This window comes from uncultured Luteimonas sp., from assembly GCF_947492465.1.
GTDB lineage: Bacteria > Pseudomonadota > Gammaproteobacteria > Xanthomonadales > Xanthomonadaceae > Luteimonas.
This window is the reverse complement of record NZ_CANLNF010000005.1, coordinates 57,040-112,109: the sequence shown is the minus strand read 5'-3', so window position 1 is coordinate 112,109 and position 55,070 is coordinate 57,040. Positions and strand designations below refer to the sequence as shown.

Annotated in this window: 54 protein-coding genes and 1 pseudogene (2 of these 55 only partly in view); 21 read left to right on the top strand and 34 right to left on the bottom strand. The window is 70.7% G+C overall.

From position 1 onward, the window contains the following. Positions 1-545 carry the 3' portion of a sensor domain-containing diguanylate cyclase gene (locus Q0863_RS12720; protein WP_298578451.1) on the top strand. It extends 505 nt beyond the left edge of the window, so the window shows 545 of its 1,050 coding nt (coding positions 506-1,050); its start codon lies off the left edge, out of view; the stop codon is at positions 543-545. Positions 546-558: 13 nt separating this feature from the next. Here the strand turns inward: Q0863_RS12720 and Q0863_RS12715 are convergent, their stop codons facing one another. From Q0863_RS12715 to Q0863_RS12670, 10 genes are all read right to left on the bottom strand, one after another. Next, positions 559-1,419: an endonuclease/exonuclease/phosphatase family protein gene (locus Q0863_RS12715; protein ID WP_298578449.1), complete on the bottom strand. Its 861-nt coding sequence runs from the start codon at positions 1,417-1,419 to the stop codon at positions 559-561. After that, the gene (locus tag Q0863_RS12710) at positions 1,409-2,719 is read right to left on the bottom strand and encodes an acyltransferase family protein (protein WP_298578447.1); all 1,311 of its coding nucleotides are present in this window, start codon (positions 2,717-2,719) and stop codon (positions 1,409-1,411) included. Before Q0863_RS12710 ends, Q0863_RS12715 begins: the two co-directional genes overlap by 11 nt. A gap of 69 nt (positions 2,720-2,788) precedes the next feature. Then, positions 2,789-3,349, bottom strand: a complete 561-nt coding sequence (locus Q0863_RS12705; RefSeq protein ID WP_298578445.1) for a hypothetical protein — start codon at positions 3,347-3,349, stop codon at positions 2,789-2,791. Positions 3,350-3,437: 88 nt separating this feature from the next. Further along, positions 3,438-5,306, bottom strand: coding sequence for a right-handed parallel beta-helix repeat-containing protein (locus tag Q0863_RS12700; RefSeq protein ID WP_298578443.1), 1,869 nt, complete (start codon positions 5,304-5,306; stop codon positions 3,438-3,440). A gap of 115 nt (positions 5,307-5,421) precedes the next feature. Further along, positions 5,422-6,276 (bottom strand): OBAP family protein, encoded by an 855-nt coding sequence (locus tag Q0863_RS12695; RefSeq protein ID WP_298578441.1) that lies wholly within the window; start codon positions 6,274-6,276, stop codon positions 5,422-5,424. Positions 6,277-6,297: 21 nt separating this feature from the next. Then, positions 6,298-8,928, bottom strand: coding sequence for a DNA ligase D (ligD, locus tag Q0863_RS12690; RefSeq protein ID WP_298578439.1), 2,631 nt, complete (start codon positions 8,926-8,928; stop codon positions 6,298-6,300). A 243-nt stretch (positions 8,929-9,171) separates the two neighbouring features. Further along, complete coding sequence (gene xth, locus Q0863_RS12685; RefSeq protein ID WP_298578437.1) at positions 9,172-9,999, bottom strand: exodeoxyribonuclease III; 828 nt, start codon at positions 9,997-9,999, stop codon at positions 9,172-9,174. A gap of 85 nt (positions 10,000-10,084) precedes the next feature. Continuing rightward, positions 10,085-10,594 carry a ferritin-like domain-containing protein gene (locus tag Q0863_RS12680; protein WP_298578435.1) on the bottom strand — a complete coding sequence of 170 codons (510 nt, stop codon included), beginning with the start codon at positions 10,592-10,594 and terminating at the stop codon, positions 10,085-10,087. Between the two features lie 94 nt (positions 10,595-10,688). Next, a complete protein-coding gene (locus tag Q0863_RS12675) occupies positions 10,689-13,217 on the bottom strand; it encodes a diguanylate cyclase (RefSeq protein WP_298578433.1) in 2,529 nt (842 codons plus the stop codon). Positions 13,218-13,237: 20 nt separating this feature from the next. Then, on the bottom strand, positions 13,238-13,456 hold the full coding sequence (locus Q0863_RS12670; RefSeq protein WP_298578430.1) for a hypothetical protein: 219 nt from the start codon (positions 13,454-13,456) through the stop codon (positions 13,238-13,240). Between the two features lie 473 nt (positions 13,457-13,929). Here Q0863_RS12670 and Q0863_RS12665 point away from each other — a divergent pair, with 473 nt between their 5' ends. Together Q0863_RS12665 and Q0863_RS12660 are read left to right on the top strand one after the other, a co-directional pair. After that, positions 13,930-14,358, top strand: a complete 429-nt coding sequence (locus tag Q0863_RS12665; protein WP_298578428.1) for a DUF2231 domain-containing protein — start codon at positions 13,930-13,932, stop codon at positions 14,356-14,358. An 11-nt stretch (positions 14,359-14,369) separates the two neighbouring features. Continuing rightward, positions 14,370-15,767: a sorbosone dehydrogenase family protein gene (locus Q0863_RS12660; RefSeq protein ID WP_298579012.1), complete on the top strand. Its 1,398-nt coding sequence runs from the start codon at positions 14,370-14,372 to the stop codon at positions 15,765-15,767. 106 nt (positions 15,768-15,873) lie between these two features. Here the strand turns inward: Q0863_RS12660 and Q0863_RS12655 are convergent, their stop codons facing one another. The 6 genes from Q0863_RS12655 to gntA form a co-directional block, all read right to left on the bottom strand. Then, complete coding sequence (locus Q0863_RS12655) at positions 15,874-16,242, bottom strand: STAS/SEC14 domain-containing protein (protein ID WP_298578427.1); 369 nt, start codon at positions 16,240-16,242, stop codon at positions 15,874-15,876. A 99-nt stretch (positions 16,243-16,341) separates the two neighbouring features. After that, positions 16,342-17,382, bottom strand: coding sequence for an LD-carboxypeptidase (locus Q0863_RS12650; protein WP_298578425.1), 1,041 nt, complete (start codon positions 17,380-17,382; stop codon positions 16,342-16,344). A gap of 155 nt (positions 17,383-17,537) precedes the next feature. Continuing rightward, positions 17,538-19,034 carry a catalase gene (locus Q0863_RS12645; protein ID WP_298578423.1) on the bottom strand — a complete coding sequence of 499 codons (1,497 nt, stop codon included), beginning with the start codon at positions 19,032-19,034 and terminating at the stop codon, positions 17,538-17,540. A gap of 53 nt (positions 19,035-19,087) precedes the next feature. Next, positions 19,088-20,050, bottom strand: a complete 963-nt coding sequence (locus Q0863_RS12640) for a glutathione S-transferase family protein (RefSeq protein ID WP_298578421.1) — start codon at positions 20,048-20,050, stop codon at positions 19,088-19,090. Positions 20,051-20,167: 117 nt separating this feature from the next. Further along, positions 20,168-20,800, bottom strand: a complete 633-nt coding sequence (locus Q0863_RS12635; RefSeq protein WP_298578419.1) for an urea carboxylase-associated family protein — start codon at positions 20,798-20,800, stop codon at positions 20,168-20,170. Beyond that, entirely contained in the window at positions 20,797-21,525 is a 729-nt protein-coding gene (gene gntA, locus Q0863_RS12630; protein WP_298578417.1) for a guanitoxin biosynthesis heme-dependent pre-guanitoxin N-hydroxylase GntA, read from the bottom strand. The genes Q0863_RS12635 and gntA overlap by 4 nt, the downstream gene beginning before the upstream one ends. Positions 21,526-21,589: 64 nt before the next feature. Between gntA and Q0863_RS12625 the strand changes: the two genes are divergently transcribed. Beyond that, the gene (locus tag Q0863_RS12625; RefSeq protein WP_298578415.1) at positions 21,590-21,811 is read left to right on the top strand and encodes a hypothetical protein; all 222 of its coding nucleotides are present in this window, start codon (positions 21,590-21,592) and stop codon (positions 21,809-21,811) included. A gap of 228 nt (positions 21,812-22,039) precedes the next feature. Beyond that, positions 22,040-22,511 (top strand): annotated as a pseudogene (locus tag Q0863_RS12620) (VOC family protein). 51 nt (positions 22,512-22,562) lie between these two features. Here the strand turns inward: Q0863_RS12620 and Q0863_RS12615 are convergent. Together Q0863_RS12615 and Q0863_RS12610 are read right to left on the bottom strand one after the other, a co-directional pair. After that, complete coding sequence (locus Q0863_RS12615) at positions 22,563-23,801, bottom strand: MFS transporter (RefSeq protein ID WP_298578413.1); 1,239 nt, start codon at positions 23,799-23,801, stop codon at positions 22,563-22,565. Positions 23,802-23,957: 156 nt separating this feature from the next. Next, on the bottom strand, positions 23,958-24,320 hold the full coding sequence (locus Q0863_RS12610; RefSeq protein WP_298578411.1) for a hypothetical protein: 363 nt from the start codon (positions 24,318-24,320) through the stop codon (positions 23,958-23,960). A 180-nt stretch (positions 24,321-24,500) separates the two neighbouring features. Here Q0863_RS12610 and Q0863_RS12605 point away from each other — a divergent pair, with 180 nt between their 5' ends. Continuing rightward, complete coding sequence (locus Q0863_RS12605) at positions 24,501-25,853, top strand: M14 family zinc carboxypeptidase (RefSeq protein WP_298578409.1); 1,353 nt, start codon at positions 24,501-24,503, stop codon at positions 25,851-25,853. 9 nt (positions 25,854-25,862) lie between these two features. Here the strand turns inward: Q0863_RS12605 and Q0863_RS12600 are convergent, their stop codons facing one another. Continuing rightward, a complete protein-coding gene (locus tag Q0863_RS12600) occupies positions 25,863-26,516 on the bottom strand; it encodes a hemerythrin domain-containing protein (protein WP_298578407.1) in 654 nt (217 codons plus the stop codon). A 166-nt stretch (positions 26,517-26,682) separates the two neighbouring features. On the opposite strand from Q0863_RS12600, the gene Q0863_RS12595 reads away from it, so the two are divergent. The 7 genes from Q0863_RS12595 to Q0863_RS12565 all read left to right on the top strand — a co-directional run bounded on the left by Q0863_RS12595 (position 26,683) and on the right by Q0863_RS12565 (position 33,658). Continuing rightward, positions 26,683-26,940 (top strand): helix-turn-helix domain-containing protein, encoded by a 258-nt coding sequence (locus Q0863_RS12595; RefSeq protein WP_298578405.1) that lies wholly within the window; start codon positions 26,683-26,685, stop codon positions 26,938-26,940. Between the two features lie 3 nt (positions 26,941-26,943). Continuing rightward, entirely contained in the window at positions 26,944-28,647 is a 1,704-nt protein-coding gene (locus Q0863_RS12590) for a SulP family inorganic anion transporter (RefSeq protein WP_298578399.1), read from the top strand. A gap of 167 nt (positions 28,648-28,814) precedes the next feature. Next, positions 28,815-29,669 (top strand): N-formylglutamate amidohydrolase, encoded by an 855-nt coding sequence (locus tag Q0863_RS12585; protein ID WP_298578393.1) that lies wholly within the window; start codon positions 28,815-28,817, stop codon positions 29,667-29,669. After that, positions 29,670-30,887: a tyrosine/phenylalanine carboxypeptidase domain-containing protein gene (locus Q0863_RS12580; RefSeq protein WP_298578392.1), complete on the top strand. Its 1,218-nt coding sequence runs from the start codon at positions 29,670-29,672 to the stop codon at positions 30,885-30,887. Then, positions 30,884-31,945: a hypothetical protein gene (locus Q0863_RS12575; protein WP_298578389.1), complete on the top strand. Its 1,062-nt coding sequence runs from the start codon at positions 30,884-30,886 to the stop codon at positions 31,943-31,945. Before Q0863_RS12580 ends, Q0863_RS12575 begins: the two co-directional genes overlap by 4 nt. Before the next feature lie 3 nt (positions 31,946-31,948). Continuing rightward, positions 31,949-32,425, top strand: a complete 477-nt coding sequence (locus Q0863_RS12570) for a YaiI/YqxD family protein (RefSeq protein ID WP_298578387.1) — start codon at positions 31,949-31,951, stop codon at positions 32,423-32,425. Positions 32,426-32,689: 264 nt separating this feature from the next. Next, positions 32,690-33,658, top strand: a complete 969-nt coding sequence (locus tag Q0863_RS12565; protein ID WP_298578384.1) for an alpha/beta hydrolase — start codon at positions 32,690-32,692, stop codon at positions 33,656-33,658. A 318-nt stretch (positions 33,659-33,976) separates the two neighbouring features. Here the strand turns inward: Q0863_RS12565 and Q0863_RS12560 are convergent, their stop codons facing one another. Further along, a complete protein-coding gene (locus Q0863_RS12560; protein WP_298578382.1) occupies positions 33,977-34,834 on the bottom strand; it encodes a PA4780 family RIO1-like protein kinase in 858 nt (285 codons plus the stop codon). Positions 34,835-34,953: 119 nt separating this feature from the next. On the opposite strand from Q0863_RS12560, the gene Q0863_RS12555 reads away from it, so the two are divergent. Then, positions 34,954-35,676: an RNA pseudouridine synthase gene (locus tag Q0863_RS12555; RefSeq protein WP_298578380.1), complete on the top strand. Its 723-nt coding sequence runs from the start codon at positions 34,954-34,956 to the stop codon at positions 35,674-35,676. A 91-nt stretch (positions 35,677-35,767) separates the two neighbouring features. On the opposite strand, the gene Q0863_RS12550 is transcribed toward Q0863_RS12555, so the two are convergent. Next, positions 35,768-38,446: a glycoside hydrolase family 3 C-terminal domain-containing protein gene (locus tag Q0863_RS12550; RefSeq protein ID WP_298578378.1), complete on the bottom strand. Its 2,679-nt coding sequence runs from the start codon at positions 38,444-38,446 to the stop codon at positions 35,768-35,770. 147 nt (positions 38,447-38,593) lie between these two features. On the opposite strand from Q0863_RS12550, the gene Q0863_RS12545 reads away from it, so the two are divergent. The 3 genes from Q0863_RS12545 (at position 38,594) to Q0863_RS12535 (ending at position 40,481) form a co-directional block, all read left to right on the top strand. After that, the gene (locus tag Q0863_RS12545; protein WP_298578377.1) at positions 38,594-39,355 is read left to right on the top strand and encodes a hypothetical protein; all 762 of its coding nucleotides are present in this window, start codon (positions 38,594-38,596) and stop codon (positions 39,353-39,355) included. 89 nt (positions 39,356-39,444) lie between these two features. Then, positions 39,445-39,990: a YaeQ family protein gene (locus tag Q0863_RS12540; protein ID WP_298578375.1), complete on the top strand. Its 546-nt coding sequence runs from the start codon at positions 39,445-39,447 to the stop codon at positions 39,988-39,990. 26 nt (positions 39,991-40,016) lie between these two features. After that, positions 40,017-40,481, top strand: a complete 465-nt coding sequence (locus tag Q0863_RS12535; protein ID WP_298578373.1) for a hypothetical protein — start codon at positions 40,017-40,019, stop codon at positions 40,479-40,481. A gap of 15 nt (positions 40,482-40,496) precedes the next feature. Here the strand turns inward: Q0863_RS12535 and Q0863_RS12530 are convergent, their stop codons facing one another. Beyond that, positions 40,497-41,207, bottom strand: a complete 711-nt coding sequence (locus Q0863_RS12530; protein WP_298578371.1) for a class I SAM-dependent methyltransferase — start codon at positions 41,205-41,207, stop codon at positions 40,497-40,499. 207 nt (positions 41,208-41,414) lie between these two features. On the opposite strand from Q0863_RS12530, the gene Q0863_RS12525 reads away from it, so the two are divergent. Beyond that, a complete protein-coding gene (locus tag Q0863_RS12525) occupies positions 41,415-42,398 on the top strand; it encodes a GGDEF domain-containing protein (RefSeq protein ID WP_298578369.1) in 984 nt (327 codons plus the stop codon). 69 nt (positions 42,399-42,467) lie between these two features. Here Q0863_RS12525 and Q0863_RS12520 read toward each other — a convergent pair whose 3' ends face one another. The 5 genes from Q0863_RS12520 to Q0863_RS12500 all read right to left on the bottom strand — a co-directional run bounded on the left by Q0863_RS12520 (position 42,468) and on the right by Q0863_RS12500 (position 47,350). After that, a complete protein-coding gene (locus Q0863_RS12520) occupies positions 42,468-44,153 on the bottom strand; it encodes a GspE/PulE family protein (protein ID WP_298578367.1) in 1,686 nt (561 codons plus the stop codon). A 107-nt stretch (positions 44,154-44,260) separates the two neighbouring features. Further along, positions 44,261-44,512 (bottom strand): hypothetical protein, encoded by a 252-nt coding sequence (locus tag Q0863_RS12515; RefSeq protein WP_298578366.1) that lies wholly within the window; start codon positions 44,510-44,512, stop codon positions 44,261-44,263. A gap of 8 nt (positions 44,513-44,520) precedes the next feature. Continuing rightward, positions 44,521-45,282 carry an ABC transporter permease gene (locus tag Q0863_RS12510; RefSeq protein WP_298578364.1) on the bottom strand — a complete coding sequence of 254 codons (762 nt, stop codon included), beginning with the start codon at positions 45,280-45,282 and terminating at the stop codon, positions 44,521-44,523. Further along, entirely contained in the window at positions 45,279-46,217 is a 939-nt protein-coding gene (locus Q0863_RS12505) for an ABC transporter ATP-binding protein (RefSeq protein ID WP_298578362.1), read from the bottom strand. The genes Q0863_RS12510 and Q0863_RS12505 overlap by 4 nt, the downstream gene beginning before the upstream one ends. Positions 46,218-46,471: 254 nt before the next feature. Further along, positions 46,472-47,350 (bottom strand): pseudouridine synthase, encoded by an 879-nt coding sequence (locus Q0863_RS12500; RefSeq protein WP_298578360.1) that lies wholly within the window; start codon positions 47,348-47,350, stop codon positions 46,472-46,474. Positions 47,351-47,950: 600 nt separating this feature from the next. On the opposite strand from Q0863_RS12500, the gene Q0863_RS12495 reads away from it, so the two are divergent. Together Q0863_RS12495 and Q0863_RS12490 are read left to right on the top strand one after the other, a co-directional pair. After that, positions 47,951-48,745, top strand: a complete 795-nt coding sequence (locus Q0863_RS12495; RefSeq protein ID WP_298578357.1) for an alpha/beta fold hydrolase — start codon at positions 47,951-47,953, stop codon at positions 48,743-48,745. A 212-nt stretch (positions 48,746-48,957) separates the two neighbouring features. Then, positions 48,958-49,353 carry a DUF1801 domain-containing protein gene (locus Q0863_RS12490; protein ID WP_298578355.1) on the top strand — a complete coding sequence of 132 codons (396 nt, stop codon included), beginning with the start codon at positions 48,958-48,960 and terminating at the stop codon, positions 49,351-49,353. A gap of 58 nt (positions 49,354-49,411) precedes the next feature. Here Q0863_RS12490 and Q0863_RS12485 read toward each other — a convergent pair whose 3' ends face one another. Both Q0863_RS12485 and Q0863_RS12480 read right to left on the bottom strand, forming a co-directional pair. Next, a complete protein-coding gene (locus Q0863_RS12485) occupies positions 49,412-50,518 on the bottom strand; it encodes an alkene reductase (RefSeq protein WP_298578353.1) in 1,107 nt (368 codons plus the stop codon). A gap of 65 nt (positions 50,519-50,583) precedes the next feature. After that, on the bottom strand, positions 50,584-51,345 hold the full coding sequence (locus Q0863_RS12480) for a hypothetical protein (protein WP_298578351.1): 762 nt from the start codon (positions 51,343-51,345) through the stop codon (positions 50,584-50,586). A gap of 228 nt (positions 51,346-51,573) precedes the next feature. Between Q0863_RS12480 and Q0863_RS12475 the strand changes: the two genes are divergently transcribed. Next, a complete protein-coding gene (locus Q0863_RS12475; RefSeq protein WP_345780525.1) occupies positions 51,574-51,951 on the top strand; it encodes a YciI family protein in 378 nt (125 codons plus the stop codon). A 25-nt stretch (positions 51,952-51,976) separates the two neighbouring features. Here the strand turns inward: Q0863_RS12475 and Q0863_RS12470 are convergent, their stop codons facing one another. From Q0863_RS12470 to Q0863_RS12450, 5 genes are all read right to left on the bottom strand, one after another. Further along, positions 51,977-52,339: a hypothetical protein gene (locus Q0863_RS12470; protein WP_298578349.1), complete on the bottom strand. Its 363-nt coding sequence runs from the start codon at positions 52,337-52,339 to the stop codon at positions 51,977-51,979. A gap of 105 nt (positions 52,340-52,444) precedes the next feature. Then, positions 52,445-53,380 (bottom strand): acyltransferase, encoded by a 936-nt coding sequence (locus tag Q0863_RS12465; protein ID WP_298578347.1) that lies wholly within the window; start codon positions 53,378-53,380, stop codon positions 52,445-52,447. Between the two features lie 97 nt (positions 53,381-53,477). Further along, a complete protein-coding gene (locus Q0863_RS12460; protein ID WP_298579010.1) occupies positions 53,478-53,969 on the bottom strand; it encodes a hypothetical protein in 492 nt (163 codons plus the stop codon). 24 nt (positions 53,970-53,993) lie between these two features. Further along, positions 53,994-54,821, bottom strand: coding sequence for a hypothetical protein (locus Q0863_RS12455; RefSeq protein ID WP_298578345.1), 828 nt, complete (start codon positions 54,819-54,821; stop codon positions 53,994-53,996). Between the two features lie 21 nt (positions 54,822-54,842). Then, positions 54,843-55,070, bottom strand: partial view of a beta-N-acetylhexosaminidase gene (locus Q0863_RS12450; protein WP_298578343.1) — the 3' portion only. 1,266 nt of this gene lie beyond the right edge of the window; only the last 228 of its 1,494 coding nucleotides appear in the window; its start codon lies beyond the right edge, outside the window — the gene reads right to left on this strand; the stop codon is at positions 54,843-54,845.

Genomic DNA, 55,070 nt, shown 5'->3' with positions numbered 1-55,070 from the left:
TGGTCACCTACCGGCTTGGCCGCAGGATTGCCGACCAGAAGCGCGAGCTGCAGCGCCTCAACCGCACCGACCGCACCGTGCAGGTGCCCAACCGGCCCTACTTCGAGGAGATGGCGGCGGCGGAATTGGCGCATTTCCGGCACAGCGGCCGCCCCGCCTCGCTGCTGCTGCTCGACATCGACCGCTTCAAGACCATCAACGATCGTTACGGCCACGGCGTGGGCGACATCGTGCTCAAGCGCATCGCCGCGGTGCTGCGCAGGAACGTGCGCGGCGCCGACCTGCCCGCCCGCTACGGCGGTGACGAGTTCGCGGTGCTGCTGGTGGAGGCCGACCGGGCGCGGGCCGTCGAGGTGGCCGAGCGCATCCGCGCGGAAGCCGAGCGCCAGGCCTTCGACGTCGACCCGGCGCTGCGCTGCACGCTCAGCATCGGCGTCGCCCAGGCGGACGACCGCTACGACAGTCTCGATGCCTGGGTGCGTGCCGCGGACGCGGCGCTCTATCGCGCCAAGGACGCCGGCCGCAACCAGGTGGCGGCGGCCTGAATCGCGGCGCGGTTCAGTCCGCGACCGGGGCGTCGAACTCCACCACGACCGGAAAATGGTCCGACACCTGCCGGCCATCCACCGGCCTGGCCAACGTGCGCGCGTTGCGCGGCTGCAGGCCGCGGTACAGGATCCAGTCGATGCGCGCACCCGCGACGCCGCTGAAGCCGTGGAAGGTGCCGGCGGGCCCCTCGCGTCGCGGGGCCTGCTCCCAGGCGTCGTGCAGCACGCCGGTCAGCCGCCGGTGCACGGCGCTGCGAGGCACGTCGTTGAAGTCGCCCAGCACGATCGCCGGGCCGTCGTCGAACGTCGCCAGCCGCTGCAGGATCAACGCGGCGCCACGCAGGCGCGCGTCGCCATCCTCCGGCCGATACGGCAGGTGGGTGTTGAGCAGGTGCAGGCGCAGGCCGTCGGCGCGCCGCTCGAACAGGCCCCAGCTGACCATGCGCGGATACGGATGGCCCCAGCTGATGCTGCCGGGCTGCTCCGGCGTCGACGACAGCCAGAAGTGGCCCGATTCGACCAGGCGCATCGTGTCGCGGCGATAGAACACGCCCATGTGCTCGTCCTGGTCGCCGCCACGGCGTCCGACGCCGAACCAGCCGTAGTCCGGCAGTCGTGCGGCCAGCTCGTCCGCCTGGGTGCGCATCAGTTCCTGGGTGCCGAGCAGGTCCGGTGCGGCGGCGTCGATCAGCCGCGCCATCGCGTCGCGGCGCAGCGCCCAGCGGTCGGGGCCATCGGCGTCCAGCGGCAGGCGCACGTTGAGCGTCATCACCCGCAGCGGCGCGGGCGCGGGTGTCAGCGAGCGGCACGCGACCATCGCCAGTAGCAGGCAGGCAACGAGCGCGCAGGCGAGCGCGTGGCTAGGCCGCATCGACGTTGCCCTCGCCTGTCGGATCCACACCGCGCCGACGCAACTGCCAAGAGGCCAGCAGCACCGCCGGCAGGCCGATCACCGCCCCTGGCCACACGCCCCAGGCCAGTGCCGCGGTCAGGCCGGCATACAGCGCGATGCCGCCGACGACGATGCGCCCCGTCGCGTCCACGGCCGGTACCTCGCGGGCGCGGCCAAGCTCGAAACGCAGCACCGCCGCGATCACCGGCGCGACCATCAGCAGGCACAGCGCGATCCAGCAGGCGCGTCCCAGCCAGAAGCCGGGGTCGCCCGGCAGCCCCGCGTCGATCGGCGCGCCGAGCCGTTCGCCCAGCCACGCCGCCGGCAGCTCGGCCAGCTTGTGCCACAGGTACAGCGGCATGCCCAGCGCGCCCAGCATCGCGATCGCCCGTGCCGGCGCGTGGCCCGCCAGCAGGCGCCGGGCCAGCGGTTCGAACAGCAGGACCGCGCCGACCTGCAGCCACATCACCCCGACCAGCGCGAGCGTGGGCGGCAGCATGTTGTTGCCCGCCAGCGCCACGCCCACCATCGCCACCGGGTAGCCGCTGCCCATCGCCAGCAGCAGCCAGCCCGCGCCCAGCAGCAGGAACCCGGCCCCGGTCACGACGCCGCCAAAGCGGCCGCGCTTCCAGGCGATGCCCAGCTGCTGCGGAATCAGCCAGACCAGCAGCATGTTCAGCCAAGCGATACCGGCGGGCCGCTCGGCCACCCGCGCGCCGAGTTCGCGCAGGTCCTGCAGCGAGTTCACGTCGGCACGGACCAGGTCCAGCGCGGCCGCGGCCAGCACCAGCACCAGCACCGTCGCGGCGCCGAAGCGCGCATCCAGCCGCAGGCACCACGGCAGCAGCGCCTGCACCGTGAGCAGCATCAGCAGGAACCACAGGTGGATGGTCAGCGACTGGTCGAACACGCCCAGCAGGCGCCCGCCGGACAGCAGCCCGAGCAGCGCCAGCGCAACGAGCACCGCCAGGTAGGTCACCGTCGGCCGCGCCAGCGACAGCGCGCGCGCAGCCCACCAGGTCCGTTGTCCGTCGCCGGCCATGCGCCGCGCCACGCCGTCGGTACTGACCGCGGCGGAGACGAAGACGAACAGCGGCACCACCTGCACCAGCCAGGTCAGCATGCCGGCCGCATCCCAGGCGGCCAGCAGGTGGTCGGTGCCGACCAGGCGGCCGTCCGACAGCCGCGGCAGGGTCGCGACCCAGTGTCCGAACACCACCACCAGCAGCGCGCCGGCGCGCAGTGCATCCGGATACGGGTCGCGCTGTGGCGTGGGCATGGGCGATCCGCGGCGGGAATGGCCCATGGTAGCCCCGGCCGCAGCCTGGCCGCCGCGCACGCCGCGCCGCTACAGGGTCTGGGTGACGTCGGCGCCGCGCGCGGACAGGAACTCCGCCGCGCGGGTGCGCTGCTCATGGCTCAGCGCGTGCACCACCACCGTGGTGCGGCCTTCTTCCATCGCGTCGTGGGTGGCCTGGATGTAGCGGTCGTGGTCCGGGCGCAGCGAGACCAGCCCGCCCAGCAGCAGCCCAGCCGTCGCGCCGAAGAACAGCAGCACCAGCAACGCCGCCACCGGCGACTGCACGATGAACGGCACACCGCCCCAGTACAGCAGCCCGAACGCAAGCAGCCCCAGCACCGCGCCCCAGATGCCCAGCCACATGTGGGCGAGGATGATCGTTCGCCAGATGCCGCCGCCTTCCGGCTCGAGCTTGATGTCCACGTCGGCCGAACCGGGCGCGATCAGCTTGACCTGCGAGGTCGCGACGTCCAGCTCCCGGCACAGCGCGGCCGCCGCATCCTGTGCGGCGCGCCGGCCGTCGAAGACCGCGGCCAGCTTGCTGTTGGAGACTTCACCGGTGACCGGAATGTCGGACATCGCCATCGAACCCTTGCTGCGTGCGCGCATGGTCCCAGAGGCGATGTCGCACCGACGTGAGGCGTTTGCGACAACGGCCGTCCCCGCCGGCGCGACGGGGACGGCCGGATTCCCGAGATCAGTGGCCGGCGTGCTGGAACGCGGTCGGCCAGGCACCCGGCAGCGCAGCGCCGCTCCAGCCCAGTACCTTGCGCGCCTCCTCCGGCACCGCGGCAGGCTGCAGTCCCTCGAACTGGCGCGCCAGTTGGAAATGGCGCAGGTCGACGCTGCGGAACACGCTGCCCTGCCAGGGCACCAGCGCGACGCCATGCGCCTCTACGCCCGCGCCCTTGCGGAATGCGGCGAGATCGTCGTAGCGCGCCAGGCAGTCCCGGCCGGGGACCGGGCTCCAGGTCACCAGCGGTTCGGCGGACGGACCGCGCACATAGGCATTGCCGTCCACGCGCGTGGCCATCGGCCGGGTCAGCGTGCCGCACTGGCTGGCCTTCTGGTCGAAGTGCAGCAGCGCATCGGTGAAGCCTTCGCCGCCGACCAGCAGGTTGCCCTCGAACACGTGGCCCTCGCGCTCGTCCACGTCCGGCCCGGTCTGCGGATGCCAGCCGAAGTGGTCGTCGCGTGCGCTGCGCTCGTCGCGGTCGAACATCACCGGCGAGTCGAGGAAGGTGTTGTGGTAGACCCGCGCTCCGGAGCTGTTGAGCACGCGGATGCCCTGCTGGTTGTCGACGAACACGTTGCCGGCCACCACCACGCCCTTGGAGATCTCGAAGAACAGGCCGATCAGCGTGCCCTCGACGTGGTTGTTGGCGAACACGCCCTCGACATTGCCCACGTCGTACCAGACGCCGTTGGAGTGCGGATGCTCGATCACCAGGTTGTCGCGCACCACCACGCGCCAGGACTGGTTGAAGATCTTCACCGCCGCCGGGAAATAGCCGGTCAGCTGCTCGACGTTGTTGCGGCGGATGATGTTGCGCTCGAGCAGCACGTCCGAGGAGCCGATCACGTAGATGCCCTCGGTGCCGGTGTCGCTGACCAGCGAGTTGCGGATCGTCAGCCCGTCGCCGCGGAAATAGCCCGCCACGCGCGAGGTGTGGCTGATGGTGACGTTGTCGAGGGTGGTGCCGATCACTTCCTTGCCGTGCTGCGACGGATCGGAGATGCCCACAGGATCGTCGGTCGGCTCGTCGTTCGGGCCGGTCGACGGCTTCTTGCCCTCGATGTCGATGGCGCGGAAGGCGTACTGGGTGAAGGTCAGGCCGCGGATGGTCGGGCCCTTGCCGTCGGACGGCTTGCCGTGCACCTCGCGCGAGGGCCGGTGCAGGGCGATGTCGTGCGCGGTGATCTCGATCTCGTGCTTGGCCGGATCCACGCCGATGTAGACGTAGCCGCGCTCGTAGTCGATGTAGTAGCCGTCCTCGCCGAGGTCGCCGGCCCAGCCCTGCGAGAGCAGCGGCCGGCCGTCGACGAAGACCATGTCGTTGTTGAAGCGGTGCAGCGGCGTGCGCATGCCCTCGCGCTCGACGCGCCACCAGGCCAGCGGCTGCGCCGGGAACAGGCGGTCCCACTTCGTGCGCCAGACGTTGTCGCGCAGCGCCTCCCATCCGCTCGCCACCCGCGTGCCCTTCAGCACCGGGCGTTCGTCGAGATAGGGCTGCATCACGATGCCCTGGTTGAGCTGCAGGCCGCCGGTGCGGTAGGTGCCGCCGCGCAGCACGATGCTGTCGCCGGTGACCACGCGGGCGATGGCCGCCTCCAGCGTGGTGGGCCGCTCGGGCGAACTGCCCGGCGCGGCCGCGTCGCCGTCCGGGGCGACGTAGTGCACGGTGCCTTCGGTCGGCACCGCATAGGACTGCGGGATCGGGCCGTAGGGCCCGCCGGAAGGTTGCGCCAGCGCGGCCAGCGGCAGCGCGGCAAGCAGGATCAGGATCGCGACGACCGGCGACGGGCGACGCGAACGCGCGACAGGCGCGTTGATGGACAGCGGCATGCAGTTCCCTCCCAGGGACAGCGGCGACGTTCGGACATGCGGCACAGCCACCGCATGTTAGCGCTATCAGAAGGTAGCACCGCTGGCCGTGGCTGGCGACCTCCGAAGACCCGCGTTACCCGCCGGTCGCATCGTCGCGCGTCGCGTCCCCGCCCTGCGCGGGCGCGGTGCCGTCCGAGTCCGCGTTGCGCTCCGGCGCCTCCCCGCCCTGTTGCGCCTCCGCCGGCGGGTGCGCATGTCCGGTCGGATCCGGCACCTGGTAGACGTGGCCGCGCTGCCAGGCGTCGGCGCCTGGATCGATGGGCGGCGCGGGAATGTCTTCGCGGTCGCGGCGCCTGTCGGCGCTGCCGATGCCCAGACGCTCGTCGCGCGCGGCGATCATGGCCGGATCCGCCTGTCCGTCGGCGGTGAAACCCATCATCAGCTGCGGCACGCCGTAGGGCAGCTCGAGGTCCTGGTCGGTATGCCAGGTGTGCCAGGTCTTGCCGTAGGTGCCGACCAGCTTCTGCATCAGCGCGTGTTCGGCCACCCCCGGCAGGCCGGGCGCCACCAGCGTGCCCGACTTCACCTCGTGCACGTGGCTGTGCCACAGGGCCTTCTCTTCCGCCGGCAGCCCCGCGAACAGTTCGCCGCTGACGATGTACTCCACGCCCATGATCTTGGCCTCGCGCACGCTGCCGTCGAAGATCACGCACTGGATCAGGTCGTCGTTGAGCACCGCGCAGTAGTGGTGCGCTTCCATCTGCGCGTCCATGCGGCCGTTGTAGAAGTGGAACCCGTCCAGATAGGCGTTGAGCGCGTCGATCGGCGGCTTGTCCTGCAGCGCGGCCGCGCCGGCATCGAGCGCGCGCGTCATCGGGGTTTCGCTGTCGCCGGGCGCGTCCACGCCGGACTCGGTGTCGCTGCCGCCACAGGCGCCGAGCGCGAGCGCGGCCAGCATGGCGAGGGGCAGTGGCGTGCGGCTGTGCATGTCGGTCTCCGTTCGGATGGGTCAGGCGTCCTTCGCCCAGCGGGCGAGGTTCTGGCGGATGCGGTCGATGTCTTCCCAGGGATCCTTGCGCCGGCGCCGGAGCCTGGGCGGCACGTCCTTGATGGTGAAGGCGCTGGCCGCCGGCAGCTTCGACAGCTCGCGCCAGGCCAGTGGCATGGCCACCGGCGCGCCCGGCCGCCCGCGCAGCGAGTACGAGGCCACGGCCGTGGCGCCGCGGCCGTTGCGCAGGTAGTCGATGAAGATCCGCTTGCTGCGCTTGCTCTTGGTGGCGGTGGCCAGGAAGCGGTCCGGCTGCGACTGCGCCAGCGTCTCGGCGAAGCCGCGGGCGAAGCGCTTGGTCAGGTCCCAGTCGCAGCCGGGATTGAGCGGCACCACCACGTGCAGGCCCTTGCCGCCGGAGGCGCGCAGGAACGACACGAGTTCGAGCTGCTCGAGCAGCTTGCGGATGTCGGCGGCGGCCTTCTTGACCTCGAAGAATGGCACGCCCTCGCCCGGATCCAGGTCGAACACCACCCGGTCGGCGACGTCCGGATCGGCCGCATGCGCGCCCCAGGGATGGAACTCGAGCGTGTTGAACTGCACCAGCTCCATCAGTCCCGCTTCGTCCTCGACCACCAGGTAGTCCGCGTTGCGGCCGCTCTCTTCCTTCAGCCGCACGGTGGACACGCGCTCCAGGCCGGCGGTGAGGTGCTTCTGGAAAAAGCAGGCCTGGCCGATGCCGCCGGGACAGCGGATGACCGACAGCGGCCGGCCGACGATCTCCGGCAGCAGGTGGTCCATCACCGCGATGTAGTAGTCCCACACGTCCTGCTTGGTGATGCCTGCGTCGGGAAAGACGATCTTCTCGGGGCTCGACAGCGTCGGCAGGTCGCTGGCGTCCTTGCCGCGCTTCGCGCCCCTGCTCGCCTTCGCCGGCTTCTTCGTCGCCTTCTTCGCGGCGACCTTGGCCGCGCCCGTGCGCGCCTTCGCGCCGCCGGTCCTGGACGTGCTGCGTTTGCTGCTGGCCTCTGCCATGTCGGTGACCCGGGTGCTGGTGGAATCGCGGTCGCTGTCGGCCAGGTCGCCGATGTCCTTGTCCCAGCGCACCGCCTTGAGCGAGGGCTGGCGCAGGAGGGCCTGGCGTCCGATGCCGCGGAAATTCACTTCGACGACGAAACGCGGCGCGAACCAGGTCGCGCTGCGCAGGTCGGTGTCGGTGGTGCCGACGAACGCCGTCGCCTTGCGACCGCCGCCGCGCAGCCGGGCGCTCACCTCGCGCATCAGTGCGTCGTTGAAGCCGCTGCCGACGCGGCCGACGTAGCGCCAGCCGTGCTCGGGGTCGGGCTTGGCCAGCAGGAGCGAGCCGAAGCCCGTGCGGCTGCCCTTGGGGGCGGTGTAGCCGACGACCGCGAACTCGTCGCTGGCCAGCTGCTTGGTCTTGCGCCAGTCGTCGCTGCGGCCGCCGTGGTACGGACGATCGCCACGCTTGGAAATGATGCCTTCGAAGTCGCGCTCGCCGGCAAGCCGGTAGGCCGCTTCACCATCGCCCACGATGTGCGAGCTGTAGGCCAGCTGCGCAGGCGCGCCGTCGAGCAGTTCTTCCAGCAGCGCCTTGCGCTCGAGCAGCGGCGCCGCACTGATGTCGACGCCATCCACGTGCAGCAGGTCGAACAGCGCCAGCGCCAGCCGCCCCTGCCGTTCGCCCGACAGCGTGGCCTGCAGCAGGTTGAAATCGTCGCGGGTACCGCCGCCTGCGAGCAGCTCGCCGTCGAGCGCACCCGAGCGCAGGCCCAGGGCCTCGATGGCCTCGCGGATGTCGGGCAGCTTGTCGGTCCACTCCAGCGCGTTGCGCGACCAGAGCCGGACCCGCCTGTCGGCGATCGTGGCGACGATGCGGTAGCCGTCCCACTTGAGTTCGTGGATCCACTGTTCGCCCCTGGGCGGCGCGTCGCCGAGCTTGGCCAGCTGCGGCTCGAAGGGCCCCGGGGGCGCCGGCGCCCTGGCCGCCCCGGACAGCTTCAGCGCCTTGCGCGACCAGTCCTTGCGCCGCGCCTTGCGCACCGGCACCTCGGCCAGTTTCCTGCGCGCGGCCTTGCCCGCCCCGGCGCGCTTGATGTCCGCGGCCGGGGCGCTGGCGACGTCGGCCAGCAGGTCGTCCGCTTCCAGGTCGCCGGCGTAGTCGTCGCGATCCTTGAACAGCAGCCACTGCGGCTGTCGCGCCGGCTTGCCCGATCGCACCAGGTGCCAGCCGCCCTTGAGCTTGCGCCCGAACAGTTCGAAGCGCAGGTGGCCCTTGGCCAGCTGCGTCTCCGGATCGCCGTCCGTGGTCCACACCCCGTGGTCGAACCGCGCCACGTGGCCGCCGCCATATTCCTCGCGCGGGATCTCGCCTTCGAACGAGGCGTAGTCGAGCGGATGGTCTTCCACCTCCACCGCCATGCGCTTGACCGCAGGATCGTAGCTGGGCCCCTTGGGCACCGCCCAGCTGCGTAGCGCATCGCCCACCTGCAGCCGGAAGTCATAGTGGCGGCGGCTGGCGTGGTGCAGCTGCACGACGAAGATCGGCCGCTTGCCGGCCGGTGGCGGCTTGCCGGGTTCGGGTTCGCGGGTGCGGTCGAAGCGGCGTTTGCGGCGGTAGTCCTCGAGGGTCACGGCCGTCCCCTGCCCGTGCGGGCACCGGTGCCGTGCGTGGCGGGCACCGACCGGCGGTTGGCATGGATTGGATCTGGTCGCATGGCGTCGTGTTCCTGGAGGCTGGCGGCGGCGGGCTGCCCCGCCCCACACCGGGAGACGTGAGCCGCGATCGGATGCGACCGCCGCCGTCCACGCCGCCTGGTGCGATGCCGTCCTGTCTTCCTAACGCGGCGCATGTCGCGCGTGCGTGAGCGAAGGCGCTCAGCCCGCGCGCCTGGCGGCACGCTTGCGCGCGGCTGCGGCACGCACCTGGACCCAGGTCGGCGCGTGGTCGCTGGCCTTGTCCTGCAGCCGCACCCAGCGGTCGACGCCCGCATCCACCAGCCGCCTGGCCAGCACCGGATTGAGCAGCAGGTGGTCGATGCGCAATCCGCGATCGCGTTCGGCGTGCTGGCGGAAGTAATCCCAGAAGGTGTAGATGCGCTGGTCGCCGTGGGTGTGGCGCAGCGCATCGGTCCAGCCCTGGGCGAGCAACTGCCGGTAGCGCTCGCGGACCTCCGGCTGCAGCAACGCATCCTTGCGCCACGATTTCGGATCGTAGATGTCCTCATCGGTCGGGATCACGTTGAAGTCCCCGATCAGCGCCACCGGGTGCGGCAGGTCGACCAGGGCCTGCGCGTGCCTGCGCAGCCGGTCCATCCACTTGAGCTTGTAGTCGAACTTGGGGCCGGGCTGGGGATTGCCGTTGGGCAGGTACAGGCCCGCCACGAGCACCCCGTGGATCGCTGCTTCGAGGTAGCGGCTCTCGCGGTCGTCGCTGGCGCCCGGCAGCCCGCGCCGGCTCTCTACCGGGACCGTGCCGCGGCCCAGCAGCGCGACACCGTTCCAGGAGCGTTCGCCCAGCCAGATCGCGCCGTAGCCGGCCTGCTCGATCGCGTCCGCGGGGAACGCCGCGTCGGTCGCCTTCAGTTCCTGCAGGGCGACGATGTCGGGCCGCTCGCGTTCCAGCCACGCCAGCAGGTGCGGCAGCCGCGCGCCGATGCCGTTGACGTTGAAGGTGGCGAGTTTGAGGGTCTTCGCGCGCGCCATGGCGGCCTCCCCGGAGGTTGGCGGACGCGTCGCGCACGTCCCGGCGCATCCGCCGCCGGGCGGCGGACGCGCACTGCCCTGCCGTCTACTTGCCCGCGGTGACGCCGGGCGTCTCGTCACGCACCAGGAACTGCTGCGTCACCTCGGCGAGGTGGTCCTGCAGCCACTGCGCCATCGCCTCTTCCTGGCCCAGGATCTGTTCGCAGGCGCGCTGCGTTTCCATGTCGCCCACCGCCTGCGCCGCGGCGATCAGGGCGCGGTAGGACGCGATCTCCATGTGCTCGAACACATAGCTGGCCATCGAACCCTTGACGATCTCGTCCGAGGCCATCATGCCGCCGACCGCCTGGCCCATGGCCATGACCTTGCCCAGGGTGTCCTTCACCGCGGACGGCGAGCTGCCCAGGCGCTGGATGCAGCCCTCGAGCAGCTGCTGCTGGCCGAGGGTCTCCTCGATGTGCTGTTCGATCCTGGCCTTGAGCTTGGGATAGTTCTCGATCCGCGCGGCCTGTGCCTTGAGCATCTGTTCGGCCTGTTGCTCCATCGCGTGTGCGTCGCGGAGCCAGTCGAGGAGGTGTTCACGGGCATCGGTCATCGCGGTTCTCCATCGCGCGGGGAATCCGATCTTCGCGGCCGGGCCGTGAATACTGCGAGATTGCCGCGTCAAGGCAGCGACGACGGCTGCGCCTTCAGCCGCGATCCGCCGCCTGCGCAGGCGGCGCGGCATCCGCGGAGACATCGGCCTCGCGTCCCTGCGCCAGGGGCGGGATCACCAGCGTGGTGTACTCCTGGTACTGCGCGAGCGGAAGATCGCGCAACGCCAGCCGCTCGGCGCGCGGCGTCTCGATCGGCAGGCGCGCGGCCTCGTACAGGATCACTTCGTGGTCGTCGGGGTACCAGAGCCGGAGGCGGTCCACCAGCGCCTGCAGGCCACTGCGTTCGGCGTGGAAGCGCGAACAGCTCAGGTCGCCCGCCAGCGCGACCTGCCACAGCAGGACCAGGCCGGCGCTGTCGGGCGCGCGCCCGTAGACCATGAAGTGCGTGGCCTCCATCGACTGGACGCCGTGCCGGCCCGGGTCGATGCCGAGGTCCGCGTACAGGCAGGCTTCGGCCGAGATGCCCGGCTCCATGCGCGCATGGAACCCCTCGGCACGCGCCTTGCGCACCACCGCATGCGGCACGTCGGCGAACACGCCCGGATGTCCGTAGAACACCGCGCAGACGCGCTTGCCGGCGCGCACCTGCTCCATGATGGCCGCGTCCATCTCGCGATAGGTCTCGCGCCGGTCCTTGCCATCGGCGTAGTGCACGCCCAGGTGGATCGCATCGGGGCGGAAGTCGCGGATCATGCCCAGCGAGAACGGGTCGACCAGGCACAGCACGACTTCGGCCTCGCGGATCTCCGACAGGCAGCGCTCGCTGATGTGGCGGCCGAAGTCGATGCCGCTGCCCACCACCACCAGCCCGCCGGGTGCCCGCGCCGGCCCGTCGCCGCCACTCGCGTGCACCACCCGGTCGCGGCCCTCGTGCTTGGCGCGGTACAGGGCCTGGTCGGCCTCGTGGATCAGGTGTTCCAGGGTGCCGGCCTGGTCGCTGGACTGGCAGACGCCGGTACTGATGCTGAAGCGCACCGTCTGCCCGAACACCGCGATCGGCCCGACGCGCGCACGCAGGCGCTGCACCAGCGCGGCCGCGGCGGCGGCATCGGCTTCCAGCAGGATCATGAACTCGTCGCCGCCGCTGCGTCCGGCGATGCCGTCCCCGGCGACCTCGTCGCGGATCCAGCCGCCGAGCGCGCGCAGCGCTTCGTCGCCCGCGGCGTGGCCGTGGCGGTCGTTGACGCTCTTGAAGCGATCGATATCGAGCACCACCGCCGTGAAGGGACGGCCGCTCGCACGCGCCCGTGCGAACGCCTCCTCGCCCAGCTTGCGCGCCTGCTGGTAGTTGTAGAGGCCGGTGAGGCTGTCGTGCTCGGAGCGCCAGCGGTAGCGGCGGCGCTCGCGCACGGTATGGCGCAGCAGCAGCACCAGCAGCAGGGCGATGAGTACCAGTCCGCCCATGCCCGCGGCCAGCATCCACTGCCGCCGCTGGGTGGCGCCGACCTGCAGCGCGGCGAGTTCCTTCTCCGCTTCGAGCAGGGCGATCTGCTGTTCCTTCAGGCGGGTATCGAACTCGACCTGCAGGTAGGTCAGCCGGCGTTCGCGCGCATCGCGTTCGGCCGCCGCCGAAGCGGCCGCGCCGGCGCGGAAATGGGCCAGCGCCGCGACCAGGTTGCCGCGCCGCTCCGCCAGCCGCGCGCGCAGCTGTTCGGTCTCGGCGATGGCCACGTGCGCCTGCTGCCCGCGGTAGTACGACAGGGTGCCGTCGAGCATGGCGTCGGCCTGGTCCAGGTCCCGGTCCAGCACGATCAGGCTCTCGGCCAGCACCAGCCGCGCACTCCACACCCCGGCGGTAAAGCCGGCGTCCTCGAACTCCGCCAGCGCCTGCCGGGCCCACTCCAGCGCCTCGGCATGACGGCCCTGGCGGGCGGCCATCTTGCCCACGCCGTACTTGCCGTTGGCGATGAACACCGGGTCGCCCGCGCGTGTGCATGCCTCGATCTGGCGGCGGCGCCAGGCTTCGGCCTGGGCGAAGTTGCCCGAGTGGTCCTCGGCCAGCGCGACGTCGCTCAACGCCAGGCACAGCGCCCGGGGGTCGTTGAGCGGTTGCACCACCTCGAGCGCGCGCATCGCCAGGTCGCGCGCCTTGTCGGTTTCGCCCACCAGCGTGTGGAGGTAGCTCGCGCCGCTCAGCAGGCCGGCCGATTCATCCGGCGCCTCGGGCAGGTAGGCCAGGCCTTCGCCGAGCCAGACGAACGCCTGCGACCACTGCTCGAGGTTCGCGGCGACGCTGATCGCGGTGTTGTAGACGCGCAGCCGCAGGTCGAGCGGCAGTTCCTGATCGAGCAGCTCGCCCAGGCCCTCGAGCGCCCCGGCCTGGTCGCCGGCGAGCGCGCGGTTGCGCAACTGCACGAAGTCGAGGCGATGGCGCTGCGCGGGCGTGAGGCGGGCGCCCTGCTCCAGCAGGTGCGCGACCGCCTGCTCCGACTCGCGCCAGTGCGCGGTGACCGCCAGCCGCTCGATGTCGCGGACCTGCGCGTCCAGCGGATCGTCCTGGGCGAAGGCCGTGCCACAGGCCAGCGCGAGTCCCAGCACGGCGCTGGCGATCAACCGGCCCATGGCGGCACCGCGCGGCGGCGCTATTCCTCGTAGGTCTTGATGGTGTGGTTGGTGGCGAACTTGCCGTCCGCCAGGCCCGTCAGCCGCTTGACCGATGCGTAGTCGCGTTCGGCCATCGCCCGGTGCTCTTCCTGCGACAGTCCGGACCGCTGCAGCACCGCCTCCGGGTCCCGCGCATATTCCTCGGCCAGGGCAGCATCGCTGCCGAGCCTTCTCATCAGTCCAAGCAGTTTCGACATTTCCCTTCCCCTTCCCCGGTACGCACAAGCCTGGTCGCACCGGTGCCGGGGAGCCGGCGATATATCCGGCACGCCCGCGACACGGGCGCAGTAGTACTGCCACCCACAGGTCGCCGACATTAACACAGGCACGCCGGTGACGGCGCGGTTCGGGCGACGGGAGGCGGGGGTGCCGGGGCCTGGTCAAGGTCGACCTTGCGTTGCCTTCGCCGCCCTCGGGGAGATCCCAGTGCCGGCGTCGCCTGCGACGCCCCGGTGCAGCGGCGCGACCTCCTCGGCGACGAGCGCAGGTGCTCGCCGTGCGTCCACCCCGCATGCACGCCGGTGTCGCTAGCCTCTGCCTTGCCGGGCTGCGACGGATCGAATGCACCGCTTCCGCCGCACCCGGCTCCGGCCCGGGCACAGTCGCCCTTGGGCGCAGACGCGCGACATGCGCCGGTCCTTCCCTCGCTTCCCTTCTCAGGAGTCTCCGCGTGGCCGTCATCGTCGACTACCGCCCCCCGGGCACGCTCCATCCGCTGCATGCGGTGTTCCTCGCCGGCGCGCTGCCCCTGTTTGCCGGCGCCCTGCTGAGCGATATCGCCTATGCCCGCACCTACGAGATCCAGTGGAACAACTTCGCCTCCTGGCTGATCGCGGGTGGACTGGTGCTGTCGGCGATCGCGCTGGTGTTCGCGCTGGCCGGGGTACTGCGCAGCCGCCACCGCACCGTTGGCCGGATCGGCTACCTGCTGCTGCTGGCGGCGGCCTGGATCGTGCAGCTGTTCAACGCGCTCATGCATGCGCGCGACGCCTGGGCCAGCATGCCAGGGGGACTGGTCCTCTCGGTGATCGGCACCGTGCTGATGGTGGTGGCGGTCTGGCTGGGCTTCCACACCGCACGCCACGGAGCACGGCCATGAGCGCGGCCGGCATGGCGCTGCGGATGCCCGCCCTCGGCCTGCTGGCGGTCGCGCTGTCCGCCTGCAACCCGGCGCCCGGGCCGGTCGAACGCCAGCAGGGTGCCGAACCCGAGCTCCCCCAGCCGCATCGCGGCCTGTTGCCCAACATGACGATCGCCAAGCCCGCCGAATGGGGCGACCAGGTGCCCGTCGCGCCCCCGGGTTTCAGCGTCCGCGCCATCGCCACCGGGCTCGGGATTCCGCGCCAGACCCTGCTGCTGCCCAACGGCGACATCCTCGTGGCCGAGGGCCGTGGCGGCAACGCGCCCAAGCTCAAGCCCAAGGACCTGATCGCGGGACTGATCAAGTCGCGCGGAACCACCTCGGTGCCCAGCGGCAACCGCCTGACCCTGCTGCGCGATGCCGACGGCGACGGCGAGTACGAACTGCAGACGGTCTTCGCCGAAGACCTCGATGCGCCCTATGGCCTGGCGCTGGTAGGTAGCGACCTGTTCGTCGCCAACCAGGACGCGGTGGTGCGCTTCGACTACCAGCCGGGCCAGACGCGCGCGAACGGCGCGCCCGAAACGCTCACCCTGCTGCCCTCGGAGATCAACCACCACTGGACCAAGGCGATGACCGCGAGCGCCGACGGGCGCCTGCTCTACGTCGGGATCGGCTCCAACAGCAACATCACCGAACGCGGCATGACCGCCGAGGCCGATCGCGCGGTGATCTGGGAAATCGACACCGCCAGCGGCCGGCATCGCACCTATGCCAGCGGCCTGCGCAATCCCACCGCGCTGGCGATCCAGCCGAGCAGCGGGCAGCTGTGGGCGGTGGTCAACGAGCGCGACGAGATCGGCCCCGATCTCGTGCCCGACTACCTGACCTCGGTGCGCGACGGCGGCTTCTACGGCTGGCCCTACAGCTACTGGGGCAGCAACGTCGACGACCGGGTGCGGCCGCAGGATCCCGAAAAGGTGGCGTCCGCCCTCGCGCCGGACTACGCGCTGGGTTCGCACGTCGCCGCGCTCGGGGTCGACTTCTCCACGCCGGCGATGGGCGCGCAGTTCGCCGACGGCGTGTTCGTCGGCATGCACGGCAGCTGGAACCGCGCCGAGCCGGTGGGCTACAAGGTCGTGTTCGTCCCGTTCCGCGACGGCCGCCCCGCAGGCGATCCGGTTGATTTCCTGACCGGCTTCCTCGACCGGGAAAACGAGACCGCGCGTGGCCGTCCGGTCGGCGTCACCGTGGACCCGCGCGGCGCGTTGATCGTGGCTGACGACCTGTCCAACACGATCTGGCGGGTGACCCGCGATGGCGCGGCGGCGCCGGCCCCGGCGCCTTCCCCGACGGCGGCTGCACCGGCGGCCGACGCCGCCCTGGCCGAGCCGGCTGCGAAGGCCAGCCCGTCCCCGGAGGAATAAGGCGTCATCGCCCCGGCGCGGTGGCCCGCTTTGGAGGCCGCGTCTCGAAAGCGCGAGCGCGCACCTGGGCGCCACCGGTCAAGCGGCGGTCGCAGGCCTCGACGCGTCAGCCGTGCTTCACCCACTCCAGCGCTTCGTCGCGCTGCTCGGGCTTGAACACGCGATAGCGCACGAACGGCAGCAGCGCGCTTTCCACCCGCGTCCCGGCCCGCACCCAGGCCTGGTCGGCGACCACCGCGATCCGGCCGAACTTCTTCAACTGGCCGAGTAGCGGCATCGCCCGCGCGATGTGCGCGCCTAGCCCCGACAACGCCACGCCGTCGATCGAGCGGGTTTCCACGAACACGTGCAGCTGTCCGTGGCGCTCCAGGCGCGGTTCGATACGGTCCATGATCGCCTCCAGGTCGGCGCTGGCGACTTCGTGGCTGACGCTCAGGGCGATCACGTCGTCGGCGGTGGCGATGAACTCGTGCATGGCGGCTCCTGCGCGGACTGCGGCGCGACCATCATTGGCGCGGCCGCGTGTGCGCCGGGTCAAGCCGCCGCCGCTTTACGGACGCGTGGCGCGCCGGACTCAGCCCTGGAACACCGGATCGAGCATCCGGAACGTGCCGGCGTCGGCGTCCATCTCCACCCTGCCCCCGACCGGCACGATGAACTGCTGCCGGATGTGCCCGATCAGGGCGCCGCGGTAGGCCGGGATGCCGAGCGGCTTGAGGTGGTCGTCGAAGATCTCGTCCAGGGTCAGGGACCCGTAGCCGTCGCCCGGGTCACAGTCGGTGCACTCGCCGAAGATCAGCCCGGCGATGCGATCGAGCGCGCCCATCAGCTTGAGCGTGCTGAGCATGCGGTCGATCCGGTAGGGCGCTTCGGACACGTCCTCCAGGAACAGGATCTTGCCGGTGAAATCGGGCAGGTAGGGCGAGCCGGCCAGCGCGGTCAGCACCGTGAGGTTGCCGCCCACCAGTTCGCCGCGCGCCTTGCCGCCGGCGATGGTGAGGGTCCGGTTGCGACGCGGCACGAGCTCGTCGCCGGCCTCGACCGGGTTGCGGTATTCCATCAGTTCGCGCCGGAAGAAGAGGCGCTCGAACTGGTCGGTGTTGAATCCGTTCCAGCTGCCGGTGCCGTTGGGGCCATGGAAGGTGACCAGGCCGGTGCGGGCGAGGATGGCGTTGTGCAGGGCGGTGATGTCCGAATAGCCCAGCAGCACCTTGGGGTTGGCGCGAATCGCCTCGTAGTCGAGCAGCGGCAGCACCCGCGCCGCGCCCGAGCCGCCGCGCACGGCGATCACCGCCCTCACCTCGTCGTCGGCGAAGGCGGCGTTGATGTCGGCCGCGCGCGCCTCGTCGCTGCCGGCCAGGTGGCCGCGCCGCGCGCCGAAATGGGCGCCGGTCTTCACCCGGAAGCCCAGCGCCTCCATCACCTCCTGCGAGAGCCGCAGGTCGAGTCGTTCGTCGGTCGCGGCCGACGGACTGACCAGCGCGACCGTGTCGCCCTTCGCGAGCGGCATCGGCAGCAGGCGCGAAGGCCGTGGCGCGGCCATCGCCGGGCCGCCGGGCAACGAGAGCATCAGCGCCGCTGCCGCCGCGCTGCCGAGAAACTGTCGCCTTTGCATGCCGCCGCCTGGTGTCCGGAAGGTGCTGCACAGGGTAGCGGGCGCACCCGCTGCGGGCCACCTCGTCGCAGGCGCGGGCACGGCCTGCCAGGGGAAGCCTGCGATCGGGCGCGGCGCGGGTCGGCGACAGGGTCTGCCAACAGCCGCGCAAGACCTCAGCTTTCGCTCATGCCCGAGGCGGGTTCAGGCGCGCTGCCGGTGCGCACCTTGTCCTCGATGCGCCGGCCGATGTCGGCATCGATCGATTTCCAGTATTCGAAGGCGCGCTCCAGCACCGGGCTGCGTACGCCGCCGAGCAGCGCGCCGGCGACGGTGTCCACCAGCGACTGGCGCTCGGCATCGTCGAAGACATCGCGCACGAGCGTGCCGGGCTGGCTGAAATCGTCGTCGTCCGCGCGCAGCGTGTAGGCGCTGCGCACCATCGGGCCGTCGGCTTCCCAGCCGTCCTCCATCGCGCCGGTGCCGTCGGCCCAGGGACGGCCGCCGCTGTTGGTGGCGTGCACGGGCGCGGCGCCGCTGTGGTGATAGGCCATCTGCCCGTCGAACATGTAGGTATCGACCGGCACCCTGGGCTGGTTGACCGGCAACTGGTGGAAGTTGGTGCCGATGCGGTTGCGCTGCGCGTCGTTGTAGGCGAAGGCGCGGCCGAGCAGCATCTTGTCCGGCGACAGTCCGATGCCCGGCACGGTATTGCCCGGCGAGAACGCGGCCTGTTCGATCTGCGCGAAGAAGTTCTCGGGGTTGCGGTCCAGCGTCATCGTGCCGACTTCGATAAGCGGATAGTCCGCGTGCGGCCACACCTTGGTCAGGTCGAAGGGATTGATGCGATAGGTCTTCGCGTCCTCGTACGGCATCACCTGCACCGACAGCACCCAACTGGGATGCTCGCCGCGGGCGATGGCCTCGAACAGGTCGCGACGATGGAAGTCCGCGTCGCTGCCGGCCATGTCCATGGCCTCGGCGTTGCTGAAGAAGCCCATCCCCTGGCGGGTGTGGAAGTGGTATTTCACCCAGAAGCGATCGCCGGTGGCGTTGATCCACAGGTAGGTGTGGGAACCGTAGCCGTTCATGTGCCGCCAGGTGCGCGGCAGGCCGCGCGGGCCCATCAGGTAGGTCACCTGGTGCGCGCTTTCGGGATTGTTGGTCCAGAAGTCCCACTGCATGTGGTTGTCGCGCAGGCCCGAGTCGGGGAGACGCTTCTGGCTGCGGATGAAATGCGGGAACTTCATCGGGTCGCGCACGAAGAAGATCGGCGTGTTGTTGCCGACCAGGTCGTAGTTGCCTTCGCTGGTGTAGAACTTGATCGAGAAGCCGCGCACGTCGCGCCAGGTATCCGGGCTGCCCATCTCGCCGGCGACGGTCGAGAACCGGATCAGCAGCTCTGTCTTCGCTCCGGGCTGGAACAGCGCCGCCTTCGTGTACCTGGACACGTCCGCCGTGGTCTCGAACACGCCGAACGCGCCGGCGCCCTTGGCGTGCGGCTGGCGCTCGGGCACCTTCTCGCGGTTGAAATGCGCCATCTGCTCGAGGAAGTGCACATCGTGCAGCACGATGGGACCGTCCGGGCCGATGGTGAGCGAGTTGCGGTCGCTGGGCGCCGGCGCACCGGTGCTCATCGTCGATCCGGTGCCGCGCTTGTCTTGGCTTGCCATGGCGTGTCGTCCTCGTTCGTGAAAGTCCTGTGACGAGGTTGCGCCGGCCGGCGTTAAGTTTCCGTCGACCCCGGAAACGGCTGCAGCGGCCCCAGTGGCACCACGCCGGTCGGATTGATGTTCCGGTGGCTCTCGTAGTAGTGGCGCTTGATGTGGTCGAGGTGGACGGTGCCCGCGACTTCGGGAATGGCCATCATCCGCGCGAGGAAGGCGGTGAGCGCGGGATAGTCGGCGATGCGCCGCAGGTTGCACTTGAAGTGTCCGTGATAGACGGCATCGAAGCGCACCAGCGTGGTGAACAGGCGGATGTCGGCCTCGGTCATGCGTCCGCCGACCAGCCAGGGTTCGTCCGACAGCCGCCTTTCCAGCCAGTCCAGCGCGTCGAACAGCGGGCGCACGGCGTCCTCGTAGGCCGCCTGCGTGGTCGCGAAGCCGGCGCGGTAGACGCCGTTGTTGACCTGCGGATACACCCGCGCGTTGATCTCGTCGATGCGCGCGCGCAGCGGTTGCGGGTAGTAGTCGCCCGGCTTCGCACCCAGGCCGTCGTAGGCGTCGTTGAACATGCGGATGATCTCGGACGACTCGTTGCTGACGATCGTGCCGGTGGCCTGGTCCCACAGCATCGGCACGGTCACCCGGCCGGTCATCCCCGGACAGGCGCGCGCATAGAGCTGGTGCAGGTAGTCGGCGCCCATCACCGGGTCGCCGGTGACGCCCGCGCCTTCCTCGAAGGTCCAGCCATGCTCGAGCATGCGCCAGTGCACCACCGACACGGGCACCAGCTCCTCGAGCCCCTTGAGCGCGCGCAGGATCAGGGTGCGGTTGGCCCAGGGGCACGCGTAGCTGACATAGAGCCGGAAGCGTCCGGCTTCCGCGCGATGCCCCGCCTGCCCGTCCGGTCCGGGCCCGCCGTCGGCGCTGAGCCAGTCGCGGAAGCTGGCTTCCTCGCGCTTGAACTCGCCATCGCGGGTGTCGTACCACCTGTCGTGCCACTGGCCGTCGATCAGCAGTCCCATGTCCGCTCCGTTCCGGATGCCTGCAGGCAGGCTAACGGGCGCTGGGTGACCGGGACGTCGCGTTCGCGTGCCAGTGTGTTCCGGTCCGTGCCCGGCAGACGTCGCGGGGAACGTGCGTCAGCGCGTCGCGCCCTCACCCGCACGCTCGATCCGGAAGTCGATCGGCTTGTAGCTGAAGTTGTTCGACTGCCCGGCCGAGCAGGCCGTCATCGCCACCACCAGCGGCATCTGCGCGCGCAGCCGGATGAAGTCGCCGGGCCGGCTCAACGGTGGACGCACCGCGATGGCACCCGTGTCCGCGTCCACGGCCACGTGCATGAAGATGTTGAAGGCGATGGGAATGCGGTCGATGCCGATCCCGTACGGCGCCAGCGCAGCGGCCAGGTTGCCTTCGCAGCCGGGCCGGCCCTGCGTTTCGCCATAGAGCAGTTCGAACATCCGCTTCGAGCACGGCGTCAGGGTGAAGTCGTGGCGGCCGCAGCTGTCCTCGACGATGGTGAACATCGGCCGGCTGCGATTGGAGTACAGCACGTCGCCTGTCGTCAGCCACAGCTTGGAGGCATAGTCGATCGACCTGCCGGAAGACAGGTATTCGTCGCGATCCTCGCGCGCGAACGCGGTGAGGTCGCTGACCTGCTGGCCCATCGGGTCGAGCACGATCAGTTCGTCGCCCAGGTCCAGTTCGACCGCGCGGCCGGAGCATGGGGCGATCCGCTCGAAGCGGGCCGGCTGTGGCGTGTCGCTTTTCATCGCCCGCTCCGGACGCGCAGCGGGCAGCGCCATTCAGGTTCGACCGCACGACCGCTGTACTGGCGCGCCTCGCTGGCCACGCCAAAGTCGGCCAGATTCGGGTTGAGCGAACCCTGCAGCGCTTTGTCGCGCCCGCGCGTGGCCTTCTGCATCTTCGCGTAGCGGCCATCGGCCCGCAGCCGCTCGAATTGCCGGTGCGAATTGAACACCAGCACCGGCACCTCGAAGCGCCGCGCGATCCGCGACGCGCCGGGATGCAGACCGATCACGAAGAACGGGTGGCCGCCCAGGCTCAGGCTGAAGGCCGGATGGTCGGGGTCGCGGCTGACCTCGCGCGCCCACGGATTGCCGCGGCGGGCATCGAGATCGTGCAGGCGCTGCAGCTGCGACCACAGCAGTGCCTCGAAGCGGCGCTCGTCGGTGTCGCGCGGGCCGTCGAACACCGCGGCGAAGGAATGCAGGGTGCTGTCCGCCTCGTCGGCCTGCTCCAGCATCGAAGCGAACGCTTCCAGCCGGTCGAGCAGCGGCGCGTCGTTGCCGCGCCCGCCCAGTGCGGCGAAATCGTGGATGGCGATCGAATCGCGCGCCAGCGCGGCCTTCGCGCCAACGCAGGGAAAGGACGGCGCGGCGACGAATTCGCTGAACCGGCGCGCGTGCGCGCTGCCCGGTGCGGGCGCGGCATCGGCCAGGCCGGTGGTAGCGGCGACGGTGGCGCAGGATCTCATCTGGAAGCGGCTCCGGGGGATATGGGGGCTGGGCCGTGACGACCTCGCCCTGCAGGCTACCGGCATGCCCGACAAGGCCGCGTGTGCGCCGGCCCGCGACCGCGGCGGCCCAAAATGCGACACTGCACGTCCATTTTCCCGTGGAGAACCCGTGGCCAAGCCCAACTATTCATTCGAAAAGCGCCAGCGCGAACTGGCCAAGAAGAAGAAGCAGGACGAAAAGGACGCCAAGAAGCGCGCCGAGCGCGAGGCCAAGGCGGCGACGCAGGGCACGCCCCAGGAATAGCGGCCGCGCCCGCGTCCGCTGGCGGTCCATCGCCGCGGACGGCAAGACAATCGGTACCCGCGCAGGCCCGCCCTGCCGGCGGACAGTGCGGGGGGCTCCCCGCCCTGGCGTCCGCTGCGGACCCGGAGCCTCCGCGACGCGATGGGTGTCGATTCCGGCCCAGCCGGTTCGTCGCGAGGAATGACGGGAGACGACTCCCGGCATCATCCCGACGCGGAGTATCCCGACATGACCCATCGCAACACGATCTGCCTCTGGTTCGACGGCACCGCGCTGGACGCGGCCACGTTCTACGCGCAGACCTTCCCCGACAGCGCGGTGACCGCGGTCCATCGCGCGCCCGGCGATTTTCCCTCCGGCAAGGAAGGCGACGTGCTGACCGTCGAGTTCAGCGTGCTCGGCATCCCCTGCATCGGTCTCAACGGCGGACCGGCGTTCAGGCACAGCGAAGCGTTCTCGTTCCAGGTCGCCACCGAGGACCAGGCCGAGACTGTGGGACGCCATCGTCGGCAACGGCGGCCAGGAAAGCGCCTGCGGCTGGTGCAAGGACCGGTGGGGCCTGTCCTGGCAGATCACCCCGCGCGTGCTGAGCGAGGCCATCGTCGACCCCGACCGCGTCGCCGCCCGCCGCGCCTTCGAGGCGATGATGGGCATGCGCAGGATCGATATCGCGACGATCGAGGCAGCGAGGCGCGGCTGACGCCGCCCGCGCCGGGACAGCGCACTGTGCGCGCTCCGGCGCCCCGTGCGCCTACCAGTGGTCTTCCAGCATCCGTGGTCGGCACGCCTGCCAGGCGCCGGCCAGCATCACGCCGACGCACAGCAGCAGGAAGGCGAACGACCAGGTCCAGCCACCGGTGGCCTGGTGCAGGACGCCGAACAGCAGCGGTCCGGCGCAGCTGAGGGTGTAGCCCACGCCCTGGGTGAAGCCCGACAGCGCCGCCGATCCGCCGGCCGTGCGCGTGCGCAGGTTGATCAGCGTCAGCGACAGCGGAAACGTGGTCGGTCCCAGGCCCAGCAGCACCACCCACAACACCGGCCACTGCATCGGCGCCAGCCACAGCCCTGCGAACGCCGCCAGGTAGGCCGCGACGCAGGCGAGCACCAGCGGGAACGGATTGCGCACCCTCACCGCCCAACCGGGCACCAGCAGCGCGCCCAGCAGGCCCAGCGCGGAGAACAGCGCGGTCATGGTCCCGCCGAACGCCTCGCTCGCCCCGGCCTCGGCCAGCAGCTTCGGCAGCCAGGTGAAGATCGTGTAAGTGACCAGCGAGGTCATGCCGAACATCAAGGCCATGCCCCAGGCCAGCGGCGAACGCCCGATCCGCCCCCGCGCCGGCGCGGGCGGCAGTTCGGGTGCCGCGTCTCCGGGCGCGACGGCGCGGTCGTGGATCGCGGCCAGCAGGCCCGCATGGCGGCGCTCCTGCCACAGCACCGCCAACCACGAGAGGACCGCCGCGATGGCCAGCAACGACCAGATCCCCAGCGAAACGCGCCAGCCGGCAGCCTGCGCCAGCGGCACCGCCGCCAGCGCGGGCAGCATCGTGCCCAGCTGCAGGATGGTGATGTAGAGCGTGCTGACCGTGCCGACCCGGTCGGGGAAGTAGCGCTTGACCAGCGGCGGCAGCACGACGTTGCCGATGCCCATGCCGGCCAGCGCCACGATCGAGCCGCCGAGCAGGCCGCCGGTGCCGCCGGCGCTGGACCGCGCCAGCAGACCGGCTGCGGCGAGCAGCATCGACAGCAGCGCGGTCCGCTCCAGGCCGATCCGGTGCGCCAGGCGCGGGGTCAGTACCCCGCACACGGCGAAGGCCGCGGTCGGCACCATCCCGAAGACCCCGGTCATGGTCGAGCCGAAGCCGAAGGTCTGGCCCAGGCTGTCGAGCAGCGGCGTGAGCGACGTGACCGCCGTGCGCAGGTTGAATGCGGACAACAGGATGCACAGCAGGGCCAGCAGGCGGCCGGCCCAGGGAAGACGCGGGGGAGTCATCGACGCATTTTCGGCGATCGCGCGAAGGAAAGGCAGTGCGCCGGCTACGATGCAGCGTTGCGCGATGCAGCCCTGTGCGGGCCGGATGCTCCGGCCACGATGCGCGCGGGCCAGGGATGCGGTGGCGCGACGCCGCCGTGCGCGGCCCGCGATGGGCTACGGCAGCGGTACCAGTTGGTGCGCCGCATCCTGGCAAACCACCAGTCCGCCCTCGCCTCCCGCCGCGCCGACGACGCGCACGCGCATGCCCACGGCCAGCGCTTCGGTGTCCACCGCGGCGGCCCGGCACAGGTTCCAGCGCGCCGGCAGTTCCACCGGTACGCGGCCGCGATCGGCGGTCTCGACCTGGATGACCGCGTTGCCGTCGTAGGTCCACGGCGTGGTGTCGATCGCGGCGATGGTGCCTTCGATCGCATCCGTTCCCGCCGTCGGCGCGGCAGTGGGACCGCCGGCGCAGGCGGACAGCGCCGCCGTGAGTGCCAGGGCGAGGCAGGCGCGGGCATGGGGTAAGCGGAACATAAGACTCCGAAGGTGGCGTGGCCGGTCGCCACGATGGCACGTGCGCGTGGATTTTCCGTCAACGCGCACCGGCGCGCCTTGCATGATCGGGCGGGACGCACGACGCGCAGCGCACGGCACGCGCGTTGACATCGCGCAGGCCGCCTCCGAGCATGCTCCGTTTCGCCGGAATCGAACCGCATGCGCCGACTCGCTGCCCTGCTGCTCTGGTCGCTGGCTTCGTTGCCTAACGCGTGGGCGGGCGAGGCGCCGGAGCCGCCCGCGGCCGAAGCCCCGCTGCCGCCACCGCCTGCCTGGCTGGCTGGACTGGACGCGCTGTACGACGCGCGCATCCGCGTGCCGGGGCTGGAGGACCGGCGGTTCCAGCCCGAGCACTGGTGGACCGTCGCCACGCCGCTGCTCGAAGGATCGCGCCGCTTCCAGGTCGAGGAAGTCGGCCGCAGCGTCGAAGGTCGCCCGCTGCGCCACGTGGCCTGGGGCGACGGCGATACGCACGTGCTGCTGTGGTCGCAAATGCACGGCGACGAGAGCACCGCGTCGATGGCGCTGGCGGACCTGTTCCGCTTCCTGGCCGCCCATCCGGGCCATCCGCTGGTGCGGCGCCTGCACCGGGACACGCGCCTGCACGTGCTGCCGATCGTCAATCCCGATGGCGCCGCGCGTTTCGAGCGCCGCAATGCCCAGGGCATCGACATTAACCGCGACGCGCGCGCGCTCGTGTCACCCGAGGCGCGCGCGCTGCACGACCTGCGCGAACGGGTGCGGCCCGCGTTCGGCTTCAACCTGCACGACCAGCAGGTCGGCTACCGGGTCGGCGGCTCCACGCGCGGAACCGCCGTGGCGCTGCTGGCGCCGGCGTTCAACGAGGCCCGCGAGGTGGACGCGACCCGCGGCAGCGCGATCGAACTGGCGGTGGCGGTGCGCGCCGTGCTCGAGCCCTACATCGGCGGCCACATCGCCAAGTGGGACGACACCTACAATCCGCGCGCCTTCGGCGACCTCACCGCGGGCGCCGGCGTGTCCACCCTGCTGATCGAGTCGGGCGGGATCGAGGGCGACCTGCACAAGCAGCGGCTGCGCAAGCTCAACTTCCTGGCGCTGGTCGGCGCGCTCGATGCAATCGCCACGGGATCGCACGCGGGCCTGCCGCGGCAGCGCTACGACGAGCTGCCGCGCAACGGCAAGGTCTGGTCCGACCTGCTCGTCACCGGGGCCACACTCGCCCTGCCGGGGCGGCCCCGGGCGCAGGTGGACGTGCTGGTCGACTTCAGCCAGCCGCTGCTCGAGCGAGGCGGCACCATCGAGGACATCGGCGACCTGGCCGATGCAGGCGCGCGACGCACCATCCGCGCCGACGGACTCTTCCTGGTGCCGTTCGCCGCGCCCGGCGCGCCGGCGCAGGCCCGGTCGGGCCCGCTGCTGCCGGACATGCCGGCCTACTTCCACCTCAGCCGCGATCCGCAGGGCCTGGACGTGGTGTGGACGCTGGCCGGGGACGTCGATCCGGCGCAGCCCGAACCCTCCCTGCCGTAACCGGCGGGACTAGGCCCGCCGCGTCACCTTCCTGACCGCGGCCTTCGCGCCCGTCTGCGCCTCCGCGGCGAGAACCGCCGCTGCCGCCGCCGGCGAGGCCTTCCATTCCTCGTACGCGACGTCGAGCTCGGAGCGCTCCTTCGCATTGAAGAGCTTGCGCGCCATGCGGAACATGGTGGTTTCCTCTTCCTTGGCGTGGTGGTCGATCATCTCGCCGAACACCTTCACCCGGCCGGCGAACTGCGGCGTCGTCAGTTCCGCCGCATGCACGTCCGGCAGTACCGTCTTCTCCACCGCGCGATGGTCCTCGAGGGCCTCGGCGTGGGTCTTGAGCCCGTCGCGGTCCGCGCGTTCGGCGAACATCGGATAGAACACCTGCTCTTCCCACTTCGCGTGCGGCAGCAGGTTCGCCTCGATCCGCTCGAGCAGGTTGGCGCGCTTCTTCGAGGCGCGGTCGGTGGTCGCTTCCATTTCCTCGAACAGCGCACGCAGCTCGTCGTGTTCGGCCTGCAGGGTCTTGAGGATGTCGCGCGTCGCCATACCAGTTCCTTCATCGCAGCGGAGAACGGAACGTTGCTGGACCACGCGTGGCCGCAGCGTGAGGCGCGGCCGCGATGAGCGCGACAGCTGCGTGCCGTTGCGACGGTCGGCCGCCGCGCCCATTCACCGTACCTCCCGCGGATCAGGGGTGCGACCGGCGCAGGGAGAGGCCGACCGCCGGCGACCCCGCCCACCCCATGATGATGTTCAATCCATCACATATGAGGCTCCAAGCTTGCCTACTCATGACTGAGGCCTGCATAATGGGCGCAGCCCACCGAAACACCAGATGATCACCGCCCCCCAATTGCGCGCCGCGCGCGCCCTGCTCGGCATCGACCAGCGTCGCCTGGCCGAACTGGCCGGCGTGTCGCTGCCGACCATCCAGCGGATGGAGGCCAGCGAGGGCACGGTGCGCGGTGTGGTCGGAACCCTGACCAAGGTGGTGGAGGCGCTGGAAGCCTGTGGCGTCGAGCTGATCGGCAACGGCCAGGCCAGCGCCGGCCTGGGCCGCGGCGTGCGGCTCAAGGCGATGCCGGAGGCCTGAACGATGGCACGCTTCGATCGCCGCCAGTACCTGCGGATGTTCGAGCCCAAGCTGCTCACCGTGCTGCGCGAGGGCTATGGCCTGCAGGCGCTCAAGGCCGACGCCCTGGCCGGGCTCACCGTGGCCGTGGTGGCGCTGCCGCTGGCGATGGCGCTGGCGATCGCCTCGGGCACAACGCCCGAGAAGGGCCTGCACACCGCGATCATCGCCGGCTTCCTCATCTCGTTCTTAGGCGGTTCGCGGGTCCAGATCGGCGGACCGACCGCCGCATTCATCCCGGTCGTGTTCGTGGTCATCCAGACCTTCGGCTACGGCGGGCTGATCCTGTGCACGCTGATGGCCGGCCTGATGCTCATCGCCGCCGGCCTGCTGCGGCTCGGCACGCTGATGAAGTACATGCCGCAACCGGTGATCACCGGCTTCACCGCCGGTATCGCGGTGAGCATCTTCTCCAGCCAGGTCAAGGATGCGCTCGGCCTGCAGATGGGCGACGTACCGGCCGAGTTCTTCGAACGCTGGACCGCCTACGGCGCGCACCTGGCCAGCACGCAGCCGGCCGCGGTGGCGCTGACCGTGCTGGGGCTGGCGGTGATCGTGGGCCTGCGCAAGGGCCGGCCGAAATGGCCCGGTTTCCTGATCGCGCTGTGCGTGTGCACCTTCGCCGCGGTGGGGCTGGGCCTGCCGGCCGAGACCATCGGCAGCCGCTTCGGCGACCTGCCCTCCTCGCTGCCGGCGTTCGAGTTTCCGCACATTCCCTTCGAACGCACCTTCGACCTGCTGCCCAGCGCGTTCACCATCGCCTTCCTGGCAGGCGTCGAGTCGCTGCTGTCGGCGGTGGTGGCCGACGGCATGACCGGCGGCCGCCATCGCTCCAACGGCGAACTGGTCGCGCAGGGCGTGGCCAACGTCGGCTCGGCGCTGTTCGGCGGCCTGCCCGCCACGGGCGCGATCGCGCGCACCGCCACCAATATCCGCTCGGGCGGGCGCACGCCGGTCGCCGGCATGCTGCACGCGGGCTTCCTGCTGCTTTTCATGCTGCTGCTCTCGCCGCTGATGCGCTACGTGCCGCTGGCCGCGCTGGCGGCGGTGCTGCTGGTGGTGGCCTGGAACATGAGCGAGGCGGAAAACTTCCGCAACACCATGTCCGCGCCGTGGGGCGACCGGCTGGTGCTGCTGCTGACCTTCCTGCTGACGGTGCTGTTCGACCTGACCCTCGCCATCCAGGCGGGCATCGTGCTGGCCGCCTTCGTCTTCATGTTCCGCATGGCCGAAGCGGTGGAGGTGAGCTCGGGCGTGCGCTTGATCGACGACGACCTGGGGTCCGGCCCGCCGCGGGAGTCCGACCTCGACCAGCGCGCCCAGCTGCCGCCAGGCGTGGAGGCCTACCAGATCGGCGGGCCGCTGTTCTTCGGCGCCGCCAACCGCCTGGACAACCTGCTCGACCAGTTCTTCGAACCGCCCAAGGTGCTGATCCTGCGCATGCGGCTGGTACCGGTGATCGACGCCAGTGGCGTGCATGCGCTGAAGAAGCTCGCCGAACGCTGCCGTCGTCGCGACATCGTGCTGATCGTGTCCGGCCTGCAGGAGCAGCCCAACCGGGTGATCGCGAAGATGGGACTGGAGGACGGCGCCCTGCACCTGGCGTCCAACTTCGAGCGCGCGGTGAGGATGGCCCGCGCGAGCATCGCGCAGCACGTCGAGGGCTGAGCCGCCGCGACGGTTGCGCGGCGCCACTGCACGCGCCGATTCGCACGCTGCGCCCGCCGTAGCCGACGGCGTCCGCTCGCGCGCTGCGACGGCGCGACGCCCGCATTTTCATGGACCGTTCAAGCCCGTCACGGGCCGATCATTGGGCGCCTGCGAGCATCGCCGCCATGATGGCACCCGAAGGAAACGCCCCGGCGCGGGGCTGGTTCGAAACGCGCCCACAACTCGTTCCGACGGCGCGGCGCGGCGACTGGGACATCACCCTGGCAGAGGGGCCGGTCGTCGCCACCGCGATCCACGACGGCCACACGATCCGGCCGTCGCTGCAGCCCCTGCTCGCGCTGCCGCGCGAGGAACGCCTGCGCGAAGAAGATCCGCTCACCGGTCTGCTCACCGCAGTGGGCGACGTGCGCATCCGCGTGCCGGTGTCGCGGTTCGAAGTCGACCTCAACCGCCCGCGCGAACTGGCCGTGTACGCGCAGCCGGAACACTGCTGGGGGCTGGAGGTGTGGAAATCGCCCCTGCCCGAGGCGGAGATCGCGCGTTCGCTCGAGCGCTGGGATCGCTTTTACGCGATGTTCGCCGAACTGGTCGAGCACCTGCTCGAGCGCTGGGACGCGGTGCTGCTGGTCGACCTGCACAGCTACAACCATCGCCGCGACGGCGCATCGGCCGCGTGCGCGCCGCAGGCGGACAATCCCGACATCGAGCTTGGCCTGACCACCGCCGATCCCGAGCGCTGGGGCGCGGTGGCCGAGCGCTTCACCCAGGCGCTGCGCAGCGTTCCCATCGCCGGCCGCACCCCGGACGTGCGTGCCAACGTGCGCTTCCCGACCGGCGGCCATTTCCCGGAATGGGTCTACGCCCGCTGGGGTTCGCGCGTCTGCACGATCTCGCCCGAGTACAAGAAGATCTTCATGGACGAGTGGACCGGCCGCGCCGACATCACGGAACTGCAGGCGCTGGGCCGCGGCCTGGAAGCGGCGGTGGCGGCGGTACGGCCCGAATTCCGCAGGCGCTGAGTGGAGACGCCGCAGCCGCCCCTGCGCCCCCTGCCCCCGGTGGCCGCCGATGTCGATGCGGCGCTGCTGTCGATCGACGCCGAGCTCGACTGGCTGCTCGCGCTCAATCCGCTGGGCACCGACGCGCTGTGGGACGAATTCGACGCCAGCGGCCGCACGCGCGTGTCCGACCTGCGCTACGCCGAGCCGCTGCTCGACGTGGACGGCATGCGCCAGCGGCTGCTCGCGCTGCCGGTCGACGGCATCGAGTCGCCGCTGCTGGCCCAGGTGCTGGGCGAGAAGCAGGTCGACCTGGCGCGCACGATCGAACTGGTCCGGCTGCGTGGCACCGAAGGCTTCATCGCCGCGAGCATCGAGCTGTTCGGCGGCGTCGAGCCGGACCTGCTGGCGCTGGCGCGGCGCATCCTGTCCGACGTGGCGCCCGGCGAACCGCTGGAGGCCGATACCGGCGTCGACGCGGTGGTGACCGCGGTCGAGGACGAGGTGGCGTGGTACTGCGAAAGGGCGCCGGATTTCAGCCTGGACGTGACCGTGAACGCCGACGTCGGTTCGCTGATGATGGTCTCGCACGGCCGGCTCTACCTCGATGCGGACCTGCGCCTGCCCCAGGCCCGGCTGCAGCCGCTGGTGCAGCACGAGATCGGCACCCACGTGGTGACCCACTACAACGGCGCCCGCCAGCCGCTGCGGCAGCTGGCGGTCGGGCTGGCCCAGTACGATCCACTGCAGGAGGGCCTGGGCGTGCTGGCCGAGTACCTGACCGGCTACCTGCCAGGCGAGCGGCTGCGCATCCTCGCCGCACGCGTGGTGGCGGCCGACATGGCGACCCGGCGACAGGGCATTCCCGCCATCTTCGCCTGCCTGCACGAAGAGCATGGCTTTGCGACCGACGACGCCTTCGACGTGGCCGTGCGTGCACTGCGTGGCGGCGGGCTGACCAAGGACGCGGTCTACCTGCGCGGGCTGCGCGACCTGCTGGCCGACCTTGGCGACGGTGGAGACTTCCCGTCCCTGTTCACCGGCAAGTTCGCGCTGGCGCATCGCGAGGTGCTGGCCGAACTGGTCGACCAGGGCTGGGCCGCGCCGCCGCGCCTGCTGCCCCGCTACGCCAGCGCCGACGGATTCGCGCAGGCGCTCGAGCGCTGCCGCGGCCTCGGCCCGGATTGCCTCCACCACCAGCATCCCGAACCACTCCCCCTCCAGGAACAACCCGCATGAACGACCGTCCCCTGCGCCTCGGCTTCGTGGTCAACGACGTGGCGACCGAACAGGACAACTACACCACCATCCGCCTGGCGCGCAGGGCGCTCGCGCTCGGCCATTCGGTGGCGCTGATCGGCCTGGAGGGCTTTATCTACGACCAGGACGGCGTGGTCCGCGCCAAGGCGCACGTGCCGGGTGGGGAGAGCTACGCCGACGATGCCGCGCTGCTGGCCGACCTGCAGGCCGAGGACGCGACGGTCGAGCGCATCAACGTCGAGGAACTCGATGTGCTGATGCTGCGCAGCGACCCGGCCGAGGAGCTGGTCGACCGCCCCTGGGCGCCCAACAGCGCGCTGCTGTTCGCGCAGCTGGTGGTGCGCCGCGGGGTGATCGTGCTCAACGACCCGACCCACCTCACCGATGCCTCCAACAAGACCTATTTCCAGCACTTTCCCGAGGATGTGCGTCCGGTGACCTGCATCAGCCGCGACGCCGACGAGATCAAGGCGTTCATCGCCGCGCAGGGCGGGCGCGGCGTGATCAAGCCGCTGCAGGGGTCTGGCGGCCAGGGCGTGTTCGTGGTGAACGACGACGGCGGCGCCAACGTCAACCAGATGATCGACGCTGTGATCCGCGACGGCTATGCGATCGCTCAGCAATACCTGCCCAAGGCCGCCGACGGCGACCTGCGGCTGCTGACGCTCAACGGCCGCCCGCTGCAGGTGGACGGGCGCTATGCCTGCTTCCGCCGCTACAACGACAGCGGCGACGCGCGCAGCAACATCAGCGCGGGCGGCAAGATCGAACTGGTCGAACCCGACGAGGACGCGCTGCGCCTGGCCGAACTGGTCGCGCCCAAGCTGATCCACGACGGCATGTACCTGGCCGGCCTGGACATCGTCGGCGACAAGCTTATGGAGGTGAACGTCGACACCCCAGGCGGGATCAACATGGCCGAGGAACTGACCGGCGTCGACTTCAGCGGCCATATCATCGCCGACCTCGTGCGCAAGGTGCGCCTGCGCAACCAGTACCGTGGCAACCTGTCGAACGTCGAACTCGCCATGCTGTGATCCATGAATGACGCCACGCCCCGGACCGCGCAGGTCTGGGTGGATGCCGACGCCTGTCCCGCGGCGATCCGCGAGATCCTGTTCCGCGCCGCCGAGCGCGCGCAGGTGCCGGTGACGCTGGTGGCCAACCAGTGGCTGCGCACCCCGCCCTCGCGGCAGGTGCGCGCGGTGCAGGTGCAGGGCGGCTTCGACGCCGCCGACGACTTCATCGCCGAACGCGCAGGTGCGGGCGACCTGGTGGTCACCCAGGACATCCCGCTCGCCGCACGCGTGCTCGAGCGCGGCGCGGAGGCGGTCGATCCGCGCGGCGTGCGCTACACCCGGGACACCATCGACGAGCGCCTGTCGATGCGCAGCTTCATGGAAGAACTGCGCGGCGCCGGCGTGCAGACCGGCGGCCCGGCCGTGTTCCACGCACGCGACCGGCAGGCCTTCGCCAACCAGCTCGACCGCTGGATCGCGGGTCGCCGGCATGGCTGAGGGGACGGCCGATCGGCCGTTTGCGCCCCGGTTGAGGGGTGTCGTGCACCACTGCGGTGGCCATGCCGTTCGAATCGCAACGCGCATGCCGCGCACGGCGCGAAGTGTCGAGGCATCGACCGGTTTCGCCAGACACCGTCATCCGCATTCCAATCGATGATCGCGCGCGACCAATAGCTGATCGCAGCGTGTGTGGCGGCGTGCCTGTCCTATCCTCGACGCCGGGCGTTGCAGCTTCGCGCGCCACATCTAGGGAGGACATCCATGACAACGAAGTTCAGCCAGTTGCACGGCTCCGGCCGCGGCACGCGGCGCGGCGCCGCGCTGACCGCGGCATTCGCATTGCTCTGGGCGCTGGCGCCTGCCGTGTCTGCGCAGGACGACACGATGACGGCGATCGATACGCCCGCCCAGCCCGACGCGATCGCGCTCGACACCGGCACCCTGCCCGACGCCAGGCAGCAGGAGGCCTGGCATCGCCAGTACGGCAGCGTGTTCGCGCGCAACGTCACCGATGCCACGCTCACGCCGTTCCTGCCTGATCCGGCGAAGGCGACGGGCGCGGCGGTGATCGTGGCGCCGGGCGGCGGCTTCCGCTCGCTGTCGATGGAGAACGAGGGCTGGGACGTGGCGCGCGCGCTTGCCGACCGCGGCGTGGCGGCGTTCGTGCTCAAGTACCGGCTCAACCAGACGCCATCCGACCTCGACGGCTTCGCCAAGTCGATCCGCGACATGCTGGCCGGCCCGCGCCCGCCGCGCGACCCGGGTTCGCGCGATTCGGCCACCATGCTCGCGCCGCAACTGGCCGACGCCCGCGCGGCGTTCGCCCTGGTGCGCAGCCGCGCCGGGGAGTGGAACGTGGATCCGGACCGCATCGGCATGATCGGCTTCTCGGCCGGCGCCATGCTGACCCTGACCACGGCCCTGCACGGCCAGGACGCGAAGCCGGCCTTCATCGGCAACGTCTACGGGCCGATCTCGGCGATGGAGGTCCCGGCCGATGCGCCGCCGATGTTCGTCGCCCTGGCGGCCGACGACGGCCTGTTCTCGAACGCCGGCTTCGGCCTGATCGAGAGCTGGCAGAAGGCCGGGCGCCCGGTGGAGTTCCACTACTACGAGCGCGGCGGCCACGGCTTCGGCATGTACCCCAAGGACACCACCAGCACCGGCTGGTTCGAGGCCTGGGTGAGCTGGCTGAAGATGCACGGTTACCTGGAGCGCAAGAGCGCCTGATGTTTTGACAGGGGAGCGGGCCGCTTGGACCGCCCGGCTGCCAGGTTCGATCGGGATTGTCGGTACGTCTGTTCCGATCCGTCGTCGCGTGGCTTCGAGAACCCTGTCACCGAAGCATCGCAGCTTGAGTGTCAGGTAGCCGCGCACTGGCGACCGGGGGTCGCGACAAGCAAAACATGGATGTTTTGCGCGCGAGTCGGGGCAGGATGCCCCGACCGAGCGAAAAGCGAGCCCCGGTCGACAGGGCGCGGCGTGCCGCCGAGCCGGCGCAGGTCTGTCAAGCCTCGACTCGACGGGTCGCAGGTTCGCAGCGGCGCTTCAATCCGACTCTGCCGCCGCCTCCCTCCCCTGCTGGCGGATCAGCGCTTCCTCGCGCGCATCGTTGATGGCGTGGCGCACGCCGTCGATGTCGGGCGCGGACTCGTCGTGTTCGAACACGCCGGTCAGCTCGCTGTCGGGCCGCAGGTCGCCGGCTTCGAACAGCGCCCACATCTCCTCGCCGTACCAGGTCTCCAGCAGTTCGGGTGCCCAACCGCCCAGGCAGGCGGTGATGTTGTTGACATCGCGCAGCAGCATGGTGCGCGCGGCGTTGTTGCCGGCGGCGCTGACCACCTGCGGAAAGTCGATGACCACCGGCCCGTCGGCGGCGACCAGCACGTTGTAGGGCGACAGGTCGCCGTGTACCAGGCCGGTGCACAGCATCTTCACCACCTGCCGCACCAGGAAACGGTGGAAGCCGCGGGCCTCGTCGGGCGAGAGTTCCACTTCGCCCAGCCGCGGCGCCGAATGGCCGTTCGCATCGACCACCAGCTCCATCACCAGCACGCCATGGAAGTAGCCGTAAGGTTCCGGTACGCGCACGCCGGCGTCGCGCAACTGGTACAGCGCATCGACCTCGGTGTTCTTCCAGGCCGCTTCCTGCTGCTTGCGGCCATACTTGCTGGCCTTGCCGATCGCGCGCGCCTCGCGGCTGCCGCGCACCTTGCGACCTTCCTGGTACTGCACGCGCTGCTGGAAGCTGCGCTGGGCCATGTCCTTGTACACCTTGGCGCAGCGGATCTCCTCGCCCGCGCGCACCACGTACACGGCCGCCTCCTTGCCGCTCTTGAGCGGACGCATCACGGCATCGATCACGCCGTCGTCGATCAGCGCCTGCAGGCCTGCGGGAGTTTTCATGGCACCTCGGAGTGGAAAAGCCGGTTCGATGCGCGCTGGAAGACCCGCATCGGCGTCATCCGGCACGCAGGAGTGCGCGAACGATACACTGCGCCCCCCTGTTTCCGTGGTGCAGAGGCATGTCCGATCCGGTTCGACTGGCCAGGCGCGTGGCCGAGCTGGCGCGGTGTTCACGCGCCGAGGCCGAGCAGTACGTCCAGGGCGGCTGGGTGAAGGTGGATGGCCGCGTGGTCGAAGAGCCGCAGCTGATGGTCACCGGCGAGGCGATCGAGATCGACCACGCCGCGCGGCTGCAGGCCAACGAGCCGGCGACGATCCTGCTGCACAAGCCCGCCGGGCTCGACGCCTGCGAGGGTGCCAGCCCGGCGACCGCGCTGGTCTCCCCGGCCACACGCTGGGACGGCGACGCCAGCGGCGTGCGGCTGCTCCAGCAGCATTTCCAGCGCCTCGTGCCGCTGTTTCCGCTGGAACGCGAGGCCAGCGGACTGATGGTGATGAGCCAGGACGGCCGGGTGCGCAGGCGCCTGACCGAGGACGCCGACGGCATCGAGCAGGAATTCGTGGTCGAGGTGGCCGGCACGCCCGGCGTCTGGACCCTCGGGCAGCTCAGCCGCGGGCTGCGCTTCCAGGACCGTCCGCTGCCCCCCTGCAAGGTGAGCTGGCAGAACGAAACCCGCCTGCGCTTCGCGATCAAGGCCGTGCGCGACGGCCAGCTGCGCGACATGTGCGCGCAGGTGGGCCTGGCGGTGGTGTCGATCCGCCGGATCCGCATCGGCCGGATCCCGCTGGCGAAGATGCCGGCCGGAAGCTGGCGCTACCTGCCGGTGGGCGAACGCTTCTGAGCATCCGCGCGACCGCGGTTTCGCCGCTGGTCCGATCCGGGAGTGAGGCTGTTCCGCCGCTACGCGCCTCCCGCGGCGCCAGTGGCGCGGATCAGCGCGCCACGGCGCGTCCGCGCTCGATGGTGAACCCGGCGCCCTGCCCGGCCCCATCGGTGCCGGGCTGGCCGGATCCGACCCAGATCCGGTAGCGTCCCGGCATGACCTGGCGGTCGCCCTCCACGTCGACCGCGCTCAGGGCGCGAGGATCGAGATCGAACTCCAGGGCGCGGCGTTCGCCCGGCGCCAGCGTCACGCGCTGGAAGCCGCGCAGCGCGATGCGCGGCACGCCGTCCAGGTCCGGGAAGTCCAGGTACAGCTGCGCCACCTCGTCGCCGGCGCGCTCGCCGGTGTTGCGCACTTCGGTGCGCACGCGCAGGCCTTCGGACGCGCCGCCGGCGGCGGGCAGCAGCTGCAGCGGCGCATAGGAGAACCGGGTGTAGCTCAACCCGTGTCCGAACGGATAGACCGGATCGCCGTCGAAATAGCGGTAGGTGCGGCCACGCATGTCGTAGTCGCCGAACGGCGGCAGGTCGTCCACCGAGCGGTAGAAGGTCAGCGGCAGGCGGCCGGCCGGATTGACGTGGCCGGCAAGCACGTTGGCGACGGCCAGGCCGCCCGACTGGCCCGGATACCAAGCCTCGACGATGGCGTCGGCATGCTGCTTCGCCCAGGCCAGGTTGACCTGGCTGCCGTTCATCAGCACCACCACCAGCGGCTTGCCGGTGGCGCGTGCGGCTTCCAGCAGCGCCTGCTGGTCGGCCAGCAGGTCGAGCGAGGTCTTGTCGCCGCCCTTGAAGCCGGGCACCTCGATCGGAGCTTCCTCGGCCTCCAGGTCGGAGGTGAGCCCGACCACCGCCACCAGCACGTCGCTGTCGGCGGCAGCCGCGCGCATGTCGGCTTCCGGCGTGTCGGACACGCGCTTCCAGACCATGCCGATGCCGGTGAGGATCCGCGCCTCGGTGGTCACCGTGACCGGATAGCGCCGGCCGCCTTCCAGGCGCACGGTCTTCATCGTCGGCAGGCTGTTCCAGGAGGCGCCGCGCAGGTCGACGAAGGGCTTGCCGTCGAACGTCATCTCGCCGTTGAAGCCGCCGATGCCGAGCCGGTAGGTGCCGCTCTCGGGCGCCACCAGGTAGCCGGTCCACTGCACGCGATGCACGTCGCGCACCTGGGCCAGGTCGAGGCTGCGCGAGTTCACGTCCGGCTCGACACGGCTGACCACGGGCTCGGACTCGAAGCCGGTGCGCTGCACCCAGGCATCGAGCTCGCCTGGCGCGAAGCGCGCCGGCGGCGCCGCGGCCGCGTTGTAGTAGCGCGCAAGCAGGCCCGGCGCGCCCTCGGGCGTGCGCAGGGCGCTGGTCGGCACCGGATCGCCATCGGTGAAGGTTTCGCCGAACGGCACGTGCCGCACCTGCGCGCCGGGCATGGCGCGGCGCAGGCCTTCGAGCACCGAGACCGGCGGCGCCGACTGCGGAGAGGAATAGTTGCCGCGCAGCACGCGCGTGGCATCGCCCAGCGGGCCGATCACCGCGATGCGGGCATCGCTCCGCAGCGGCAGCGCGCCATCGTTCTTGAGCAGGACCAGGCTCTTCTCCGCGGCCTCGAGCGCCACCGCGGCGTGCGCGGGGGCGCCCACATCGGCCGGCGAGGCGCTGTCGGTGGACAGCGGGCGCAGCCCGGGCAGATCACCGGTGCGATAGCGCGCGGCGAACAGGCGCACCAGGGCGCGATCGATGTCGGCCATCGACAGCAGCCCGCGCGCCAGCGCCTCGCGGTAAGGCTCGGCCAGGCCGTCGGTGTCGGTGAGGGTGGCGCCGCTGCATTCGTTGTCCACGCCCGCGCGCATGGCCGCGGCAACCGCGCTGGCCGCGTCGGGCGCGAAATGGTGGTGCTTGCGGATGTCGGTGACCGCGTCGCAGTCGGACACCACATAGCCCTTGAACGACCAGGCATCGCGCAGGATGTCCTTGAGCAGCAGTTCGCTGGCGCAGGCCGGCTGCCCGTCGATGCGGTTGTAGGCGCACATCACCGACCCGGCCCCGCCTTCGACGATCGCGGCGCGGAAGGCCGGCAGGTAGGTGTCCTCCAGATCGCGGCGCGACACGAACACGTTGGCCTCGTGGCGCGTCGATTCCGGGCCGCTGTGCACCGCGTAGTGCTTGGGCGTGGCGACCACGTCGATCCATTCCGGATGCGTGCCCTGCATGCCGCGCACGTAGGCCACCCCCATGCGCGCGGCCAGGAACGGGTCCTCGCCATAGGTTTCCTGGCCGCGGCCCCAGCGCGGGTCGCGGAAGATGTTGATGTTGGGCGACCAGGTGTTGAGCCCGGTGCCGATGCGGCCGGTGCGGCCGGTCTGGCGCGCCAGCGCGTGCAGGCCGCGCACCTCGGTGCTGATCACGCCGGCCACGCGCTGCACCAGCGCAGCATCGAAGGTAGCGGCCAGGCCGATCGGCTCGGGGAAGTTGGTCGTGGGCAGCGCGCCCATCGCCCCGTGCAGCGATTCGGTCCACCAGTTGTAGGCGGGCACGTCCAGGCGCGGGATCGCCGGTGCGGTGTTGAGCAGCTGCGCCAGCTTCTCGTCGGTGGTCATGCGCGCGACCAGCGCCGTGGCCATGTCCTCGGCGCGCTGCCCGTCGCGCGCGGTGCCCGGCTGCGCGGCCAGCGGCGCCATCGCGAGCAGGGCCAACAGCGCCACGGCGCAGCGTATCCGCTGCAAGGGATGGTCCATTGCGTCCTCCTGGTGGATGGCCCGGCGCATCGAACCGCGCAGGCACGTCGGGATGCGCCAGGACTGCCGCGTGGCGCGCCCGGGATGATTGCACGGCCACGACGCCCGACCGATCGCAAAACGCAGCTCTGGCTTGCCGATTCGGTGATGGCTCCCATCGTCGCGTGCCCCCGCCACCTGCACGCGCCCGTCAGCACCGCGATGCTAGAAGCAGGCATGGTCAAGGCATCGGCTGCCGCTAAGGGTCCATCCGCCGCAGCGGCGCGCTGCCGGCGCAGGTTCCTGCGCCAGTTCCCCGGCGGCTTCCGCGACCCGCTGTACCTGGAGTGGGAGCGCGGCTACAAGCGGGAATCGCACCAGCGCTGGCAGGAGGCGCTGCCGCCCGCCGTCTTCCGCCGGTTGCTGCGCGAGGGCCGGGCAGAGGAAGCGGCCGCGCGGGCGATGCGGGTGGAACAGCGCTCGCGGCACAGCATGCTGTTCTCGTTCGAGAAGATGGCCCTGCGCGATGCGCTGCGCAGCGGCGACGGCGCGCTCGTGTTCGCCCACGGCCTGTACGACTGGTTGCACGGACGCGGCAGCATGGCGACCCGCTTCGAGCGCTGGGTGGCGACCATCGACGCACTGCCGCGCAGGCAGACGCGCGTGCTGACCTGGCCCGTCGTCACCGTGTTCGGGTTCATCGCGCAGCCGGACCGCCACATGTTCATGAAACCCAACACCATGCGCGCGGCCGCCCACGCCTACGGCCATCCCCTGCCCTACCAGTCGCGGCCCAGCTGGGACACCTACGCGGCGCTGCTGGAGTTCGCCGAAACCGTGCGGCGCGACCTGCGGGACCTGCGACCCCGGGACATGATCGACCTGCAGTCGTTCCTGTGGGTACAGGGTTCCGGCGAATACCGGTCCTGACCGCCTGCCCGGCAGGACACAGGCCACTCCCTGCCACGCATGCGCAGGCCAGCCCGTACAATCGCGTTTCCCCGCATGTCGGCAGGCGCATGGCCCCCAACGCAACGATCTACAAGGTGGAGCTGCAGGTCAGCGACATGGACCGGCATTACTACGCCAGCCACAACCTCACCCTCGCCCAGCATCCTTCGGAAACCCCTGTGCGCCTGATGGTGCGGCTGATCGCGTTCGCGCTGTACGCGCACGACCGGCTCGAGTTCGGCCGCGGGCTGAGCAACGACGAGGATCCGGACCTGTGGCAGCGCGACTACACCGGCGACGTCGACCTGTGGATCGACCTCGGCCAGCCCGACGAGAGCCGCATCCGCAAGGCTTGCGCCCGCGCCCGCCAGGTCGTGTTGGTCACCTACAGCGGCGGCAGCGCGGACATCTGGTGGAACAAGGCGGGGGCCGCGCTGTCGCGGTTGAAGAACCTCACCGTGATCGACCTGTCGCCCGATGATGTCGAGGCGGTGGCCGGCCTGCTCGAACGAGGCATGCGCCTGACCGCGATGATCCAGGACGGCGAGCTGCAGCTGATGAGCGAAACGCGGAACGTCGCGCTCAGGCCACGGACGCGGCTTGCGGCTGCCTGATCCACCGCCCCGGCAAGGAGCCCGCGATGCCCTACCTCAAGCCCGTCCCGGAATCGGCGATGCGCTTCTATCGACCGTTGGGCATGGGCCTGCTGGCGCTGCTGATCGCACTGCCCCTGGCGATCCCGATGGACGTGCTGTTCGGACCGTTCACCCGCGACCAGATGCAGTACGTGATACCGGCCATCGCCGCGGTCCTGTTCTGGCCGCTGATGCGCTACAGCCGCTACCGGCGCGAACGCGATGCGCTGCGCGAACGCAGCGGTGAAGCGGGACCGCCCAAGGGCGCGAGCCTGCTGGTCGCCGGACTGATCGCCCTTGCGCTGGCGGCCCTGGTGCTGGTGGCGCTGTTGCATGGCCAGGTTGACGTGGATCGGCAGGCCGTCCAGGGGATGGGCATTTTCGCCGTCGCCGGAGTGGGCGCGATCGTGCTGGGATTCAGGCGCATCCGGGCGCGGCGCGCGTGGCATGCGGAGCGTCGCGGCCGCTGAGGCGCCGCGACCGCCTCAGCCGCGAGGCGCGGCCGGCCTGGCCGACAGCCACGCGTGGATCAATCCGGCCTGGAAGAAGCGGACGGGGAAATCGAAACCAGCCGCCGCGATGATCGCTTCCACCTCGGCCGGCGGTACCACGGCGACGTCCGAGGAGTACGCCGCCCGGATGCGCTCCAGGGCCTCCGGCGCGACCGCTGCGTCCTGCATCATTCGCATCCATGCCGGCAACAGCACCTCGTAGGCAGCCGACCCGACGTCCGCGGCGAGGTCCGAGCTGGCCAGCAGGCCGCCGGCAACCAGGCGTTCCGATATCCCGCGGAAGAATCCGATGCGCTGCGCCCGGTCGGTGATGAATTGGGAGACCAGGAAGCACGTCGCCGCATCGAACGGTGCCTGGGCCGGCAGCGAATCGAGGAAGCCTTCGTGGAAGCGGCAGCGATGCGCGAACCCCTCTTCCACGGCCCGTGCGCGGCAGGCTGCCAGCATCGAGCCCGATGGCTCCACCGCGGTGAACGTCCAGCCGGGAAAGCGTCCTGCCAGGTGTGCCATCTCCTGCCCGGTGCCCACCCCCACGCAGAGTACGCGCGCTTCCGTGGGCAGCGAGGAGAGCAACGGGTCGAGCAGCAGGTACAGGCAGTCGCGGATCGCCGCGGTCCTGGCCCATTGGCGGTCGTAGCCCGCAGCCTGCTGGTCGAACAGCGAGACGATCTGGTCGGGATCCATCATCCGATGGTAGCGCGGTTGCCGCCCGATCCGGTCGGCAACGACGCCCGCCAGCGGGCTGCGCCAGCCCCGCCGCCAGCGGTGGCACCGTTCACGCATCGGGAGGCGCCGGTCCGCTAGCCTCGATTGGAAGGCCGATGGCACAACGCCGACACCCGGCGTCCGGCATCGGACCCGTACCGACAACCGCGGAGGCCCAGCACGCAGATGTGGAAAGACAGGCTCAAGGCGGACTTCCAGCTCGCCCTCATCGTCCTGTTCGGCGCCATCACCGTGATCGGCGTGACGCCGTTCGCCGTCCGTCGCCTGGCCCAGGGGCAGACGCTGGCGGGCGTGCTCGACCTGGCGATCATCGCCTGCATCGCGGCCGCGGCCACCATCGCCTGGCGCACGGGCCGCACCCGCAGCGTGTCGATCTTCCTGGCGGTGGCCTATTCCCTCGGCTGCGTGGCGATCGCGCACATCGCCGACCTGTCGGGCGTGCTGTGGGTCTATCCGGTGCTGGTCGCCAACTTCCTGCTGACCACGCGGGTGGCCGCCCTGGTCATCTCGGCCACGGCCATCTTCGCCATCGCCCTGAGCGACGCGGCGCTGCCGGACGTCACGCTCAAGCTCGGCTTCGTGGTCTCCGCCAGCGTGGTGAGCCTGTTCTCCTTCGTGTTCGCGGCCCGCGCCGCGGCCCAGCATGCGCGCCTGGAAACGCTGGCGATGCGCGACCCGCTGACCGGTGCGCACAACCGCCGCGGGCTGGACAGCGAGCTGCGGACGGCGATGTCGCAGAGCATCCACGGTGGCCAGCCACTGGGCCTGCTGGTCTTCGACCTGGACCACTTCAAGCAGGTCAACGACACCTACGGGCACCTCGCCGGCGACGACGTGCTCCGGCAGCTGGCCGACCTGGTACGGGCCAACACGCGCATGGCGGACCGCTTCTTCCGGATCGGCGGCGAGGAGTTCAGCCTGCTGCTGCCGGGCGCCACCGCGGCGTCGCTGCACGATATCGGCGAGAAGCTGCGCATGGCCGTCGAACGCGAGATCAAGTGCGGCGGCCGCCCGGTCACGATGTCGGTGGGGGCGGCACCGTTCCGCGTGGGCGAATCGGCCGCGCAATGGCTGGCGCGTGCCGATGCGGCGATGTACGAGGCCAAGCGACAGGGACGCAACCGCACGGTCATGGACGAAGGCGGCTAGTCCGGCGGGTCGACCCCGACAATCCGCGGGTGATGGCGGTCTGCTGCGCCAAGGCCGCAACGCACCGCGTCAGTCCGCGCGGACCCGGTACGCCTCCGCGAGCGAGATCCGCCCTTCGCGCGCCATCCGCAGCGCCGCCTCGGTAATCGGCACCATGCCGGCGGCCAGCGCGACCCGGTGGATGCGGTCGGCCTGCACGCCCGGCTCGATCATGTCCCGGATCTCGGGGCTGATGCGCATCAGTTCGTAGACCGCGCTGCGGCGGAACACGCCGGTGCCCTGGCAGCGCGGACAGCCTCGCCCGATGCTGAATTCCTCGTCCGCGCCGACGCCAAGCGCGGCCCGGATCGCGGCCGGCGGCTCCTCGACGGTCCGGCAGTGTTCGCAGGTCAGGCGGACCAGGCGTTGGGCCATGATCCCCGTCAGCGCCGCGCGGAGCAGGTAGGCCTCCACCCCCAGCTCGAGCAGCCGGGTCACGGTCGTCGCCGCGGTATTGGTGTGCAGGGTGCTCATCACCAGGTGCCCGGTGAGCGCGCTCTCCACCGCCATCGCCGCTGTTTCGCGGTCGCGGATCTCGCCCACCATGATCACGTCCGGATCGTGGCGCAGGAAGCTGCGCAGCGCGGTGGCGAAGGTGACGCCGATCTTCTGGTTCACTTCCATCTGCCGGACGCCACCGAGGGTGTATTCGACCGGATCCTCGACGGTCAGGATGTTCACCGGCTGCTTGCGGATCTCCTGCAGCATCGCGTACAGGGTGGTGGACTTTCCGCAGCCGGTGGGCCCGGTGGTCAGGAACAGGCCGTGGCTGCGCGCCATCTGGTCGTCCAGTTCGGCGCGGTCGGCGGGTGACAGGCCGATCTGCTCCACCGTCTTGAGGCTTTCATCGGTGTCGAGCAGGCGGATCACCACGCTTTCGCCCAGCACCGTGGGCACCACCGAGATGCGCAGGTCGATCGGACGGCCGCCGTCCACCTGGAAGGTGCCCCGCCCGTCCTGCGGCCGGCGGTGCTCGGCGATGTCCAGGTCGGCGAAGACCTTGATTCGGTTGATCGACAGCTGCGCCACTTCGGTGAGGACGTCGCGCTGGTGGACCATGTTGCCGTCGATGCGCAGCAGCACTTCGTAGTGCTTCTCGCACGGGCGGATGTGCACGTCCGAGGCGCGCTGGCGGATGGCCAGGTCCATGATCCTGCGCATGGTCTGGATCATTTCCGAACGCTGGCCGAGCTCCTCGTGGCGCGTTGCGCGCACCTGTTCCGTACGGCCAGGCTCCTGTCCCATCTGCCGCGCGATGCGCAGATCCTGCTCGTGGGCCGACTGCGGATCGTGCTTGCCCAGGCGTGCGGTGCTGGTGGCCACCAGCGGCACGACCGGGTGGGACGCGGCAAAACCCAGCATCGACACCTGGGAAGCGTCGGTGCCGGCGTCGATGGCCACGGCCAGGTAGCCGTGCGCGTGCAACAGCGGCGTCGCCCGGAGGCGCTGCCCGGCATGTCCGGGAAACCATTTTTCCGCGTCCGCATCGGGGGGCAAGGAGCCCATGTCCACCAGCGGCAGTCCGAGCCGGTGCGCGTGTTCCCATGCCGCCCCGCCGTCATCGCCGGCCAGGATGAGCCACTGGTCGCGTTCCAGCGCCAGATCCGGATGCAGGGCTTCGTGCCTGCCCTGGGCGAACGCCGCCAGATAGGCGTCGAGCTGCGCCGGGGTGCGGATGACCGTTGCGAGGGAACGGTCCGGACCGTTGCTGTCCATGGAACCGCCAAGGGTGGCTGCGGGGACCCCATTGTGCCCGCTCGCCGGGTGCGCACGCCTTGCGCTGCATCAAGCCTGGCGATTGCGTCAGCGCGTGGACGGGCCGGTCATGTCGGAGAAAGCGCGAAGCCGGCGGCGGCAAGGCCGAGGAAGACGCCGTTCACCGCCAGGTGCGGCAGCGGCGACCGCCCCACCAGCCGGAGGTCCCGTGCGCGCGTCAGCAGTCGCCCCAGCGGCACGACGGCCACCAGCCACGGCAGCCAGGGCACCGGCACGATGGCGCACAGGACCAGCGGTGCGATGGCGATGCCGACCACGTGCAGGTCCAGCGCGTCGACCCACTGGCTGGAGCGGGGCATGGCCGGCCTCAGTTCCGAAGCTTCCAGCCGCTGCGGAAGATCCACCAGACCGCGGCCAGGCACAGCGCGAGGAAGCCTAGGATCGCCGCCATGCTGATGCGCACGTCGACATCGGCCACCCCGTAGAAGCTCCAGCGGAAGCCGCTGATCAGGTAGACCACCGGATTGAACAGGGTGATCTTCTGCCACACCGGCGGCAGCATCGAGATCGAATAGAACGCGCCGCCCAGGAACGTCAGCGGGGTCACGATCATCAGCGGGATCACCTGCAGCTTCTGGAAGTCGTCGGCCCACAGGCCGATGATGAAACCGAACAGGCTGAAGGTCACCGCGGTCAGCAGCAGGAAGCCCAGCATCCAGGCCGGGTGCGCGATCTCGTAGGGAACGAACACGCGCGCGGTGGCCAGGATCAGCACGCCGAGGATCAGCGACTTGGTGGCAGCCGCGCCGACGTAGCCGATCACCACCTCGAACCACGACACCGGCGCGGACAGCAGCTCGTAGACGGTGCCCACCCATTTGGGCATGTAGATGCCGAACGAGGCGTTGGAGATGCTCTCGTTGAGCAGCGAGAGCATGATCAGACCGGGAATGATGAAGGCGCCGTAGCTCACCCCGTCGATCTGGCCCATGCGCGAGCCGATCGCGGCGCCGAACACCACGAAGTACAGCGAGGTCGACAGCACCGGCGAGGCGATCGACTGGGTGATGGTGCGGAAGGTGCGCGCCATCTCGAAGCGGTAGATCGCGCGGATCGCGTGCCAGTTCATGCGTGTGCCTCCTGTGCGCCATGCACCAGGCCGACGAAGATTTCCTCCAGCGAACTTTCGCTCGAATGCAGGTCCTTGAACTCGATCCCCAGCTCGCCCAGGCGCCTGAGCAGCGCGGCGATGCCGGTCTCCTCGGTCTGCGAGTCGAAGGTGTAGACCAGCGCGTAGCCGTCGCCGGACAGCTCCAGCGGCAGCGCCGAGAGCTCGTCGGGAATGGCTTCGAGCGGATTGTGCAGCGACAGCGTCAGCTGCTTCTTGCCCAGCTTGCGCATCAGCACGTGCTTGTCCTCGACCACCACCAGTTCGCCCTTGTCGATCACGCCGATGCGGTCGGCCATCTCCTCGGCTTCCTCGATGTAATGCGTGGTCAGGATGATGGTCACGCCGTGCTCGCGCAGCTTGCGCACCAGCGCCCACATGTCGCGGCGCAGTTCCACATCCACGCCCGCGGTGGGTTCGTCCAGGAACAGGATGTCCGGCTCGTGCGCCAGCGCCTTGGCGATGAGCACGCGGCGCTTCATGCCGCCGGACAGGGTCATGATCCTGCTGTCCTTCTTGTCCCACAGCGACAGGTCGCGCAGCACCTTTTCCAGGTGTGCCGGATCGGGCGCCTTGCCGAACAGCCCGCGGCTGAACTTCACCGTCGCCCACACCGTCTCGAAGGCATCGGTGGACAGCTCCTGCGGCACCAGCCCGATCCGGCTGCGCGCGGCTCGGTAGTCGCGCACGATGTCGTAGCCGGCGGCGGTGACGGTGCCATGGCTGGGATTGACGATGCCGCAGATGATGCTGATCAGGGTGGTCTTGCCGGCGCCGTTGGGCCCGAGCAGCGCCAGGATCTCGCCCTTGCGGATCTCCAGGTCGATCGACTTGAGCGCCTGGAAACCGGAGCGATAGGTCTTGCCCAGGTTGCGGATGGAGATGATGGAAGTCACGGGCGTCCTGCGTGGATGCTTCGACGAGGCGGGGATCGTACCGGACCGGTCGCGACGCCAGTGTCCCGCAGCCGGGAGTCACCATCCCGGCCGCCGCGCGGGTTGTGCAGGACGTGTGGATCGGCGCGGAAGAACCACGCTTCCGGCGTGTCCGGAAACCCGGGTGCCCGACGGCGCCCTGTGCAGCGGTGCGCCAATCGCCTGGCCGGATGCGCGCGTTGTGGCCTGCCCGCTCGCGGCCCCGAACGCGACGCTCAATCCGCGTCGAACCCGGATGCGACCGTGAAGTGCCGTGCCTCGCCGCTGACCGGATCGTCGAACGCCAGCGAGTGCGCGCAAAGCCGCAGCGGCCGTGCCGGATCGTCCACGCCCGGCGCCTGCAGCTGCGGATACAGGCGGTCGTGCAGGATCGGCGCGCCCAGCGCGGCCATGTGCACGCGCAGCTGGTGCTTGCGTCCGGTCACCGGCTCGAGCCGGTAGGTCCAGGTGTCTTCGCCACGCGCGGCCACCTCGACCACCGTTTCGCTGTTGGCCTCGCCCGGCGCCTCGCGCATGCGGAAGAACGGCTCGCCCCGCTCCAGCCGGCTGCGGTGCACATGCGGGAACGCCAGGCCCGGCAGCGGCGGCGCCAGCGCCAGATAGTGCTTGCGGATGCGGCGCTCGCGGAACAGCGCGTGGTAGCGCGCGCGACTGGCCGGATCGGCCGAGAACAGCACCAGGCCGGCGGTATCGCGGTCGATCCGGTGCAATGGCACCAGCGCCGGGTTGCCGAGCCTTCCGGCCAGTCGCGTGAGCAGGGTCTCGCGCACGTAGGCGCCGGTCGGCGCGACCGGCAGGAAGTGCGGCTTCCAGGCCACGACCAGGTGCGCATCGACGTGCAGCACGCGCTCGGCATGGGGAATCGCCGGCTCGTCGGCCACTTCGCGGAAATAGCGGATCTCCATGCCCGCCCGGTACCCAGCCTCGACATCGAGCGCGAGGCCATCCGCGCCCAGCACCCGTCCGCGCGCGAAGCGGTCGCGCCAGGTGGCTTCGCCGACCTGCGGAAACCGCGCGCACAGCGCTTCGAGCACCGTCGTCCAGGGCCCGCGCGGCAGCTGCAGCCGGCTGGGCGGCACGCCGGCCTGGCTCATCGCCGCTCCGCCGCCACGGCCAGGCGCAGGTCGCTTTCGTACGCCTCGCCTGCGCCGAATGCCTGTCCCACCGCCGGCAGCGGCGGATCCGCTGCCGCTGCGTCGCTCCTGCCGATGGCCTCGTGCTCGCTCACTGATCGCCCCGGCCCGAACCTGCATCGAATCTATAGCAAAACCCCGGCGTCCCCCATCCACAGCGGAAGCCGCGACCGGACCCAATGGGTACGACGCCCATGTCGCAGGGCGTCGCGGTCGGTGGCGGAAGCTCCGGGGCGTCCTCGTTCGACGCGGGGATGCGCGACGTGGCTGCCAATGCGCTGGACCTGGCGGTGACGCCACCCGCCCGGCCCTGGCGGTGTGGTCCGCGGGATCGTCGAGCGCCTTGCACGCGACGAGGCGCAGGGCCGCACCCGGTGCGTCGAACCGCAGCGCGTCGTCCGTTGCGGATGCAAGCGTTGCGCACGCGCAAGCCTGCAACCGATCCGGCCCCGGAATGTCGTGATCGCTTTATGGAATCGCGGGCGTTCCCGCGTCCGCCCGGCGTTGCGCGCGTGGCACCCTGTCGCGCGTCGCATCCCTCCGGCCTTCCAGCGAGTGACCATGAACCAGCCTTTCCGCCGACTGACCGCACTGCTGTTCTTCGCCTGCTTCCTCGCCCTGTCAACGCTGCCCGCGGCCGCTGCCGACAAGCACACCTTCGTGCTCGTCCATGGCGCGACCGCTGGCGGCTGGGAGTGGAAGCGCACCGGGCAGTTCCTCACCGACGACGGACACACGGTCTACCGCCCCACCCTCACCGGCCTGGGCGAGCGCGAGCACCTCAACAGCACCGGGATCGACCTGCAGACCCACATCGACGACGTGGTCAACCTGATCCTGTTCGAGGACCTGCACGACGTGGTCCTGACCGGGCACAGCTATGGCGGCATGGTGGTGACCGGGGTGATGGACCGGATTCCCGAACGCCTGCGCCAGGTGGTGTTCCTGGATGCCGCGGTGCCGCAGGACGGCCAGTCGATCTGGGACCTGTTCGACGGCCAGGGCCAGGATCCGGAGCGCTTCAAGGACGGGTTCATGCAGGTGCCGTGGGTGAAGCCGGGGGACAAGCCGCCGTACAGCGTCAAGCATTCGGTCAAGTGCTTCAGCCAGCCGGTGTCGTACCGCAACCCGGCCGCGCTGGCGCTGCCGGTGAGCTACGTGGCGTTCGTGCCGAAGGACAAGTCGGCCGAAGAACGCGCCAGGACCGACAGGAGCTGGCAGAACGCGCAGGCCCGCGGCTGGACCATCCGCACCTTCCCCGGTGGTCATGTCGCCCACCAGGAAGACCCGCGCGGCGTGGCCACGCTGATCGAGGAGCTCGCGGACCTGGGTGGTTCAGTCAAGGCCGCGCGATAACTTCGCCGCAGCCGCAGCCGCCTTCGCTACAGGCGGCCGCGCTTCATGCCGGCCGGCATCGCGCCGGGCCGCAGCCTGGGTCGTCCCGCCCATGGCGGTTGCTCCACCGGCCGCGACGTCCTAGCCTGAGCGGCGCCGCGGCATCCGGGGCGACGGCATGCCCGCATCGCCTGGCCATGGCGCGGAGCACCCGCCAGCGAAGGAGGAGTCCCATGCCGAAATCGCGCGCACCGGCAAGCAACCGCAAGCCGCCGGAGCCTTCGAAAGACCACGCCGAGGTCGCGGACTGGCTCGAACATGTCATGCCGGACCTGCATCCCATCGTCGCCCACCTGGACGGCCTGATCCGCAAGACCATCGCCGGGCTCCATTACGCGGTGAAGTGGAAGAAGGCCTACTACGGCCTGCCCCGCCATGGCTGGATCATCGAGATGGTGGCCTACGACGTCTCGGTCAACCTGGTGTTCTTCGGTGGCGCGCAGTTCGACCCGGCCCCGCCGCTCGGCGAGGGCTCGCGTTACGTCAAGATCCGGACGCTGGACGAGGCCCGTGGCGATGACGTGCAGAGCTGGATCGAACAGGCGGCGAAACACCGCGGCTGGACCTGACGGGCCGCACGGCGCGAACCGGTCCGGGGTGCGCCAGGGCGTCGTTCCGCACGGCCGCTCAGTCCTGCCCGTCGAGCGTGGGATAGTCGGTATAGCCGCCCTCCCCGCCGCCATAGAAGGTCGATGGATCGGGCGCGTTGAGCGCGGCGCCGACGCGAAAGCGCTCCACCAGGTCCGGGTTGGCCAGGTACGAACGTCCGAAGGCCACGGCGTCGGCACCGCCCGAGGCGATCAGCGCATCGGCCGCCTCGGCCGTGTAGCCGCCGCAGAACACCAGCATGCCCTCGAACTGCCCGCGCAGTGCGCGCCGGAAGCCAGGGTCGAGCTTCGGCCCGCCGGCCCAGTCGGGTTCGGCAATGTGCAGGTAGGCGATGCCGCGCCGGCTGAACTCCCGCGCCAAGTACAGCGCGCTCTCCTCGGCCTGGTCGTCGGCGATGCCATGCCCGCTGAAATGCGGGGACAGCCGCACGCCAACGCGTTCGGCGCCAAGCACCGCAATCGCCGCGTCCACCGCTTCCAGGGTCAGCCGGGCGCGGTTTTCCAGCGAACCGCCATAGCGGTCCGTGCGCAGGTTGCTGTTGGTGGAGAGAAACTGCTGCAGCAGGTAGCCGTTGGCGGCATGGATCTCGACCATGTCGAAGCCGGCGCGGTCCGCGCGCCGGGCCGCCTGCGCATAGTCGTCCACGATGCCCCGAATCTCGTCGGCCTCCAGCGCACGCGGCAACGCGGTCGGCTCGTTGCCGGCGGTGCCGTCGGCCCGCACCACGAAGCACCGGGCGCCCTCGGCGGCGATCGCCGACGGCGCGACCGGCGCCGCGTGGCCGGGCTGCAGCAGCGGATGCGAGATCCGTCCCACGTGCCACAGCTGCGCGGCGATCTTCCCACCCTTCGCGTGGACCGCCCCGGTCACCAGCGCCCAGCCGGCTTCCTGCGCATCGGTATGCATGCCCGGCGTCCACGCGTATCCCTGCCCCTGCCGCGAGATCTGCGTGGCCTCGGACACGATCAGGCCGGCACCGGCGCGCTGGGCGTAGTACTCGGCGTTCATCGGCGTGGGCACGTCGCCCGGCTGTCCGGCGCGCGAGCGCGTCAGCGGCGCCATGAGCACGCGGTTGGGCAACAGGAGGGAACCGGTCTGGACCGGCGAAAGCAGGTGGGGATACATGGATGTCCTCGTACAGGGGGAATCAAGAGGCGGGTGCGGACGGATCGGCGCGCTGTCGCGCGCCTTCAGCCGAAGCGCGCTCGATGGCGGTCCAGCGTGCCCGACACCCTGGCCAGCGCGGCCTCCATTTCCCGGGCAAAGCCGCCCGCGTCCAGGCGCCGTACCGCCGAATGCGCGGCGCAGACGATGCGGGTCCCGTCCCATCGTTTCGCCAGCGCCCGCGCCCAGGCGCCGTAGGCATCCGCCGCCCCGGCTTCGGGCCTGAGCGCGCGCGAGAGCATGGGATGCATGCGCAGCGACGACTGCGGCAGCAGGCGTCGCAGGAGTCCGGGCGCGGCGATCACGTTGAGGGTGTCGTCGACATGGACGATGCCACTGTGCCGATGCCGCACCAGCACCGACGCCACATGCACGCGCTCGTCGGGACAGACGAACTCCACGCCATCGGGCACCGTCAGGTCGAACACGTCGGCGAGCGGGTGGTCCGCGCCCCAGTCCTCCACCGGCGCCTGCGACCAGGGCAAGGCCGGCGCCTGGCGGCGGTGCCGCGCGGTCCCGTACAGCGCGGCCGACGGGAACAGGCGATGCACAGCGTCCACGTGCAGCGTGTGGAACGGGTGCACGTGCACCACCGCGTCCACCTGCGCGCCGTCCCCGGTCAATGCCAGCAGCGCGGCGCGCTGCGCAGCGTCGAGCGGGCAGCCATCCACGACCACGAAGCGGCCGTTGGCCCGCCTGACCACGGACATGTGCGTGCCGACGTCGAGCACGCCGCCCACGCGGTGCGGACCGCGCAGGTTCCAGAACGATTCCGCCAATGCCTGCATGCCCGCAGCATAGGTGGCGGGCAGTGAAGGAATGCTGGTGGCGCCTGCGTGCGGGATGCACGGCCCGCCTGCCGCTGCGACGGCCGGTGCCGGCGGACCACGTCCCGCGGCGGCTGTGGACGCCAGTTTCGCGGGTGATGTCGATGTCCAGCCCGCTGCTACGTCGTTGCCGACAGGCCAACGATTCCGGCGGCCAGGCAAACAAGCAGGAGACGAGCCATGCGGGTGATGGTGCTGGTGAAAGCCACCGAAGACAGCGAGGCCGGCGTGCTGCCGACGGCAGAGGCGTTCGATGCGATGGGCCGATTCAACGACGCGCTGGCCGCGGCCGGCATCATGCAGGCCGGGGATGGCCTCAGGCCGAGTACGCAGGGCAAGCGCGTGGCGTTCGATGGGCCGCGACGCACGGTGATCGACGGGCCGTTCACCGAAACCCGCGAGCTGGTTGCGGGCTTCTGGATCTGGGAAGTGAAGGACATGGACGAAGCGGTGGCCTGGGTGAAACGCTGCCCCAATCCCATGCCGGGTCCCAGCGAGATCGAGATCCGTCCGATCTATGAAATGGAGGACTTCGCCGCCGTACTGGATCCGCAGGCGTCGCGATGATCGCCTGCCTGTCCGGGGCTGGCGATCAGGCGCCCTCGTCCTCCTCCAGTTCCAGCACGAGCCGGCGGACCTCCTGCGGCCAGCCGCAGGCCTGCGCCAGCTTGCCGGCCCAGTCCCTGGCCGCCTTCTCGTCGGGCACGCGGACCACGGCGAACCCGCCCAGCCATTGCGACGCCCCGTCGTAGCGTCCGTCGGCGAACCGCACACCGTCCTCGACAGGCGCCACGCTGAAGGTCCCCGTTTCCTCGAGCCCGCCGGCCAGCACATAGACGCCGGCGACGCGCATGTCGTCCACCACGGCCTGGGCCAATGGGCCGCGCTCGCGGATCCACGCGTCGCTGCGCGCGCCGACCCATTCGCGGTTGAAATAGATCATGTAATGCGTCATCGGGATTCCCTGCAGGTGGCCGCCATCGTGGCGGCCGTCCAGTCGCGACGGATGGAGCGCCCGCGATTCGACATCGCGGGCCCGGTCATCGGTGCGCCGCAGGGATCACGTCGCGTCGCTGGCAGCGCCGTCCGGCGATGTGGACGGATCGGGCCGGCGCGCGTCTTCCCCGAGCAGGCGCGACAGTTCCTCGTCCTTCTCCCGCCACAGGCCGTTCATCCACTGCTGGAACCGCGCGCGGGCCGCGCGTTCCTGGCTTTCGCCATCCGCGACCGGCGCCGCCGGCAGCGGCCGCTGGCGGATCGAGACGCGCACCATGGGCACGCGGCCGGCCATCAGGTCGACCATGGTCGGCCGGCCATGCGGATAGGCGATGGTGACGTCCAGGATGCCGTGCAGCGCATCGCCCATCGCATCTAGCACGTAGGCCACGCCGCCGGCCTTGGGCTTGAGCAGGTGCCGGTAGGGCGAGGACTGGCGTGCGTGCTTCCCGGGTGTGAAGCGGGTGCCCTCGACGAAGTTCATCACCGACACCGGGATTGAGCGGAACTTCTCGCAGGCGCGCCGCGTGGCCTCCATGTCGCGTCGTCCCAGCTCGGGATTCCTGGCGATCTGGGCCCGCGTGTGCCGGCCCATGAAGGGGAAATCCAGCGCCCACCACGCCAGTCCCAGCAGCGGCACCCAGAACAGCTGCCGCTTGAGGAAGAAGCGCAGCAGCGGGATGCGCCGGTTGAATATCTTCTGCAGCACCAGGATATCCACCCAGCTCTGGTGGTTGGCCAGCACCAGGTAGTGGCCGTCGGGCCGCAGTTCGGCGGTGCCGGCTACCTCCAGGCGCGTCCCGGTGAAGTGGTCGATCAGGAAGGTGTTCACCGCGATCCAGCTCTCGGCGATGCCGGTCAGCAGCGAGTTGCAGGCCAGTCGCAGCCGCTGCGACGGCAGCAGCGCCTTGAGCAGGGCCACCGCCAGTAGCGGGACCACATGCACCACGGTGCTGGACACCACGACCAGCAGGATCAGCACGGCTCGGAGAAGCGACATCAGGCGCGGCGACACGGTTGCGGGAGGGTGCGCAGGGTAGCGCAAAGCCGGCCGGGCACGCCCACGAACGCGGGCTCGTCCGACGGTGCCGAGGTCCTCAATCGTCGCTGGCGAAGCGGATCACCAGGCCGGCACGGTCGTCCGTCGCCCAGAGGGCGCCATCGTCGGCGACCGCAAGGCCCACCGGCGACCCTTGCGGTCGCAGCCCGGGGCGCCGTCCCCACCCGGGGGTCAGCACGACCGGCGTCGCCGCCGGGCTCGCGCCGTAGGCGCGCGGGCCCTGGCCATGGACCGGGAAGCGCGGCCGCGCATCGGGCACCGGCACGCCGCGCGCATCCACCGCGAAGCTGGCGATGCGGCCGCCGACCGAACGGTGCCCGTGCCAGCTCATCAGCAGCCGCCCCCGCAGCGCCGGGAACATCGTGCCCTCGTACCAGAGCATGTCCAGCGGCGCGGCGTGCGGTGGCAGCAGCAGCGCCGGCGCGGCGTGCGCATCGGAGCGGCACCAGGCCTCCCGATCGCGCCAGGCCGGCGTGGCCCCGGCGATGTCGGCGCAGTAGGGCCAGCCGTAGTGCCGGCCGGCCTCGATGAGGTTGAGTTCCTCGAAGGGCGACTAGCGGGCGTCGAAGTCGTAGCTGTTCTCCGCCTGGAGCACGTGGCCGGACGGATGCACCGCCAGCGCCAGCGAGTTGCGCAGGCCGCGTGCGAACACCTCGTGGTCCGCTGCCCAGCGGCCGTCGCCGACATGCCGGTACAGGCGCAGGCTGGCGGCGTCCCCGATGCCTTCGCTCTGCGCGCACAGTCCCGACGCCGTGCGCGCATCGGGTCCGGCGCACTGGTCGCTGGGTGCGCCCACGTTGACCAGCAGGTCGCCATTGGCGAGGAACACGAACTTCGACAAGGGGTGCCGGTGCGCGTGCAGGCGGTTGTCGGGCAACCCGCCGACCACGGTGTCCACGGTCGCGCGCGGGTCCGGGGCCAGCGGGTCGAACCGGAAGATGCGGCTCATCTCGCCCACGTAGACCCGGCCGTCCGGGCCGCGGGCGATGGCGTGCGGCAGGTGCAGCCCGTCGAGCAACCGCTCCACCCGGGCCGGTTCGCCGGGGCGGGCGTGCAGTCGCCACACCACGCCGCGTGCGCCCTCCCAGGCGCCCAGGTCGGTCACCAGCCAGGTCTCCGGATCGAGCTGCAGCAGGGTGCGCGGCAGGCGCAGCGGGCGCGCCGGATCCCGTGCGGTCGGCCCCAGCACCAGGCCGGCGCACATTCCGGGCAGCGTGTCGATGGCCAGGCGCGGATAGCCGCCGCAGGGCGCACCCTGCACGGCGTGGGGTTCGCGCGCCGCGCAGGCCAGCGCCGGCAGCAGCGACAGGCAGGCCAGGACGCAGACGCGCAGACCGGTCAGCCCGACGCGCGCCCGTCCCGTGGCCTCATGCCCTTGCATGCGGTTCGGCCGGCCTGTCGATCAGCGTCCGTCCGTTGCCCAGCCGAGGTCGGGCTCGGGGTAATAGGCGACGCCCATCGCGTCCAGATGGGCACGCAGCGCGCCCATGCGCTGCACGAATCCGGCGTAGCTGCGCCGCCGGGCGGGACTCCATGCCAGTTCCGCCGATGCGGCCAGGCGTGGCCACAGCCGGTTGTCCGCGGCCTCGTCGGTGTGCACCAGCTCCGTCCACAGCGCCGCCTCGATGCC

Excerpts from the sequence above, each read along its gene's own strand:
- Q0863_RS12575 (WP_298578389.1), top strand. The coding sequence starts at position 30,884 with ATGAACGACCGTCCCCTGCGCCTCGGCTTCGTGGTCAACGACGTGGCG.
- Q0863_RS12625 (WP_298578415.1), top strand. The coding sequence starts at position 21,590 with ATGCCCGACAAGGCCGCGTGTGCGCCGGCCCGCGACCGCGGCGGCCCA.
- Q0863_RS12585 (WP_298578393.1), top strand. The coding sequence starts at position 28,815 with ATGATGGCACCCGAAGGAAACGCCCCGGCGCGGGGCTGGTTCGAAACG.
- Q0863_RS12495 (WP_298578357.1), top strand. The coding sequence starts at position 47,951 with ATGAACCAGCCTTTCCGCCGACTGACCGCACTGCTGTTCTTCGCCTGC.
- Q0863_RS12610 (WP_298578411.1), bottom strand. The coding sequence starts at position 24,320 with ATGTTCCGCTTACCCCATGCCCGCGCCTGCCTCGCCCTGGCACTCACG.
- Q0863_RS12590 (WP_298578399.1), top strand. The coding sequence starts at position 26,944 with ATGGCACGCTTCGATCGCCGCCAGTACCTGCGGATGTTCGAGCCCAAG.
- xth (WP_298578437.1), bottom strand. The coding sequence starts at position 9,999 with ATGGCGCGCGCGAAGACCCTCAAACTCGCCACCTTCAACGTCAACGGC.
- Q0863_RS12645 (WP_298578423.1), bottom strand. The coding sequence starts at position 19,034 with ATGGCAAGCCAAGACAAGCGCGGCACCGGATCGACGATGAGCACCGGT.
- Q0863_RS12650 (WP_298578425.1), bottom strand. The coding sequence starts at position 17,382 with ATGCAAAGGCGACAGTTTCTCGGCAGCGCGGCGGCAGCGGCGCTGATG.
- Q0863_RS12710 (WP_298578447.1), bottom strand. The coding sequence starts at position 2,719 with ATGCCCACGCCACAGCGCGACCCGTATCCGGATGCACTGCGCGCCGGC.
- Q0863_RS12595 (WP_298578405.1), top strand. The coding sequence starts at position 26,683 with ATGATCACCGCCCCCCAATTGCGCGCCGCGCGCGCCCTGCTCGGCATC.
- Q0863_RS12470 (WP_298578349.1), bottom strand. The coding sequence starts at position 52,339 with ATGACGCATTACATGATCTATTTCAACCGCGAATGGGTCGGCGCGCGC.
- Q0863_RS12520 (WP_298578367.1), bottom strand. The coding sequence starts at position 44,153 with ATGGACAGCAACGGTCCGGACCGTTCCCTCGCAACGGTCATCCGCACC.
- Q0863_RS12465 (WP_298578347.1), bottom strand. The coding sequence starts at position 53,380 with ATGTCGCTTCTCCGAGCCGTGCTGATCCTGCTGGTCGTGGTGTCCAGC.
- Q0863_RS12530 (WP_298578371.1), bottom strand. The coding sequence starts at position 41,207 with ATGGATCCCGACCAGATCGTCTCGCTGTTCGACCAGCAGGCTGCGGGC.
- Q0863_RS12600 (WP_298578407.1), bottom strand. The coding sequence starts at position 26,516 with ATGGGCGCGGCGGCCGACCGTCGCAACGGCACGCAGCTGTCGCGCTCA.
- Q0863_RS12655 (WP_298578427.1), bottom strand. The coding sequence starts at position 16,242 with ATGCACGAGTTCATCGCCACCGCCGACGACGTGATCGCCCTGAGCGTC.
- Q0863_RS12615 (WP_298578413.1), bottom strand. The coding sequence starts at position 23,801 with ATGACTCCCCCGCGTCTTCCCTGGGCCGGCCGCCTGCTGGCCCTGCTG.
- Q0863_RS12640 (WP_298578421.1), bottom strand. The coding sequence starts at position 20,050 with ATGGGACTGCTGATCGACGGCCAGTGGCACGACAGGTGGTACGACACC.
- Q0863_RS12715 (WP_298578449.1), bottom strand. The coding sequence starts at position 1,419 with ATGCGGCCTAGCCACGCGCTCGCCTGCGCGCTCGTTGCCTGCCTGCTA.
- Q0863_RS12535 (WP_298578373.1), top strand. The coding sequence starts at position 40,017 with ATGCCCTACCTCAAGCCCGTCCCGGAATCGGCGATGCGCTTCTATCGA.
- Q0863_RS12500 (WP_298578360.1), bottom strand. The coding sequence starts at position 47,350 with ATGAGCCAGGCCGGCGTGCCGCCCAGCCGGCTGCAGCTGCCGCGCGGG.
- Q0863_RS12550 (WP_298578378.1), bottom strand. The coding sequence starts at position 38,446 with ATGGACCATCCCTTGCAGCGGATACGCTGCGCCGTGGCGCTGTTGGCC.
- Q0863_RS12490 (WP_298578355.1), top strand. The coding sequence starts at position 48,958 with ATGCCGAAATCGCGCGCACCGGCAAGCAACCGCAAGCCGCCGGAGCCT.
- Q0863_RS12540 (WP_298578375.1), top strand. The coding sequence starts at position 39,445 with ATGGCCCCCAACGCAACGATCTACAAGGTGGAGCTGCAGGTCAGCGAC.
- Q0863_RS12700 (WP_298578443.1), bottom strand. The coding sequence starts at position 5,306 with ATGCCGCTGTCCATCAACGCGCCTGTCGCGCGTTCGCGTCGCCCGTCG.
- Q0863_RS12555 (WP_298578380.1), top strand. The coding sequence starts at position 34,954 with ATGTCCGATCCGGTTCGACTGGCCAGGCGCGTGGCCGAGCTGGCGCGG.
- Q0863_RS12660 (WP_298579012.1), top strand. The coding sequence starts at position 14,370 with ATGGCGCTGCGGATGCCCGCCCTCGGCCTGCTGGCGGTCGCGCTGTCC.
- Q0863_RS12605 (WP_298578409.1), top strand. The coding sequence starts at position 24,501 with ATGCGCCGACTCGCTGCCCTGCTGCTCTGGTCGCTGGCTTCGTTGCCT.
- Q0863_RS12680 (WP_298578435.1), bottom strand. The coding sequence starts at position 10,594 with ATGACCGATGCCCGTGAACACCTCCTCGACTGGCTCCGCGACGCACAC.
- Q0863_RS12515 (WP_298578366.1), bottom strand. The coding sequence starts at position 44,512 with ATGCCCCGCTCCAGCCAGTGGGTCGACGCGCTGGACCTGCACGTGGTC.
- Q0863_RS12525 (WP_298578369.1), top strand. The coding sequence starts at position 41,415 with ATGTGGAAAGACAGGCTCAAGGCGGACTTCCAGCTCGCCCTCATCGTC.
- Q0863_RS12675 (WP_298578433.1), bottom strand. The coding sequence starts at position 13,217 with ATGGGCCGGTTGATCGCCAGCGCCGTGCTGGGACTCGCGCTGGCCTGT.
- Q0863_RS12635 (WP_298578419.1), bottom strand. The coding sequence starts at position 20,800 with ATGAAAAGCGACACGCCACAGCCGGCCCGCTTCGAGCGGATCGCCCCA.
- Q0863_RS12475 (WP_345780525.1), top strand. The coding sequence starts at position 51,574 with ATGGTGCTGGTGAAAGCCACCGAAGACAGCGAGGCCGGCGTGCTGCCG.
- Q0863_RS12480 (WP_298578351.1), bottom strand. The coding sequence starts at position 51,345 with ATGCAGGCATTGGCGGAATCGTTCTGGAACCTGCGCGGTCCGCACCGC.
- Q0863_RS12560 (WP_298578382.1), bottom strand. The coding sequence starts at position 34,834 with ATGAAAACTCCCGCAGGCCTGCAGGCGCTGATCGACGACGGCGTGATC.
- Q0863_RS12705 (WP_298578445.1), bottom strand. The coding sequence starts at position 3,349 with ATGCGCGCACGCAGCAAGGGTTCGATGGCGATGTCCGACATTCCGGTC.
- Q0863_RS12670 (WP_298578430.1), bottom strand. The coding sequence starts at position 13,456 with ATGTCGAAACTGCTTGGACTGATGAGAAGGCTCGGCAGCGATGCTGCC.
- Q0863_RS12570 (WP_298578387.1), top strand. The coding sequence starts at position 31,949 with ATGAATGACGCCACGCCCCGGACCGCGCAGGTCTGGGTGGATGCCGAC.
- Q0863_RS12545 (WP_298578377.1), top strand. The coding sequence starts at position 38,594 with ATGGCTCCCATCGTCGCGTGCCCCCGCCACCTGCACGCGCCCGTCAGC.
- Q0863_RS12485 (WP_298578353.1), bottom strand. The coding sequence starts at position 50,518 with ATGTATCCCCACCTGCTTTCGCCGGTCCAGACCGGTTCCCTCCTGTTG.
- Q0863_RS12510 (WP_298578364.1), bottom strand. The coding sequence starts at position 45,282 with ATGAACTGGCACGCGATCCGCGCGATCTACCGCTTCGAGATGGCGCGC.
- Q0863_RS12695 (WP_298578441.1), bottom strand. The coding sequence starts at position 6,276 with ATGCACAGCCGCACGCCACTGCCCCTCGCCATGCTGGCCGCGCTCGCG.
- Q0863_RS12455 (WP_298578345.1), bottom strand. The coding sequence starts at position 54,821 with ATGCAAGGGCATGAGGCCACGGGACGGGCGCGCGTCGGGCTGACCGGT.
- gntA (WP_298578417.1), bottom strand. The coding sequence starts at position 21,525 with ATGAGATCCTGCGCCACCGTCGCCGCTACCACCGGCCTGGCCGATGCC.
- Q0863_RS12565 (WP_298578384.1), top strand. The coding sequence starts at position 32,690 with ATGACAACGAAGTTCAGCCAGTTGCACGGCTCCGGCCGCGGCACGCGG.